The 56669-nt window shown below is 66.8% G+C and carries 57 protein-coding genes, 1 tRNA gene and 1 pseudogene (2 of these 59 only partly in view); 23 read left to right on the plus strand and 36 right to left on the minus strand.

Going from position 1 to position 56669, the window contains the following annotated elements:
* Positions 1 to 396 carry the 5' portion of a helix-turn-helix domain-containing protein gene (locus C6A82_RS24065; RefSeq protein ID WP_311101517.1) on the minus strand. Its footprint begins 582 nt before the window's first position, so only the first 396 of its 978 coding nucleotides appear in the window; the start codon lies at positions 394 to 396; its stop codon lies off the left edge, out of view.
* A 71-nt stretch (positions 397 to 467) separates the two neighbouring features.
* Here C6A82_RS24065 and C6A82_RS24070 point away from each other — a divergent pair, with 71 nt between their 5' ends.
* Positions 468 to 722, plus strand: coding sequence for a hypothetical protein (locus C6A82_RS24070; protein WP_105341765.1), 255 nt, complete (start codon positions 468 to 470; stop codon positions 720 to 722).
* Here the strand turns inward: C6A82_RS24070 and C6A82_RS24075 are convergent.
* Together C6A82_RS24075 and C6A82_RS24080 are read right to left on the minus strand one after the other, a co-directional pair.
* The gene (locus tag C6A82_RS24075; RefSeq protein ID WP_105341767.1) at positions 696 to 1466 is read right to left on the minus strand and encodes an alpha/beta fold hydrolase; all 771 of its coding nucleotides are present in this window, start codon (positions 1464 to 1466) and stop codon (positions 696 to 698) included. The genes C6A82_RS24070 and C6A82_RS24075 overlap by 27 nt on opposite strands.
* Before the next feature lie 3 nt (positions 1467 to 1469).
* Complete coding sequence (locus C6A82_RS24080; RefSeq protein WP_105341775.1) at positions 1470 to 2885, minus strand: NCS2 family permease; 1416 nt, start codon at positions 2883 to 2885, stop codon at positions 1470 to 1472.
* 55 nt (positions 2886 to 2940) lie between these two features.
* Between C6A82_RS24080 and mhuD the strand changes: the two genes are divergently transcribed.
* Together mhuD and C6A82_RS24090 are read left to right on the plus strand one after the other, a co-directional pair.
* Positions 2941 to 3258 carry a mycobilin-forming heme oxygenase MhuD gene (gene mhuD, locus C6A82_RS24085; protein WP_105341773.1) on the plus strand — a complete coding sequence of 106 codons (318 nt, stop codon included), beginning with the start codon at positions 2941 to 2943 and terminating at the stop codon, positions 3256 to 3258.
* Positions 3233 to 4606, plus strand: a complete 1374-nt coding sequence (locus C6A82_RS24090) for a serine hydrolase (RefSeq protein WP_396836631.1) — start codon at positions 3233 to 3235, stop codon at positions 4604 to 4606. The genes mhuD and C6A82_RS24090 overlap by 26 nt, the downstream gene beginning before the upstream one ends.
* Here the strand turns inward: C6A82_RS24090 and C6A82_RS24095 are convergent.
* The 7 genes from C6A82_RS24095 to lysS form a co-directional block, all read right to left on the minus strand.
* The gene (locus C6A82_RS24095) at positions 4603 to 5688 is read right to left on the minus strand and encodes an IS630 family transposase (RefSeq protein WP_311101477.1); all 1086 of its coding nucleotides are present in this window, start codon (positions 5686 to 5688) and stop codon (positions 4603 to 4605) included. The two genes, C6A82_RS24090 and C6A82_RS24095, sit on opposite strands and share 4 nt — an antisense overlap.
* Before the next feature lie 43 nt (positions 5689 to 5731).
* Positions 5732 to 6283, minus strand: a complete 552-nt coding sequence (locus C6A82_RS24100) for a histidine phosphatase family protein (RefSeq protein WP_105344286.1) — start codon at positions 6281 to 6283, stop codon at positions 5732 to 5734.
* Between the two features lie 10 nt (positions 6284 to 6293).
* The gene (locus tag C6A82_RS24105; RefSeq protein WP_105344284.1) at positions 6294 to 7025 is read right to left on the minus strand and encodes a CbtA family protein; all 732 of its coding nucleotides are present in this window, start codon (positions 7023 to 7025) and stop codon (positions 6294 to 6296) included.
* Between the two features lie 20 nt (positions 7026 to 7045).
* On the minus strand, positions 7046 to 7261 hold the full coding sequence (locus C6A82_RS24110) for a CbtB domain-containing protein (protein WP_105344282.1): 216 nt from the start codon (positions 7259 to 7261) through the stop codon (positions 7046 to 7048).
* Positions 7262 to 7481: 220 nt separating this feature from the next.
* Positions 7482 to 10037: an ATP-dependent protease ATP-binding subunit ClpC gene (gene clpC1, locus C6A82_RS24115; RefSeq protein ID WP_105344280.1), complete on the minus strand. Its 2556-nt coding sequence runs from the start codon at positions 10035 to 10037 to the stop codon at positions 7482 to 7484.
* 306 nt (positions 10038 to 10343) lie between these two features.
* Positions 10344 to 10685, minus strand: a complete 342-nt coding sequence (lsr2, locus tag C6A82_RS24120) for a histone-like nucleoid-structuring protein Lsr2 (protein WP_105344278.1) — start codon at positions 10683 to 10685, stop codon at positions 10344 to 10346.
* A 113-nt stretch (positions 10686 to 10798) separates the two neighbouring features.
* Complete coding sequence (gene lysS, locus C6A82_RS24125) at positions 10799 to 12316, minus strand: lysine--tRNA ligase (RefSeq protein WP_105344276.1); 1518 nt, start codon at positions 12314 to 12316, stop codon at positions 10799 to 10801.
* Positions 12317 to 12339: 23 nt separating this feature from the next.
* On the opposite strand from lysS, the gene C6A82_RS24130 reads away from it, so the two are divergent.
* A complete protein-coding gene (locus C6A82_RS24130) occupies positions 12340 to 13560 on the plus strand; it encodes an alanine racemase (RefSeq protein WP_105344274.1) in 1221 nt (406 codons plus the stop codon).
* A gap of 32 nt (positions 13561 to 13592) precedes the next feature.
* On the opposite strand, the gene C6A82_RS24135 is transcribed toward C6A82_RS24130, so the two are convergent.
* The 11 genes from C6A82_RS24135 to ftsH all read right to left on the minus strand — a co-directional run bounded on the left by C6A82_RS24135 (position 13593) and on the right by ftsH (position 23525).
* The gene (locus C6A82_RS24135) at positions 13593 to 14402 is read right to left on the minus strand and encodes a type III pantothenate kinase (protein ID WP_105344272.1); all 810 of its coding nucleotides are present in this window, start codon (positions 14400 to 14402) and stop codon (positions 13593 to 13595) included.
* Positions 14403 to 14406: 4 nt separating this feature from the next.
* Entirely contained in the window at positions 14407 to 14814 is a 408-nt protein-coding gene (panD, locus tag C6A82_RS24140; protein ID WP_105344270.1) for an aspartate 1-decarboxylase, read from the minus strand.
* Complete coding sequence (gene panC, locus C6A82_RS24145; RefSeq protein WP_105344268.1) at positions 14814 to 15758, minus strand: pantoate--beta-alanine ligase; 945 nt, start codon at positions 15756 to 15758, stop codon at positions 14814 to 14816. The genes panD and panC overlap by 1 nt, the downstream gene beginning before the upstream one ends.
* Entirely contained in the window at positions 15755 to 16654 is a 900-nt protein-coding gene (locus C6A82_RS24150; RefSeq protein WP_396836637.1) for a Rossmann-like and DUF2520 domain-containing protein, read from the minus strand. Before C6A82_RS24150 ends, panC begins: the two co-directional genes overlap by 4 nt.
* A 122-nt stretch (positions 16655 to 16776) precedes the next feature.
* Positions 16777 to 18264 (minus strand): DUF6779 domain-containing protein, encoded by a 1488-nt coding sequence (locus C6A82_RS24155; protein WP_233216880.1) that lies wholly within the window; start codon positions 18262 to 18264, stop codon positions 16777 to 16779.
* Between the two features lie 76 nt (positions 18265 to 18340).
* Entirely contained in the window at positions 18341 to 18817 is a 477-nt protein-coding gene (locus C6A82_RS24160; RefSeq protein ID WP_105344265.1) for a DUF3180 domain-containing protein, read from the minus strand.
* Positions 18817 to 19329 carry a 2-amino-4-hydroxy-6-hydroxymethyldihydropteridine diphosphokinase gene (gene folK, locus C6A82_RS24165; RefSeq protein WP_311101518.1) on the minus strand — a complete coding sequence of 171 codons (513 nt, stop codon included), beginning with the start codon at positions 19327 to 19329 and terminating at the stop codon, positions 18817 to 18819. Before folK ends, C6A82_RS24160 begins: the two co-directional genes overlap by 1 nt.
* A 23-nt stretch (positions 19330 to 19352) precedes the next feature.
* Positions 19353 to 19739: a dihydroneopterin aldolase gene (gene folB, locus C6A82_RS24170; protein WP_105341359.1), complete on the minus strand. Its 387-nt coding sequence runs from the start codon at positions 19737 to 19739 to the stop codon at positions 19353 to 19355.
* Entirely contained in the window at positions 19732 to 20541 is an 810-nt protein-coding gene (gene folP, locus C6A82_RS24175; RefSeq protein ID WP_105341361.1) for a dihydropteroate synthase, read from the minus strand. The genes folB and folP overlap by 8 nt, the downstream gene beginning before the upstream one ends.
* Before the next feature lie 20 nt (positions 20542 to 20561).
* On the minus strand, positions 20562 to 21164 hold the full coding sequence (folE, locus tag C6A82_RS24180) for a GTP cyclohydrolase I FolE (RefSeq protein WP_105341358.1): 603 nt from the start codon (positions 21162 to 21164) through the stop codon (positions 20562 to 20564).
* Between the two features lie 18 nt (positions 21165 to 21182).
* Positions 21183 to 23525, minus strand: a complete 2343-nt coding sequence (gene ftsH, locus C6A82_RS24185; protein WP_311101519.1) for an ATP-dependent zinc metalloprotease FtsH — start codon at positions 23523 to 23525, stop codon at positions 21183 to 21185.
* 233 nt (positions 23526 to 23758) lie between these two features.
* Between ftsH and C6A82_RS24190 the strand changes: the two genes are divergently transcribed.
* The gene (locus C6A82_RS24190) at positions 23759 to 24655 is read left to right on the plus strand and encodes an alpha/beta fold hydrolase (RefSeq protein WP_199193620.1); all 897 of its coding nucleotides are present in this window, start codon (positions 23759 to 23761) and stop codon (positions 24653 to 24655) included.
* Positions 24656 to 24681: 26 nt separating this feature from the next.
* Positions 24682 to 25437, plus strand: a complete 756-nt coding sequence (locus tag C6A82_RS24195) for an SIMPL domain-containing protein (protein WP_105342457.1) — start codon at positions 24682 to 24684, stop codon at positions 25435 to 25437.
* Between the two features lies 1 nt (position 25438).
* Here C6A82_RS24195 and C6A82_RS24200 read toward each other — a convergent pair whose 3' ends face one another.
* Genes C6A82_RS24200 through dacB form a run of 5 tightly spaced genes read right to left on the minus strand, consistent with a single transcriptional unit; the run spans position 25439 to position 31669 of the window.
* The gene (locus C6A82_RS24200; RefSeq protein WP_105342451.1) at positions 25439 to 27664 is read right to left on the minus strand and encodes a molybdopterin-dependent oxidoreductase; all 2226 of its coding nucleotides are present in this window, start codon (positions 27662 to 27664) and stop codon (positions 25439 to 25441) included.
* Positions 27665 to 27668: 4 nt separating this feature from the next.
* Positions 27669 to 28283, minus strand: a complete 615-nt coding sequence (hpt, locus tag C6A82_RS24205; RefSeq protein ID WP_105342453.1) for a hypoxanthine phosphoribosyltransferase — start codon at positions 28281 to 28283, stop codon at positions 27669 to 27671.
* Between the two features lie 22 nt (positions 28284 to 28305).
* Entirely contained in the window at positions 28306 to 29268 is a 963-nt protein-coding gene (tilS, locus tag C6A82_RS24210) for a tRNA lysidine(34) synthetase TilS (protein WP_105342455.1), read from the minus strand.
* On the minus strand, positions 29247 to 30296 hold the full coding sequence (locus tag C6A82_RS24215) for a zinc-dependent metalloprotease (RefSeq protein ID WP_311101927.1): 1050 nt from the start codon (positions 30294 to 30296) through the stop codon (positions 29247 to 29249). The genes tilS and C6A82_RS24215 overlap by 22 nt, the downstream gene beginning before the upstream one ends.
* Complete coding sequence (gene dacB, locus C6A82_RS24220; protein ID WP_105348411.1) at positions 30293 to 31669, minus strand: D-alanyl-D-alanine carboxypeptidase/D-alanyl-D-alanine-endopeptidase; 1377 nt, start codon at positions 31667 to 31669, stop codon at positions 30293 to 30295. Before dacB ends, C6A82_RS24215 begins: the two co-directional genes overlap by 4 nt.
* Before the next feature lie 135 nt (positions 31670 to 31804).
* Here dacB and C6A82_RS24225 point away from each other — a divergent pair, with 135 nt between their 5' ends.
* The 5 genes and pseudogenes from C6A82_RS24225 to C6A82_RS24240 form a co-directional block, all read left to right on the plus strand.
* Positions 31805 to 32293 carry an inorganic diphosphatase gene (locus tag C6A82_RS24225; RefSeq protein WP_105348361.1) on the plus strand — a complete coding sequence of 163 codons (489 nt, stop codon included), beginning with the start codon at positions 31805 to 31807 and terminating at the stop codon, positions 32291 to 32293.
* Positions 32294 to 32390: 97 nt separating this feature from the next.
* Positions 32391 to 32912: a 2-oxo-4-hydroxy-4-carboxy-5-ureidoimidazoline decarboxylase gene (locus C6A82_RS24230; protein ID WP_233217128.1), complete on the plus strand. Its 522-nt coding sequence runs from the start codon at positions 32391 to 32393 to the stop codon at positions 32910 to 32912.
* Positions 32913 to 32956: 44 nt separating this feature from the next.
* Positions 32957 to 34102, plus strand: a complete 1146-nt coding sequence (locus tag C6A82_RS24235; RefSeq protein WP_105348363.1) for a serine hydrolase domain-containing protein — start codon at positions 32957 to 32959, stop codon at positions 34100 to 34102.
* A 19-nt stretch (positions 34103 to 34121) separates the two neighbouring features.
* On the plus strand, positions 34122 to 34262 hold the full coding sequence (locus C6A82_RS27025) for a hypothetical protein (RefSeq protein WP_396836641.1): 141 nt from the start codon (positions 34122 to 34124) through the stop codon (positions 34260 to 34262).
* Positions 34235 to 34507: pseudogene (locus tag C6A82_RS24240) on the plus strand (hypothetical protein); the annotation flags it as partial. The gene C6A82_RS27025 and the pseudogene C6A82_RS24240, both read left to right, overlap by 28 nt.
* Before the next feature lie 3 nt (positions 34508 to 34510).
* On the opposite strand, the gene C6A82_RS24245 reads toward C6A82_RS24240, so the two are convergent.
* Positions 34511 to 34930 carry a hypothetical protein gene (locus C6A82_RS24245; protein ID WP_199193933.1) on the minus strand — a complete coding sequence of 140 codons (420 nt, stop codon included), beginning with the start codon at positions 34928 to 34930 and terminating at the stop codon, positions 34511 to 34513.
* A 62-nt stretch (positions 34931 to 34992) separates the two neighbouring features.
* Here C6A82_RS24245 and C6A82_RS24250 point away from each other — a divergent pair, with 62 nt between their 5' ends.
* Genes C6A82_RS24250 through C6A82_RS24275 form a run of 6 tightly spaced genes read left to right on the plus strand, consistent with a single transcriptional unit; the run spans position 34993 to position 42940 of the window.
* Complete coding sequence (locus C6A82_RS24250; RefSeq protein ID WP_199193934.1) at positions 34993 to 35439, plus strand: DedA family protein; 447 nt, start codon at positions 34993 to 34995, stop codon at positions 35437 to 35439.
* A complete protein-coding gene (locus C6A82_RS24255) occupies positions 35423 to 39319 on the plus strand; it encodes a Pls/PosA family non-ribosomal peptide synthetase (protein WP_105348416.1) in 3897 nt (1298 codons plus the stop codon). The genes C6A82_RS24250 and C6A82_RS24255 overlap by 17 nt, the downstream gene beginning before the upstream one ends.
* Positions 39316 to 40644 carry a M1 family metallopeptidase gene (locus C6A82_RS24260; protein WP_105348365.1) on the plus strand — a complete coding sequence of 443 codons (1329 nt, stop codon included), beginning with the start codon at positions 39316 to 39318 and terminating at the stop codon, positions 40642 to 40644. The genes C6A82_RS24255 and C6A82_RS24260 overlap by 4 nt, the downstream gene beginning before the upstream one ends.
* Positions 40611 to 41885 carry a hypothetical protein gene (locus C6A82_RS24265; RefSeq protein WP_396836644.1) on the plus strand — a complete coding sequence of 425 codons (1275 nt, stop codon included), beginning with the start codon at positions 40611 to 40613 and terminating at the stop codon, positions 41883 to 41885. The genes C6A82_RS24260 and C6A82_RS24265 overlap by 34 nt, the downstream gene beginning before the upstream one ends.
* A 24-nt stretch (positions 41886 to 41909) precedes the next feature.
* Positions 41910 to 42599 (plus strand): glycosyltransferase family 2 protein, encoded by a 690-nt coding sequence (locus C6A82_RS24270; RefSeq protein WP_105348418.1) that lies wholly within the window; start codon positions 41910 to 41912, stop codon positions 42597 to 42599.
* Positions 42596 to 42940, plus strand: coding sequence for a DUF2304 domain-containing protein (locus C6A82_RS24275; protein WP_105348368.1), 345 nt, complete (start codon positions 42596 to 42598; stop codon positions 42938 to 42940). The genes C6A82_RS24270 and C6A82_RS24275 overlap by 4 nt, the downstream gene beginning before the upstream one ends.
* A gap of 61 nt (positions 42941 to 43001) precedes the next feature.
* On the opposite strand, the gene C6A82_RS24280 is transcribed toward C6A82_RS24275, so the two are convergent.
* Genes C6A82_RS24280 through C6A82_RS24290 form a run of 3 tightly spaced genes read right to left on the minus strand, consistent with a single transcriptional unit; the run spans position 43002 to position 45219 of the window.
* Positions 43002 to 43949 carry a GDP-mannose 4,6-dehydratase gene (locus tag C6A82_RS24280; protein WP_105348370.1) on the minus strand — a complete coding sequence of 316 codons (948 nt, stop codon included), beginning with the start codon at positions 43947 to 43949 and terminating at the stop codon, positions 43002 to 43004.
* A 29-nt stretch (positions 43950 to 43978) separates the two neighbouring features.
* Complete coding sequence (locus tag C6A82_RS24285) at positions 43979 to 44308, minus strand: hypothetical protein (RefSeq protein ID WP_105348371.1); 330 nt, start codon at positions 44306 to 44308, stop codon at positions 43979 to 43981.
* On the minus strand, positions 44290 to 45219 hold the full coding sequence (locus tag C6A82_RS24290) for a hypothetical protein (protein ID WP_105348373.1): 930 nt from the start codon (positions 45217 to 45219) through the stop codon (positions 44290 to 44292). The genes C6A82_RS24285 and C6A82_RS24290 overlap by 19 nt, the downstream gene beginning before the upstream one ends.
* Before the next feature lie 16 nt (positions 45220 to 45235).
* Between C6A82_RS24290 and C6A82_RS24295 the strand changes: the two genes are divergently transcribed.
* The 4 genes from C6A82_RS24295 to C6A82_RS24310 all read left to right on the plus strand — a co-directional run bounded on the left by C6A82_RS24295 (position 45236) and on the right by C6A82_RS24310 (position 46533).
* Positions 45236 to 45559: a hypothetical protein gene (locus tag C6A82_RS24295; protein WP_142406043.1), complete on the plus strand. Its 324-nt coding sequence runs from the start codon at positions 45236 to 45238 to the stop codon at positions 45557 to 45559.
* Positions 45560 to 45664: 105 nt separating this feature from the next.
* Positions 45665 to 45856: a hypothetical protein gene (locus C6A82_RS24300; protein ID WP_105348375.1), complete on the plus strand. Its 192-nt coding sequence runs from the start codon at positions 45665 to 45667 to the stop codon at positions 45854 to 45856.
* A 216-nt stretch (positions 45857 to 46072) separates the two neighbouring features.
* Complete coding sequence (locus C6A82_RS24305) at positions 46073 to 46333, plus strand: hypothetical protein (RefSeq protein WP_105348377.1); 261 nt, start codon at positions 46073 to 46075, stop codon at positions 46331 to 46333.
* A gap of 8 nt (positions 46334 to 46341) precedes the next feature.
* Positions 46342 to 46533: a hypothetical protein gene (locus tag C6A82_RS24310; RefSeq protein ID WP_105348379.1), complete on the plus strand. Its 192-nt coding sequence runs from the start codon at positions 46342 to 46344 to the stop codon at positions 46531 to 46533.
* A 158-nt stretch (positions 46534 to 46691) separates the two neighbouring features.
* Here the strand turns inward: C6A82_RS24310 and C6A82_RS24315 are convergent, their stop codons facing one another.
* The gene (locus tag C6A82_RS24315) at positions 46692 to 47192 is read right to left on the minus strand and encodes a hypothetical protein (protein ID WP_105348381.1); all 501 of its coding nucleotides are present in this window, start codon (positions 47190 to 47192) and stop codon (positions 46692 to 46694) included.
* A gap of 947 nt (positions 47193 to 48139) precedes the next feature.
* Here C6A82_RS24315 and C6A82_RS24320 point away from each other — a divergent pair.
* Complete coding sequence (locus C6A82_RS24320) at positions 48140 to 49921, plus strand: hypothetical protein (protein ID WP_105348383.1); 1782 nt, start codon at positions 48140 to 48142, stop codon at positions 49919 to 49921.
* Between the two features lie 39 nt (positions 49922 to 49960).
* Here C6A82_RS24320 and C6A82_RS24325 read toward each other — a convergent pair.
* Both C6A82_RS24325 and C6A82_RS24330 read right to left on the minus strand, forming a co-directional pair.
* Positions 49961 to 50033 (minus strand) — tRNA-Thr (locus C6A82_RS24325).
* Positions 50034 to 50090: 57 nt separating this feature from the next.
* Positions 50091 to 51299 (minus strand): DNA polymerase III subunit delta', encoded by a 1209-nt coding sequence (locus C6A82_RS24330; protein WP_105348384.1) that lies wholly within the window; start codon positions 51297 to 51299, stop codon positions 50091 to 50093.
* Between the two features lie 81 nt (positions 51300 to 51380).
* Here C6A82_RS24330 and C6A82_RS24335 point away from each other — a divergent pair, with 81 nt between their 5' ends.
* Positions 51381 to 52982 (plus strand): adenylate/guanylate cyclase domain-containing protein, encoded by a 1602-nt coding sequence (locus C6A82_RS24335; protein WP_105348386.1) that lies wholly within the window; start codon positions 51381 to 51383, stop codon positions 52980 to 52982.
* Positions 52983 to 52984: 2 nt separating this feature from the next.
* On the opposite strand, the gene topA is transcribed toward C6A82_RS24335, so the two are convergent.
* From topA to cspA, 3 genes are all read right to left on the minus strand, one after another.
* On the minus strand, positions 52985 to 55774 hold the full coding sequence (topA, locus tag C6A82_RS24340) for a type I DNA topoisomerase (RefSeq protein ID WP_105348388.1): 2790 nt from the start codon (positions 55772 to 55774) through the stop codon (positions 52985 to 52987).
* 134 nt (positions 55775 to 55908) lie between these two features.
* Positions 55909 to 56487: a hypothetical protein gene (locus C6A82_RS24345; protein WP_105348390.1), complete on the minus strand. Its 579-nt coding sequence runs from the start codon at positions 56485 to 56487 to the stop codon at positions 55909 to 55911.
* Positions 56488 to 56608: 121 nt separating this feature from the next.
* A protein-coding gene (cspA, locus tag C6A82_RS24350; RefSeq protein ID WP_066982775.1) for a cold shock protein CspA crosses the window boundary here: on the minus strand, positions 56609 to 56669 show its end. Its footprint extends 143 nt past the window's final position; 61 of the gene's 204 nt are visible here — the last part of the coding sequence; its start codon lies off the right edge, out of view; it ends in the stop codon at positions 56609 to 56611.

A 56669-nucleotide genomic window follows, 5' to 3' on the forward strand; every position in this document is an offset into this window, starting at 1 on the left:
GTCGTCGGCGTGCATCCAGTGGGTGGTGCACGGCCGACCGTCGAGCAGTCCAGCCTCGCCCGCGACGAAGGCACCGGAGCACACCGTGAGGATGATCGCGCCCGCATCGGATGCGGCCTTGACCGCCTCAAGCGCCTCAGGCAGATACTCCGACCCGCCGATCGCAGGGATGGCGACGAGGTCGGCACCGACGAGCGCGTCGAACCCGTGGTCGGGGGTCAGCGACGCGCCGACAGAGGTCCTGATCGGCTTGCCGGGCTCCGGCCCGCACACTTTGAAGTCGAAATTCGGCACACCTTCGGCGGAGCGGTCGATCCCGAAGACCTCGCAGATCACGCCGAACTCGAAAACCGCAACGCGATCCAGCACCAACGCTGCTACCTTCTCAATTGCCATGGCAGTATCTTAACGCACACTGGCACTGCTGCCACTGTTGGCCGGATATTGCCCGGAGAAGCATTACTGCCATGACTATTGCACTGATCTTCGTGATCCTGATCGCCCCGTTTGCGGTGGCTATCGCGCTGAGCTGGGCCGCACACCGCTCCGACTCGCTTCGCATCCGGTTCCACCAGTTCCGGTGGTCCGCCCCGATGGTGGGCAGACTGTTCGAGGACGACCGCGACGGGTTCCGCGTCGCACACGACGTCGACGCCATCCGCACGCGTTTCGAGAAGCAGCCGTTCTGGCCCGCCTCAGGTGCGACCGGCGAGCGTCGCTAGAAACGACTCCACCGCGTCGCGATAGGCCTGCGGCGCGTCGTCGTGGACGAGATGACCGGCACCGGACACATGCAAATACGTTGTCCGGTGGCCGGTCTTGTTCATCGCCCGCATCTGTCCCGGCGGCGTCACGGAGTTGCCCGCCTCGATGAGAAGAGTCGGCACGCGGACGTTGCGCCACTGCTCCCAGTAGTCGCGGATGCCCCACTGCGCGGCGATGTCGATCCAGATCCCGGTGTGCCCGTGCAACCGCCACCCGGTTTCGGTGCGGTCGAAAGCCTCGAGGAAGTACTGCCCCGCCACCGGCCCGAATTCGTCGTAGATTTCCTCGGCGGAGGCGAATTCGACGGGCAACGCGTGCAACCACGGCTCCCACGGCCCGGTGGTGCGGCCCCTGAAATCCGGTGCCATGTCCTCGATGACGAGTGCGTCGACGAGGTCGGACCTTTCCGCCGCGAGACACCAGGAGTGCAGGCCGCCCATCGAGTGGCCGATCAGGATCGCGGGCCTGCCGAGCGCCGCCACCGCGCTGCCGAGGTCGTCGACGAATCGCTCGGTGCTGATCGGATAGGGATCTGCCACCCCCCTGCCGCGGTGCCACGGTGCGTCGTAGGTGTACACGTGCCCGTACCGGGTCAGCCATGGCAGTTGGCGCGACCACGTGGAGCCGCGGCCCATGAGGCCGTGCACGAGCACGATCGGCCTGCCGTCACCGCCCCGGTGCGTGAGTACTTCGCCGCTCATCCGTCAGATACCGATCAGCGATTCGATCCAGTCGCGGCCGAAGTAGATCAGGAACCCCGCCGCGGTGATCCAGAGCAGCGGGCTGATCTCGCGGAACTTTCCTGCAGCTGAGCGCACGACGACCCATGCGATGAAACCGATTCCGATGCCGTTGGCGATCGAGAAGGACAGCGGCATGACTGCGACGGTCAGCACGACCGGCACGGCCATGGAGAACTCCGACAGGTCGACGTCGCGCAGATGCGAGAACATCATCACACCGACGACGACCAGGGCCGCAGCGGCGACCTCCGTCGGCACGATGGACGCAAGCGGCGTCACGAACATCGCGGCGAAGAACAACAACCCCGTGACGATGTTCGCCAAGCCGGTGCGGGCACCTTCCTGGATGCCCGCCGCCGATTCCAGAAAGACGGTGTTCGACGACGACGACGTCGCGCCGCCGACGACCGCGCCCGCGCCCTCGACGACCAGCGCCGAGCGCAACCGCGGAAACGTCCCACGTTCGTCGGCGACGTCGACTTCCCGGGACAACCCGGTCAAGGTCCCCATCGCGTCGAAGAAGTTCGCGAACACCAGCGTGAAGACGAGCATGACCGCCGCGAGCACTCCGATGCGGCCGAAGCTGTCCAGGCTGAACGCGCCGACCAGGGACAGATCCGGCACGGCGAAGGGCGAGCCGGACAGGGACGGCACCGACAGACTCCATCCGCCGGGCCGCTCGATAGCAGGCCCGAGGTGCCAGATGGCCTCGATCGCGACCGCGACGACTGTGCCTGCCACCAGCCCGATGAAGATCGCGCCGCGCACCTGCCTGACGACGAGAACGCAGGTGACCAGCAGCGTGAACACGAAGACCAGCGTCGGCACCGTGCTGATCGAGCCGGTGCCGCCTGCTCCGAGGCCGACGGGCGGGGAGGGGACTCCGGTCGAGCCGATGAAGCCGGCGTCGACGAGACCGATGAACAGGATGAAAGCGCCGATGCCCGCAGTGATCGCGAGCTTGAGCTGCATGGGCACGGCGTCGAAGATCAACGTGCGCAGGCCGGTCGCCGCGAGTATCAGGATGATGACGCCGTTGATGACCACCAGACCCATCGCCTCGGGCCAGGTCAGCGACCCGACAACGGTGGTGGCGAGGAACGAGTTGATTCCCAGCCCGGCGGCGAACGCGAACGGGAGGCGGGCGATGAGGCCGAACAGGATCGTCATGACGCCTGCCGCCAATGATGTCGCAGCGGACACCTGAGCGAATTCGAGGCTGTTGCCGTCCACGTCCTGTGCGTCCGACAGGATGATCGGATTCAGCACGACGATGTAGGCCATCGCGATGAACGTGACGATGCCGCCGCGAATCTCCGAAGTCAGCGTGGACGCCCGCGTCGACAGCTCGAAGAAGTCGTCGAGACGCTGTTTCATTTGCAGAACCATAGGTGGCACGGACGGTCTTCGCGCAGGCGGTAGCCTTGGCCGCATGCCCGTGGTGAAGATCAACGCAATCGAGGTCCCGCCGGACGCCGGCCCAGAGCTGGAGAAGCGGTTCGCGCACCGTGCGCACGCCGTCGACAATCAACCCGGCTTCCTGGGCTTCCAGCTGCTGAGGCCGGTCAAGGGAGAAGACCGCTACTTCGTCGTCACGCAATGGGAGTCTGAAGAAGCGTTCCAGGCGTGGGCCAGCGGTCCTGCCGTGGAGGCGCATGCCGGACAGCGAGCCAATCCCGTGGCCACGGGAGCTTCGCTGCTGGAGTTCGAGGTTGTGCTGGACGTTGCGGGGACTGACGCCAAGGCCTGAGGCGAGCAGGGCGCGCCGCTGGGCGACCTCGATAGCGGTCGTCGCCACGCTGGTCGCGGCCCTCGCTTGCGGATGCGCTGACGCCGGACCGACCGGACCTGCCGGGGCCGCGCAGAGCATTCACATCGACACCAACACGCCGCAGGGTCTGCGGGCCAAGCAGATCATGGACATGCTCAACTCCGATTGGCCCATCGGGCCCAACGGAATCCGCACGTTGGCCGACCCCGAGATCATGGACGACGTCGGCGTCACGATGGACAAGATCTGGTGGGACCGACCGTTCACGCTGACGGATCTGGATATCGGGGCCGGCCACGCGACACTGCACACCCTGACGTCGTATGCGGTACCGCAGACCATCGAGTTGCGGACCAACGAGGCCGGACTGGTCGACCGCTTCAAGGTGTCGCTGGTGCCGCCCGTGATCGAGTCGTGGAACGACATCGACGCCGAGATCGCCAAGACCGGGGCACGTTACTCATACCAGGTGTCGAAGGTCGACGGCGGTAAGTGCTCGCGAGTCGCCGGCACCAATACCGACCTGTCCCTTCCATTGGCGTCGATCTTCAAACTCTATGTGCTGCTTGCGGTCTCGGAGGCAGTGAAGGCTGGCACCGTCAGCTGGGACGACAAGCTGCTCGTGACAAAGGAGGGCAAGCTCGTCGGGGCGGCAGGTCTCGACGAGATACCGGACGGCAGCACGGTGTCGGTGCGCACCGCCGCGCAGCAGATGATCTCGGCCAGCGACAACATGGCGACAGACCTGTTGATTCAACGCCTCGGCCCAGGCGCCGTCGAGCGTGCACTCGTCACCGCCGGGCACCACGATCCTGGTGGCATGACGCCGTTCCCGACCACACACGAGCTGTTCTCCATCGGGTGGGGCAGGCCGAACCTTCGTGACCAGTGGGAGAAGGACTCCTCTTCGTCGGTGGGACGCGCGAGATTGTTCAAGCAGACGAATTCCCGTCCCTACGACCCTGATCCGGAACGCACGCACACGCCTGCCTCAGACATCGGCGCCGAATGGTACGGCTCGGCGGACGACATCTGCCGCGTGCACGCGGCACTTCAGAAGTCGGCGGTCGGTGCGGGCGCACCGGTCAAGCAGATCCTGTCGGCGATCCCCGGCATCGATCTGGACCGCGCGAAGTGGCCGTACATCGGCGCCAAGGGCGGAAATCTGCCGGGCGACCTGACGTTCAGCTGGTACGCCGTCAACCGCGCCGGGCAACCGTATGTCGTCAGCTTCCAGTTGAATTGGCCGAAGTTCCGCAGCCAGACCGCGGCGGGGTGGCTGCTGTCGATCGTGCACCAGACGTTCGACCTGATCCCCGCGACCTAGTGTCCTGAGTCGTTAATTCGTTGGCAGTAGTTGCCGATGCTGGCGAGGATTTGGTCGGCGGTTTTGGTCCAGACGTAGGGCCGGGGGTTGTCGTTCCAGGTGTCGATCCAAGCCCTGATGTCGGTGTTGAGTTGGCGCACCGAGGTGTGGGTGCCGCGACGCAGTTTCTTGGTGGTCAGTTCGGCGAACCACCGTTCGACCAGGTTGAGCCATGACGAGCTGGTCGGGGTGAAGTGCAGGACGAACCGCGGGTGCGCCAACAGCCAGCGCTGGACTGCCGGCGTCTTGTGGGTGGAGGCGTTGTCGAGCACCAGGTGCACGTCCAGGTCGGTGGATACGGAGGCGTCGATGGTCTTCAAGAAGGCCAGGAACTCGGTGGCCCGGTGGCGTGTGTGCAGCGCACCGATCACCTTTCCGGTGCTGAGATCCAGTGCGGCATAGAGGCTTGAGGTGCCGTGGCGGACGTAGTCGTGGCTGGCTCGCGCGGGGATTCCGGGCAACATCGGAAACACCGGCGCAGTGCGATTGAGCGCCTGAATCTGGGTCTTCTCATCAACACACAACACCATGGCCCGTTCCGGTGGGTTCAGATACAGTCCGACGACGTCGCGGACCTTGGCCACGAACAACGGATCCTTGGACAGCTTCCAGGAATCCTGTTTATGCGGTGCCAGGCCGAATGCCCGCCACACCCGCGACACCATCGACTGCGACAGTCCCAGGTGCTCGGCCATCGACCGGGTCGACCACTGAGTGGCGTTTCGGGGGGCCGTCTCCAGCGTGGCAGTGATCAGCTCCTCGATGCGGGCATCCTCCACGACGCGGGGCCGGCCCGGCCGCGGTTCATCGAGCAAGCCGTCGAGGCGATCAACGGCGAACCGGTTGCGCCATTTGGTCACCATCCCGCGGGTCACGCCCAGCTCCCGCGAGATCTGCGTATTACTCGAATCACCTTCACAGGCAAGAACTATGCGAGAACGCAGGGCCAGCGCCTGAGCGCTCTTAGGTCGACGCGCCCAGGCCTGCAACTGCTCACGCTCATCGTCGCTCAACACAACGCTCATCGCTACTGGACTCGGCATGATCCCAGTCTAGCGGCTGAGCGCGGATTAACGACTCAGGACACTAGTCCGTGCAGCGCAGATTCCATGCGTGACCGCGAAAGTGCATGACGGTGCGGCTCACCGGCGCGATATCGATGCGCCAGAACGACTTCGCGGGCGCGTCGAGTGCCACGAGAATCGCGGCGCGGATGACCGCCGGGTGAGTGACCGCAACCAGTCGGCTGCGACGCGTCGTCACGGTGTCCATCCAGTCGCGGACGCGGTCGATCAGTTCGACGACTGATTCCCCGCCGTGCGGCGCCCTGCTCGGGTCAGTCAGCCAGATGGCTAGGTCGGCGGGCCGTACGCCGCCGAGCACGTCGCCACGCCATCGGCCGCAGTCGAGGTCGGCCAGCCGGTGGTCGATGCCCGCCTGCAGGCCAAGAAGATCGGCGGTCTGTCTGGTGCGCTTTTCCGGACCGCAGAATGCGCCGTCGGTGATGCCCAGTTCGATCGAGGCGTCGACCTGGCGGTGGCCGACCGAGTTGAGCGGTTCATCGGTGGGGAATCGTCCGGCCGACATCGCATCGGTCATGGCGTGCGATACAAGTGTCAGCCGGACGACTTCACTCATTGCTCGGGGCTCATGCCGCTAGGTAGCTCTCCCGCGGTGGGCTCTCATCGAGCAACCGGTGCACCGCCGAGCCGAACACCACCGCGATGACCGCCCACAGGACGACCTGCGTGCCCAGCGAATACAGCCGGAACTCGTAGAGAACCTGCGCGGGGAAACCCTCAGGCATCTCATCGATCGTCGGCAGCACCATCATCACGAGCGCGATGGCGACGACGTAGGCCGCTGCCGCGATCAGCGACGCACTCCACGCACCGAACCGCTCCAGCAGGTTGCGGCTCAACCACACCGCCGCTGCGAGCAGCACCACGGAGAGCACCACCATCATCAGATACAGCAGGGTGCGCTGCCGGATCGTCTCGTCGAGGCTGACGGCGGGCGGACTTGCCGGATATTTGAGAAACGGAATCACGTACAGCGACCAGAACATTCCGCCCGCCAGGACGACGGACAACACCCGTGGTGAGAGGCTTCCGACCCTCCCGTACACCACGCAGTAGGCGACCGCGAACAGCGCGCCCATGGCGACCCCGAATGCGAGCACACCGAATCCCATGCCGATGTTGGCCTGTACGCCGCGGGTGAACAGTTCGATCCCGTGGTCGTGGCCGCCTGCGTGCGCCTCCTCGAACGCGATCGCACGGTCGATAGTCGGTTCCACGAAGGTCCGGGCGAAGACGAATGCCGCCACACTTGCAGTCGCGCCGGCCAACAGACCGCGCGCAATTATGCGTTTTTCCATTGTGGGAGTGCTTCGGCGAATCAGTGACAGGGGAAGCCGAGCAGGTGCCGGGCGTCGTGGGTGAACTCGTGCACCAAAGTGTTGCTGCCGAAAATCGACGTCGCTCCCTGATCCAGGCCGACGAAGTAGAGCACCAGCAGGGCGAGGAAAGCGGTCGCCGACAGCCACACCACGGCCTTGGCGGCCGAGATGTCCAGGGCAGGCGCTGCGCTCTTGCGTGCCTGGGGAGACGTCATGGGTGATTCCTTTCCGGGATTTCGCGTCCCAGTACGAAGGAGGTGGCGGCCGTCGGGTCTGACTGTCACAGTGGCGCGACCGTTCTGGATTCTCACCAGATTCCTTCGCCCGCCTGATTACATCGCACATCCTAAACAACGCATCCAGCAAATGGGTCCCCGCACAACAAAAGCCCCCGGAATCTTTCGTTCCGGGGGCTTTTGCGCTAGCGCCGTAGATTTACTCGGTGGTCGTCGCCGCGCTCGGTGTGACTGCGGCAGCAGCGTTCGCGAGATCGGCTTCCTCGACCGGCTTGGCCGGCTTCTTGGACCCGACGAACGTGAACTTCGCGTCCTCGCCGGAGCCTTCGCCGTCCCAGTTGTCGACGTCGACGGTGACGAGCTGTCCGGGGCCGACCTCCTCGAAGAGGATCTTCTCCGACAGCTGGTCCTCGATTTCGCGCTGAATTGTGCGCCGCAGCGGACGTGCACCCAGCACCGGATCGAAGCCGCGCTTGGCCAGAAGCGCCTTCGCCTTGTCTGTCAGCTCCATGGCCATGTCCTTGCCCTTGAGCTGCTTCTCCACCCGGCCGATCATCAGGTCGACCATCCGGATGATCTCGTCGCGAGTCAGCTGGTGGAAGACGATGATGTCGTCGATGCGGTTCAGGAACTCCGGCCGGAAGTGCTTCTTGAGCTCGTCGTTGACCTTCTGCTTCATCCGCTCGTAGTTGTTCTCTCCGCCGCCCTGGGTGAAGCCGAGGCCGACCGCCTTGGAGATGTCGGCGGTACCCAGGTTGGAGGTGAAGATCAGCACGGTGTTCTTGAAGTCGACCGTGCGACCCTGGCCGTCGGTGAGACGGCCGTCCTCGAGGACCTGCAACAGGCTGTTGTAGATCTCCTGGTGCGCCTTCTCGATCTCGTCGAACAGAACCACGCTGAACGGCTTGCGCCGGACCTTCTCGGTGAGCTGGCCGCCCTCCTCGTAGCCGACGTAGCCCGGAGGGGCACCGAACAGTCGCGAGGCGGTGAAGCGGTCGTGGAACTCGCCCATGTCGATCTGGATGAGCGCGTCATCGTCGCCGAACAGGAAGTTGGCCAGCGCCTTGGACAGCTCCGTCTTACCCACACCGGACGGGCCGGCGAAGATGAACGAGCCGGACGGGCGCTTCGGGTCCTTCAGGCCTGCGCGCGTGCGGCGGATCGCCTTCGAGACGGCCCGCACGGCGTCCTCCTGGCCGATGATCCGCTTGTGGATCTCATCCTCCATGCGCAGCAGCCGAGTGGTCTCCTCCTCGGTCAGCTTGAACACGGGGATGCCGGTCCAGTTGCCCAGCACCTCGGCGATCTGCTCGTCATCGACCTCTGCGACGACGTCGAGATCGCCTGAGCGCCATTGCTTCTCACGCTCGGTGCGCTGCGCGACGAGTTGCTTCTCGCGGTCCCGCAGGCTTGCGGCCTTCTCGAAGTCCTGCGCGTCGATCGCCGACTCCTTCTCCCTGCGCGCGTCGGCGATCTTCTCGTCGAACTCACGAAGGTCTGGCGGAGCGGTCATCCGGCGGATGCGCATCCGCGCGCCCGCCTCGTCGATCAGGTCGATCGCCTTGTCAGGCAGGAAGCGGTCGTTGATGTAGCGGTCGGCCAGTGTCGCGGCGGCCACCATCGCGCCGTCGGTGATCGAAACGCGGTGGTGCGCCTCGTAACGGTCGCGCAGACCCTTGAGGATCTCGATGGTGTGCTCGACGGTCGGCTCACCCACCTGGACGGGCTGGAAGCGGCGCTCCAGCGCGGCGTCCTTCTCGATGTACTTGCGGTACTCGTCGAGGGTGGTGGCACCGATGGTCTGCAGTTCACCACGGGCCAGCTTCGGCTTCAGGATCGACGCGGCGTCGATGGCACCTTCGGCGGCACCCGCGCCGACGAGCGTGTGCAGCTCGTCGATGAACAGGATGATGTCGCCGCGGGTGTTGATCTCCTTGAGCACCTTCTTCAGCCGCTCCTCGAAGTCGCCGCGGTAGCGGCTGCCCGCCACCAGCGATCCGAGGTCGAGTGTGTAGAGCTGCTTGTCCTTCAGCGTCTCCGGCACTTCGCCGTGCACGATCGCCTGCGCGAGGCCCTCGACGACCGCGGTCTTGCCGACGCCGGGCTCGCCGATCAGCACCGGGTTGTTCTTGGTGCGGCGGCTCAGCACCTGCATCACCCGCTCGATTTCCTTCTCGCGGCCGATGACGGGATCGAGCTTGCCCTCCATCGCGGCTGCGGTCAGGTTGCGGCCGAACTGGTCGAGCACCAGCGACGTGGACGGATTGCCCGCTTCGCCGCCGCGGCCACCTGTTCCGGCCTCCGCGGTCTCCTTGCCCTGATAGCCGCTCAGCAGCTGGATGACCTGCTGACGCACGCGGGTCAGCTCGGCGCCCAGCTTGACGAGGACCTGGGCGGCGACGCCCTCACCCTCACGAATCAGGCCGAGAAGGATGTGCTCGGTTCCGATGTAGTTGTGGCCGAGCTGCAAGGCCTCGCGAAGGCTCAGCTCGAGGACCTTCTTCGCGCGGGGTGTGAACGGAATATGGCCCGACGGCGCCTGCTGGCCCTGGCCGATGATCTCCTCGACCTGGCTGCGCACGCCTTCAAGGGATATCCCCAGCGACTCCAGCGACTTGGCGGCTACGCCTTCACCTTCGTGGATAAGGCCCAACAGGATGTGCTCGGTGCCGATGTAGTTGTGGTTGAGCATCCGGGCTTCTTCCTGAGCCAGGACGACGACCCTGCGGGCGCGGTCGGTGAATCTCTCAAACATCGGTGGTTACCTGCTCTCCATAAAAAACTCGGTCGGTACGTAGGGCGGTTGCAGACCGCCGCACCGCGTACCTGCCGTCCACTCTAATGGGCGGCCGTCCCCGGTGCCCCGCTTGCCGTTCTTGGCCGGCGAGCGTCCGAATGTCCGATGACGCGACATTCACCCAGTACCCGGGTCCGTAGGTGAGCAACGCCTGGTGGAAGAAAAACGTTTCCCCGGTGTAGCCCGCCGTCGTTCGCCGCTAGCGAAAGCCGTCCGACCGGATGTCGGATTACTGCGCTGGCAACGACGGATTATGTTGCCAGATCAGCTCGCAGCGTGAAAGGCGTCGATGACGTCGGCGGGGATGCGGCCGCGGGTGGACACATTGTGCCCATTGCGCCTCGCCCAGTCGCGGATCGCGGCACTCTGCTCGCGATCGATTGCCGCGCGGCCTCGTCCCGTGCCCGCAGAGCGGCCGCGGCGGCGCCCGCCGACCCGACGGCCTGCGTCGACCCACTGCTTCAGATCCGTCCGCAGTTTCGCGGCATTCTTTGCAGAAAGGTCGATCTCATAGCTCACACCGTCGAGACCGAATTCGACTGTTTCATCGGCAGAGCCTTCACCGTCGAAATCGTCGACCAGGGTGACGGTCACTTTCTTTGCCATTTTCCCACACAAACCCTTCTGGCGGACACATAGTGCCCAACTCATTGTTAGAACCCTGCACTAATGTGCCATACCTAGGCAGGCCATTCAACAAGAGGCTGGTCAAGGGCCGATCAGTTGGCCTGTCTGCGAACAATCGGGAACAAAACCGTCTCCCTAATTGACAGCCCGGTCAACGCCATCAACAACCTGTCCACCCCCATTCCGGTGCCGGTGGTAGGCGGCATCCCGTACTCCAGCGCGGCCAGGAAATCCTCGTCGAGCATCATTGCCTCGTCATCGCCGGCAGCGGCGGCGCGAGCCTGGGCGGCGAAACGTTCTCGCTGAATCACCGGATCGATGAGTTCGGAATACCCGGTCGCGAGCTCGATGCCGCGGATGTAGAGATCCCACTTCTCGGTGACTCCGGGAATGCTGCGGTGAGCACGCGTGAGCGGCGTGGTCTCCACAGGAAAGTCACGGACGAACGTGGGCGCCCAGAGTTTGTCGCCCACGGTTTGCTCCCACAGCTCTTCGACCAGCTTGCCGTGGCCGTAGCCCCGGTCCTGCGGAATCTCGATACCTAGCCGGTCAGCGAACTCCATTAGCCGCGCGACAGGGGTCTGCGGGGTGACTTCTTCGCCGAGTCCTTCCGACAACGACGGATACATTTGTATCGATGCCCATTCGCCGTCGAGATCGTAGGTGGTGCCATCAGGCAATGGCACCGAGCGAGTACCAATCGCCTCGTCCGCGACTTCTTGAATTACCTCGCGGGTCATCCGAGCGGAATCGTCGTAGGTCCCGTACGCCTCATAAGTCTCCAGCATCGCGAATTCTGGAGAATGCGTGGAATCGGCGCCTTCGTTTCGGAACACGCGATTCAGCTCGAAAACCTTCTCCAATCCGCCCACCAAGCATCGCTTGAGGAAGAGTTCCGGTGCGATACGAAGGTAGAGGTCGGCGTCGAGGGCATTGGAGTGGGTGATAAACGGACGAGCGGCGGCACCGCCTGCGAGCGTTTGCAGTATGGGGGTTTCCACCTCGAGGAATCCGCGCCGCTCGAGCGCCGACCGCACCGCACGCACGACAGCCACCCGCTGCCTGGCGATGGTTCTGGCCTCGGGGCGGACGATCAGATCGACGTAGCGTTGGCGCACCCGAGACTCCTCGCTCATCTCCTTGTGGGCGACGGGCAGGGGTCGGAGAGCCTTCGAGATTATTTGCCAAGATTCTGCGAGCACAGACAGTTCGCCGCGCCGGGAACTGATCAGCTCGCCGCGGACGAACACCAAGTCGCCCAGGTCGACATCGGACTTCCACCGATCCAACGAGTCCTGCCCGACCTGGGCCAGGCTGATCATCGCCTGGAGCTGGGTGCCGTCACCTTCCTGAAGGGTGGCAAAGCAGAGCTTGCCGGAATTACGCGCGAACACGACGCGACCTGCAACTCCGACGACGTCGCCGGTCGCGGTGTCGACGGGCAGGTCGGGGTAGGCGGCTCGGACCTCGGCAAGGGTGTGAGTGCGGGCGACCTCGACCGGATACGGCTCCCGTCCTTCGGCGAGCATCCGCTCGCGCTTGGCCTGACGAATCCGGAACTGCTCGGGGATGTCGGCTTCGTCGGTATCGGGCTGCTCAGGTGACGTCACGACGTGCCAGCTTAAATCAACGAATGACCGAACCGATCCACGCGACCAGCGTCGCCGCCCTGGCGGACGAACCTCTGGACTGGCGATTCAAGGCGCTGCCCGCCGCCTGGTGGGGCCGCACGCCCGCTCAGATATGCGACGACGCCCCGAACCTGTTCGGCGACGGCGCGCTCGGGCCGGTGTGCGTACTGCGTGAGGATGCGCTGTCGCACAACCTGACGACGATGGCCGGCTGGTGCAGCCGGCGCGGGGTGGAGCTCGCACCCCACGGCAAGACCCACATGGCCCCGCAGTTGTTGGCCCGTCAGTTCGAGTCGGGTGCGACCGCGGTAACCGTCGCGACCGTCAGCCAGGCCCGTGCCTACCGGGCTTTCGGTGTGCGCGATTTCATACTCGCCAACGAGGTGGTGGACGCCGCAGCGCTGCGTTGGCTCGGCGCGGAGCTGAGTGCCGACGCCGAAATTCACTTCGTGTGCTGGGTCGACTCGGTCGCAGGTGTCGAGCAGATGGCGGCCCACCTCGATGGCTCGAGCCGACCCGTCGACGTCTGCGTCGAGGTCGGCCTGCCGAAAGGGCGGACCGGCTGCCGCGATGCCACCGCGCTGGACGCGGTCGCGCGGGCCGCCGCAGACTGCCCCGCGCTGAGGCTTGTGGGCGTGGCGGGCTACGAGGCGGCGCTCGGCCACGACATCACACCCGAGGCGGTCGCCCGCGTCCATGCGTATCTAGCCGAGGTCAAGGCCGCGATGGTTCGGCTGGCGCCGTTGTTCGAGACCGAACGCCCGATTGCCACCGCAGGCGGTAGTACGTACTTCGACGCCGTCGCCGACGTGTTGGCCGGTGATTGGCGCACCGTCGTCCGCAGCGGCTGCTATCTCACGCACGACCACGGGCTGTACGCCAGGACGTCGCCGCTGCGCGACGGGCTGCGGCCCGCAATGGAGGTGTGGGCGCAGGTGATGTCGCGGCCGGAGCCGGGACTCGCGCTGCTGACGATGGGCCGCCGCGACGTCTCGTTCGATCAGGAAATGCCGCTGCCGCTCGATCTCACCGGCGCCACGGTGACCAAGCTGAACGACCAGCACGCCTACCTCATGCTCGGCCGGCAGGGGCAGGGCGCCGAGGTGGGCAGCTGGCTGCGGTTCGGCATCTCGCATCCGTGCACCACCTTCGACAAGTGGCAGATGATCCCGGTGCTGAATCGCGACGACCGCGTCGTCGACCTGATCCGCACATTCTTTTGACGGGGCCCTTGCAGGCAGGCGCCTTGCCCCTTCTACCGCGCCTGTCTGAGCCTGCCCCGCTGACTGTCGCGGTTGCGCTCGAAGACCAGCCGCAGGCCGTCGAGCGTCAGGTGCTGGTCGTAGTGCTGGACGGTGTGCATATCGGGCAGCAGCAGGGGTCCGATATGACCGGTCGCCACGACGGTGGCGTCGCCGCCGCCGAACTCGTCGCCGCGGATGCGGGTCACCAGCCCGTCGACCATGCCTGCGAATCCGAACACCGCACCCGCCTGCATGCACTCGACGGTGTTCTTGCCGACGATCGACCGCGGCCGGGCAAGCTCCACGCGCCGCAACGCCGCCGACCGCGAGGCCGCCGCATCCAGAGACACCTCGACACCCGGTGCGATCGCCCCGCCGAGGAACTCGCCCTTGGCCGACACCACGTCGACGCAGATCGACGATCCGAAGTCGATGACGATCGCCGCTGACTTGTATTTGTGATACGCCGCAAGGCAATTGACGATGCGGTCGGCACCGACCTCCTTGGGGTTGTCGACCAGCAGTGGGATCCCGGTTCGCACGCCCGGCTCGATCAGCACGTGAGGCACGCTCGGCCAGTACTGAGTCAGCATCTCGCGCAGCTCATGTAGGACAGAGGGAACCGTCGACAGGCCTGCCGCTCCGGTCAGGCGCTCGGAGTCATCGCCGATCAAACCGTCGATCGTCAACGCCAATTCGTCGGCGGTGACCTCCGACTCGGTGCGGATGCGCCAGTGCTGGGCGACCTTGGCGTGGTCGCCCGATCCGGAGATCAGGCCGACCACGGTGTGGGTGTTGCGGACGTCGATTGCTAGCAGCACGATGTCACCGCGGCGACACTAGTTCGGCCGCACCGGCGGGCACATGCGCGGGATCGTGGCCGAGGTCGATCTGGTTGTTGCCTGCATCGACGAACACGATGCGCGGCCGGTATGAACGGGCCTCGACGTCCTCCATCGTTCCGTAGGCGATCAGGATGACCAGATGGCCCGGATGTACCAGATGTGCTGCCGCACCGTTGATTCCGATGACGCCGCTACCCCGCTCACCGGTTATCGCGTATGTCACCAGCCGCGCGCCGTTGTCGATATCGACGATGGTAACCTGCTCACCTTCGAGCAGGTCAGCGGCGTCCATCAGATCGGCGTCGATCGTCACCGACCCGACGTAGTGCAGATCTGCCTGAGTCACAGTGGCGCGGTGGATCTTCGACTTGAGCATCGTGCGTAACATCAGTTCCTCCAGGGCAATTCGTGATTGTCGCCTGATGCGACGGAATACCGGCCGTCGGCACCGGCTGTCAGTCCGATGTCTATCGCAATGTTGTCGAGCAGTCGGGTGTTGCCGAGTCGCGCGGCCACCAGCATGCGGGCCGCGCCCTCGGTTGGCGCAGGCCCCAGCCCGGGATCCCGCACTTCCAGATAGTCGACGTCGAACGCGGGCACCTCGTCGAGCACCGCCCGTGCGGCATCCAGCGCGGCGGGTGCGCCACCCGCGGCGGCGTACATGCCTGCCAGCAGGGCGGCCGAGAGTGCGCCTGCCTGTTCGCGTTCGACGTCGCTGAGGTAGCGGTTGCGCGACGACATCGCCAGCCCGTCGGGTTCGCGCACGATCGGCAGCCCGACGATGGTGGTGTCGACGTTGAGGTCGGCGACCATCTGACGGATCATCACGAGCTGCTGATAGTCCTTCTCGCCGAAGAACGCCCTGTCGGGCCGCACGATCTGCAGTAGCTTGAGCACCACCGTCAGAACGCCCGCGAAATGCGTTGGCCGCGAAGCGCCCTCGAGCTCCGCACCGAGACTACCCGGCTGCACCGAGGTGCGCGGCCCCTCCGGGTACATCTGCGCCGCGGTCGGAGTGAATGCGATGTCGACCCCCTCGGCCCGAAGCTGGGCGAGATCGTCGTCGAGCGTCTTGGGATACTTGTCGAGATCTTCGTTCGCGCCGAATTGCAGCGGGTTGACGAAGATCGACGCCACCACGACCGCACCCTGGACCCGCTTGGCGTGCCGCACCAGGGTCAGATGCCCTTCGTGCAGAGCGCCCATGGTGGGCACCAGCATCACCCGCCGGCCCGTGTGCCGAAGCGCGCGCGAAACATCGGATACGTCGCGAGGCGAGCTATAGACGTTGCACTCTCCCGGCGCGAACTTCGGCGGTCTACGAACAGTCACGCCTGCCCCTCTAACGCGGTGAAGACCTCGGCGGGCGCATGGGCACGCTGCGCGGTGCGCAGCGAGTTCGCCCGATATGCCTGCGCCAGATCGGGATCCACTTCGGCGAATGCGCGCAAATGATCGGCGACCGCGGCGGCATCGCCCCGGGCCACCGGTCCGGTCAACGCCGCCTGCCCCCGCTGCAGTGCGTTCTCCAGCGACGCCCTTGCGAGCGGACCGACGACTCGCTCCGCGATGCCGCCGGGGTGATTGCCCACCAGTTCCTGACCGAGGAGCTCCTGCCCCCACAGGGCGGCACGCAGGCCCTCCACGGCGTCAAGCAGAACCGTCATGACGTGGTTGCTCGCATGCGCGAGGGCGGCGTGGTACAGCGTGCGGGCGTCCTCGCGAACCCGGAACGGCTCGCCGCCGATCTCGAGCACCAGCGACTGCGCGATCGCGTAGCCGACATCGTCTGCGGCGGTGATTCCGAAGCAGGTGTCGGCCAGCCGCGAGATGTCCTCGTCGGCGCCGGTGAAGGTCATCGCGGGGTGGATCGCCAACGGGATGCAATCCTGTTCGGTCAACGGGCCGAGCACCGCTATGCCGTTCGCGCCAGAAGTGTGGGCCACGATGGTTCCCGGTCGAACGGAGCGAGTTGCCGCGAGGCCTGAGACGACCGAGGTCAGCTCGGCATCGGGGACGGCGAGCAGGAGCAGTTCAGCGCGTCGCGCGACCTCGTCCACGGGCAGCACCGCGGTGTCGGGCAACCTGCGCGCCGCCCGCTGCAGGGACGCATCGGATATCGCACTGCACGCCGCCACCACATGTTCGGCGCGCTCGAGGGCCACGCCGAGCGCGGTGCCGACCCGACCTGCAGAGATGATCCCGACCGAGAGCCGAGCAGGGCGCATCGGTCCGTCTTGAGGACCCCACGGAGACGTGGTGGACTGCTCCATCGCAGAAGGCCTCGCAAGATCGTGAGTGCGTTCCGGTCCTGAAGTCGCGGGTACCGGACGGTCGCTAAGAGATTAACTCAATCCTGGCGGCGCCGACGACGGCCGCCGCCTGACGAGCGCGTTTCGAGCCGGGCGAGCAACTCGGCGACCGAGTGACCACCGGTCGACTCCGCCTCGTCGAGGCTGCGGTGGCGGGGTCGATTCTCCTCCTCGGACGCCGCGGCGGGATCTGCCGGTAGCGGAGAGGCAGTCTGCGGCGGAGGCGCCGCAAGCGTGGGCGGAGACGGAGGTGTCGGTCGCCCCGGATCGCCGGCGTCCGGCCCCACGGAGTGGCGTCCGCGTCCCAGATCTGCGGGCGGTGTCGTCATCGCCGGATCGGGCGCGCGCCGCTTGCCGACGTACTCGCCGGCAGATCCGTTCTCGGTCCGAGAGGGTGACCAGTTGCTGCCCGGCAGGCCGGCCGGGATCCATTCGCCCTCGGCGGGCGCAGGTCGCCAGTCGGCCGCCGCCTGCCTGGCGGCCTCTTCCTCTGCGGCTCGCTGGGCGGCCGCGTGCTGCTCGGCGATGGCCCGCTCTTCCGCGGCGCGCTGCTCGGCAAGCCGTTGTTCCTCGGCCGCCCGCTCTTCTGCGGCGCGCTGCTCGGCAAGCCGCTGTTCCTCGGCCGCCCGCTCTTCCGCGGCGCGCTGCTCGGCGAGCCGCTGTTCCTCGGCCGCCCGCTCTTCCGCGGCGCGCTCTTGCGCGGCACGCTGCTCGGCGGCCCGCTGCTCGGCCGCGCGTTGTTCTGTTTCACGGTATTCGGCCGCCCGCTGTTCTGCGGCGGCGCGCTGCTCAGCGGCCCGTTGTTCGGCTGCGGCCCGCTGCTCCGCAGCGGCGCGCTCTTCAGCGGCGCGATGCTCTGCCGCCCAGGACAGCCGCTCATCGGCGGTGGGCTCCGCCTCCGACGGCCTCCGATGGGCACCACCGAACAACGGCGTGGGAGACCACTCATGTTCTGGCGCATGCGGTTCGGCCGAGACGTCGATGATCGGATTCTCTTCGGTCCGAAGGTCCGGCCCCTCGGTGTCGAGCCTGCTGCTGGCGACCCGCCCCGGCCGAACCGGGCCCTGTTCGGTCTCGATGGCGGGGCGGTGGCTGAGGTCGGCGTCGAAGAGGTACTCGAGATTGGCCCGAAGAGCGGCCAGTTCTGCGCGCAACGCGGCCACCTCGTCGGCGGCTTGAGCGCGGATCTCGGTCGACAGCTCGCGGCGCAACTCCGATTCGACCGTCAGCTCGTATTCCCGGCGTGCGGAGATCTCGCGGTCCAGTTGCAGGTCGTAGACGAGTTTCAGATCGCGCGCCTTGGCCGCATCGACGTCGCTCTGCCGCCGATAGATGACCGATACGAATGCAGCCACCACCGCCGCCCACAACGCGAGGATGACCGCCAGCTTCAGCAATTCCACCCGATTGGTGAACACCAGCGCCGAACTCGCCATGATGGCGAGGACCAGCAACACCGTTAACAGCAGCCAACCCGGCCTGCGACCGCTGCGCCGCGGCCGGGCACCACGGGTCAGAACGGACATGGGGCGACTGTACCCGCCACAGGTCACTGCGCGTGTCGTGCACTCCGGCGATTCGTGATCCGCTATCGTCCGCCAGTTACTCCGTGGCTCCTTCGCCGTCCTCCGGCGGCTCCTGCGGCGACTTGCAGCAATGTTGCAGCCACAGTGCGGCGACCAACAGCGCAAGCGCGCTCAGCGCGGCAACCGCTGCGCCCGCCGTGTCCTCGCCCGCGACCCGCAGCGAGCCGCGGCGTGGCAAAAGATAGATCAGCACGCCCACCCACCAACCGAACACGAGGGCACCCACCCAGGCCGAGGCCTTGGCGATGGTCACCGACCGGGCGACGGCCAGTGGATGAAGCCAGCCGGGCCCGTCGCCGATCTCGCCGTCGTCGATCTTCGTCCGCACGTAGAACGCCCACCCGCCCTCAGCGACGGCGACCGCGAGAAGCGAGAGGCCGGTCCACACCGTGATGGGCGGAAACCAGCGGTAAAGCGCTGTCACCAGCACGTACCCCAGCGCGGCGGCAATCACCGTCGCGGCCGTCAGGTCACGTCTGCGGGTTGGGCCCATCAGGTCAGCACCAGGCCGGTCAGCCGCACCCCGTCGCGTTCGCTCTGGTCGAGGCCTGCGAGCAACGTCTCGACGGGCCGCCGTTCGCCGTCCAGGGTGAGCGCGGCGTCGGGATCCACGTCCAGCCAGGGGACCAGCACAAACGCTCGTTGATGAGCGTACGGGTGCGGAAGTGTCAGGTCCTCGTCGTGCAGGACCACCTCGTCGTCACCGTCATGACAGGTGACGAGGTCGACGTCGAGGGTCCGCGGACCCCAGTGCTGAACCCTCTCCCGGTCGGCTGCTCGTTCGAGGTCGTGCGCGCGGTTCAGCCAGGCGTGGGCGTCGGTTCCCGGGTCGTCAGCGATCACAACGGCGTTGAGAAACGGGCTCTGTTCGACGCCACCCCATGCCGCTGTCTCGTAGACCGGAGACACCGCGCGCAGGGCTGTGCCGAGGCCGTCGACGACGGATTGAAGATGAGCCTGTCGATCGCCGAGGTTCGATCCGATCGACAGCACAACTGAAGTCACCCGTGCTCCTCACGTCAGCGATGTCATGTCGGCGGCTCCCCACGGCCGCCGCGCCGCGACCGCCGTGCCACCACGGCCACGTCCGCGAACCGCTGCGGGATCGGGGCGGCGGGTTTGTGCACGACGACCTCGACGGCCTGCACGCGTTCGTCGGTCATCACGTCCTCGGCGATCTCGCCCGCAACCGCCTCGATCAGATTTCGCGGCGGTCCCGCGACGATGCCGGCTGCCCGGTTGGCCAGTGTGCCGTAGTCGAACGTGTCGGCTAGATCGTCGCTGACCGCCGCGGCCGCGAGGTCGATCCAGACCGTGATGTCGATGACGAAGTCCTGTCCGTCGCGGCGCTCGTGCTCGTAAACTCCGTGGTTGCCGCGAACTATCAAGCCGCGCAATTCTATCCGGTCAGCCATCGCGTTGCGGGTCCGTCCATGCTTCGACGACTTTGAGTGCGTCCACCGATGCCCGGACGTCGTGCACGCGCACACCCCACGCACCGCGCTGTGCGGCGAGCGCGGAGATCACCGCCGTGGCGGTCTCGCGGCCGTCCGGCTGGCGGGGTTCGCCGTCGGCGTCCGCCAGCAGCGTGCCGAGGAAGCGTTTACGCGAAGCCCCGACCAGCACCGGGATTTCAGTGTCGACGAACTCCGGTAGCGCGCGCAGCAGCGCCCAGTTGTGCTCGCCGGTCTTCGCGAACCCCAGCCCCGGATCGATGATCAGGTTGCCCGGATCCACGCCTGCGCGCACGGCGGCATCGACGGCTTCGAGCAGTTCCGCACGGACCTCGGCCACTACGTCGCGGTAGCACGGCACCTCGTGCGGACTATCGGCGCTGACCGAGCGCCAGTGCATCAGCACCCATGGCACCTTGGCGTTGGCAACCACTTTCGCCATGTTCGCGTCGGCCCTACCTCCGGATACGTCGTTGACGATCTGCGCCCCATTCTCGAGCGCCGCCTGCGCCACCTCCGCATGCATCGTGTCGATGCTGACGGTAAGGCCTTGTCCGGCAAGCTCTTTGATCACCGGCAGCACACGAGCCGCCTCCACACGCGCGTCGACGCGGGTGGCGCCCGGTCGCGTCGACTCGCCGCCGACGTCGATGATCGCCGCACCGTCGGCGGCAAGTGTCATGCCGTGTTCGACGGCCCGATCACGATCGAGAAACAGCCCTCCGTCGGAAAAGGAGTCGTCGGTGACGTTGACGACTCCCATCACCCGCACGCGTGTGTGGCTCACTTCCGCAGGATCAGGTCCAGCGCCTCGGACCGCGATGCCTTGTCGGTCTTGAACTGGCCGCGCACCGCGGACGTCGTTGTGGTTGCACCCGGCTTGCGGATCCCCCGCATCGACATGCAGAGATGCTCGGCCTCGACGACGACGATCGCCCCGCGCGGCTGCAGTTTGCGCATCATGGCATCGGCGATCTGGGCGGTCAACCGCTCCTGCACCTGCGGCCGCTTGGCGTAGAGATCGACGAGGCGCGCGAGCTTCGACAGTCCCGTCACCCGACCGTCCTCGCCGGGAATGTAACCGACGTGAGCCACCCCGTGGAACGCCACGAGGTGGTGCTCGCAGGTGGAGTACATGGGGATGTCCTTCACCAGAACCATTTCGTCGTGGCCCTCGTCGAACGTCTTGTCCAGCACGGAATCCGGGTCTATGTACAGCCCGGCGAACAATTCTCTGTACGCCCGCGCGACCCGCGCCGGAGTGTCCTCGAGACCGTGCCGGTCGGGATCCTCGCCGACGGCGATGAGCAGTTCCCGGACCGCGGTCTCGGCGCGCTTCTGATCGAACTGCGCGAACGTCGCAGAGTTGTTGTGCGGCTGCGCCATTGAAGCCTCCGTCGTTAATCAGCCATGGTGTGGCGGGTTATTCCGGTTGGATTCCTGCCCTGCGTCGTCGTGAGGCGCTGGCGCAGAGTTCGGGCCGCCCTGCGGCGGTTGCTGCGGGCCCGGGTAGGGATAGGGCTGGTACGGCGGATAGGGCGCCGGAGGCGCTCCGGCGCCGACATTGGGCTGCTGCCAGCCGGTCGGCGGTGGTGGTGGCGGATACCAGCCCTGCGGCTGATACGGGCCCTGCGGGTTCTGCGGCGGCCAGCCCGGTGCGTGCCAGCCCGCGGGTGCGCCGTAGTCGGGCTGCGTCGGGCCGTTGGCGGGAGCTCCGTTGGTACCCGAGCCGTTCGAGCCATTGGACCCCGACGCTTCTGCCGCGGCCTTGCTCGCCTGCGCGATCGCGGCCTTGAATGCCGGTTCCGGCACCGGCTTCGGCCACTCCTCGCCGCGCTCGATCGCCAGTTCGCCCGGCGTCTTGATCGGCGGCTTGTCGGACGGGATGCGTCCGCCGAAGTCGTCGAACATGGTCAACCGCGGCCGCTTCTTCACGTCGGAGAAGATCGCCTCCAGTTCGGCGCGGTGCAGCGTCTCCTTCTCCAGCAGTTCACCGGCGAGTGTGTCGAGGATGTCGCGGTACTCGGTGAGCACCTCCCACGCCTCGGTGTGCGCGGCCTCGATGAGCTTGCGCACCTCGTCGTCGATGATCTGGGCCACCTCGTGGCTGTAGTCGGCCTGCGTGCCCATCGTGCGGCCGAGGAACGGGTCGCCGTGTTCGGTGCCGTACCGCACGGCGCCGAGCTTGGAGCTCATGCCGTACTCGGTGACCATTGCGCGGGCGATCTTCGTCGCCTGCTCGATATCGGAGACCGCGCCCGTTGTCGGCTCGCGGAAGACGAGTTCCTCCGCGGCGCGTCCGCCCATCGCGAACACCAGGCGGGCGATCATCTCCGAGCGGGTCATCAGGCCCTTGTCGTCCTCGGGGACCGCGACGGCGTGGCCGCCGGTGCGCCCGCGGGCGAGGATCGTCACCTTGTAGATCGGCTCGATGTCGGGCATCGCCCACGCCGCGAGCGTGTGGCCGCCTTCGTGATAGGCGGTGATCTTCTTCTCGTGCTCGCTGATGATGCGGCTCTTGCGCCGCGGTCCTCCCACGACCCGGTCGACGGCCTCTTCCAGTGCGGCACCGGTGATGATGGTGCCGTTCTCCCGGGCGGTCAGCAGGGCGGCCTCGTTGATGACGTTGGCCAGGTCGGCGCCCGACATTCCGACGGTGCGCTTGGCCAGCCCGTCCAGGTCGGCGTCGTCGGCGATCGGCTTGCCTTGCGAGTGCACCCGCAGGACGGCGCGCCGGCCGGCGATGTCGGGATTGGACACCGGGATCTGGCGGTCGAAGCGGCCCGGTCGCAGCAGGGCGGGATCGAGGATGTCGGGCCGGTTGGTGGCCGCGATCAGGATGACGCCTTGACGGTCGCCGAAGCCGTCCATCTCGACCAGCAGCTGGTTGAGCGTCTGTTCGCGTTCGTCGTGACCGCCGCCCATGCCTGCGCCGCGCTGACGGCCGACGGCGTCGATCTCGTCGACGAAAATAATGCAGGGGCTGTTCTGTTTGGCCTGCTCGAACATGTCGCGCACCCGGGATGCGCCGACACCGACGAACATCTCGACGAAGTCGGAACCCGAGATGGTGAAGAACGGTACGCCTGCCTCGCCTGCGACCGCGCGGGCGAGCAGCGTCTTACCGGTACCGGGCGGGCCGTAGAGCAGCACGCCTTTGGGGATCTTGGCGCCAAGCGCCTGATACCTGCTGGGGTTCTGAAGGAAGTCCTTGATCTCGTAGAGCTCTTCGACTGCCTCGTCGACGCCTGCGACGTCGGCGAACGTGGTTTTCGGCATGTCCTTGCCGAGTTGCTTGGCCTTGGACTTGCCGAACCCGAAGCCCATCCTGCCGCCGCTCTGCATGCGGGAGAACATGACGAACAGGCCGACGAGCAGAAGCAGCGGCAAGAGGTAGATCAGCAGCGAACCCAGGATGTTGCCCTGGTTCACCACCGTGTTGACCTTGGCGTTCTTCGCGCTCAACGCATTGAAGAGATCGACCCCGAAACCGGTCGGGTACTTGGTGATGATCTTGTCGCTGTCGGCGGTGTCGCCGTTGCCGCTCTTCAGGTCGAGGCGGACCTGCTGCTCACGGTCGTCGATCTGGGCGCTCTTGACGTTGTCGCTGTTGATCTGCGCCATCGCCACCGAGGTGTCGACGGGCTTGTAGCCGCGGGTGTTGTCGCTGAAGTAGAAGAACGACCAGCCCAACAGCAGCACCACCGCGATCACGGTGAGCGTGCGGATCACATTTTTGCGGTTCATTCAGTATCGGCCCTGGGCTTGGTCTTCCTCGGCCGCCTGCGGCCGGAGTCCTTCCATACATGCAGCTTGAATAGTCAGGCTACCGCTAGACCAACGTTCGGCGGTTCCCGACGGTTCTCCAGGCCCGTTCACTGAACGAGGAAGTCGACTGTGCGGTCTCGTACGAAACACGCCGCCGCGGCGTACGAAATCGCACACTCGACGGTGCGCGATCGCTGTGCTTCGGTGGATCGGTGCCCGCGTCTGCCGAGCGATTCGTCGAAACCAATGGTGTACGGCTGCGGGTGACCGAGGCAGGCGATCGCGGAGCGCCCGTGATCGTCTTGGCCCACGGTTTCCCGGAGTTGGCCTACTCATGGCGTCACCAGATCAACGTCCTTGCCGACGCCGGCTATCACGTGCTGGCGCCGGACCAGCGCGGCTACGGCGGCTCCAGCCGGCCCGACGCCGTCTCCGACTACGACATCCACGCCCTCACCGCCGACCTCGTCGGACTGCTTGACGACGTCGGTGCCGAGTGGGCGATCTTCGTCGGCCATGACTGGGGCGCGATGGTCGTCTGGCACACTGCGCTGCTTCACCCGGACCGGGTGCGCGCGGTCGCGGGCCTTTCGGTTCCCCCGATTCCGCGGGCACGGTCGCGTCCGACCGAACGCTGGCGGGAGAAGTTCGGCGAGGACTTCTACATGCTGCGGTTTCAGGAACCCGGTGTCGCCGAGGCGGAACTGGAGGCCGATGTGGCCACGACGATGCGCGGGATGTTCGCCGGGCTGGTCGAGGGCGACGCGCCGCTGCCCGACTGGATCAGTGCCGACGAATTCGACTTCTACGTCCGGGAATTCGGCGGGACAGGATTCACCGGCGCGCTGAACTGGTACCGCAACTACGACCGGAACTGGGAGACCACACCCCAGCTCTCCGACGCGACGATCACGGCGCCCGCGCTGTTCGTCGGCGGCACCGCCGACCCGATCGGCGCCACGATGAACCCGGCCCGCGCACGCGAGGTGGCCGCCGGTCCGTACAGAGAGGAGTGGGTCGAGGGCGCCGGCCACTGGGTGCAACAAGAGCGTCCCGACGACGTCAACCGGATCCTTCTGGCGTTCCTGCGTGACGTCGAGTCGTCGTGAACAACCTCGCCGGTAGGGTGCCAGGCATGCCGATCGCAGCGAGAGCAAAACTTGCGAACCAATTGATCGTCCTCGCCACTGCGGGCATGGTCGCCGCAGGCCTTGCGGCATGCGATACCTCGTCCAAGGCGGGCCCGTCGGTGATCCCGACGGCCGACCCCGACACCCGCCAGGTCACCGTCGTCGGATCCGGCGAAGTGCAGGGCAGGCCCGACACGTTGACGGCGCAGATCTCGATCCAGGCCACCGCGCCGGACGTCACCGCGGCGATGAACCAGACCAGCGACCGGATGCAGGCCGTGATCAACGCCCTGGTGAACTCCGGTATCGACAAGACCGACATCGCGACGACCAACGTGACGCTGCAGCCGCAGTACGGCGGCGGCGACAGTCCGTCGATCATCTCCTACCAGGCGAGCAACTCGGTCACCGTGAAGATCCGCAACTTGAACACGGCGTCGCAGACGCTGGGGCTGATCGGCACAACGGGCGGCGACGCCACCCGCATCAACTCGGTCAGCTATGCGATCGACGACGATTCGCAGTTGGTCAGGGATGCACGCACCCGCGCGTTCGACGACGCCAAGGACCGTGCCGAGCAGTACGCCCAGCTTGCGGGGCTCACCCTCGGCGACGTCATCTCGATCTCCGAGTCGGCAGGCACGACGCCGCCCACCCCGACCCCAACGCCGATGCCGCGCGCGGCCATGGAAGCCGTGCCAATGGAGCCGGGTCAGCAGACGGTCAGCTTCTCGGTGACGGCGATATGGGAGCTCACGTAGCTCAGTCCGCGGGGGCGATATCGACCGGGATTCCGTTGAGGACGGCTGTGCCGGACAGCGGGTCGAGCTGACTGCCGTCGTTGAGCTGGTTGACGTTGACGCCGGGCTGCCCCGCCGCGACGCCGAGCCGCGTGCCGTCACGGTCGTGGCCCCAGCCGTGCGGTAGCGAGACCACGCCCCGCCGTATTCCCGGCATCGGCTCGACCGGAGCGAGCACCTCCCCGCCGGGTCCCTTGACCTTCGCGGTGTCGGCGAGCCCGAGTTCGGCGACGTCGTCAGGGTGTATCTGCAACGTGCACCGGTTCGTCCCGCCTGCCAGCGCGGGCACGTTGTGCATCCAGCTGTTGTTCGAGCGCAGGTGGCGTCTGCCGATCAGGACGAACCGGTCGACGTCGCGATCGAGCGCATCGCGAAGCCGCGCCGTATCCTCGATCAGCGGTTGCGGGGCGAGTTCGATTCGGCCGCTTGGTGTTCGGAGCACCTCTGCCAGACGCGGCCGCAGCGGGCCGAGGTCGATACCGTGCGGTGCCGCCTTGAGCCGTTCGAGTGTCAGCCCGTCGGGCCGGGCACCGAACGCGTCGCCGTAGGGTCCGAGCCGCAGCATCATGTCGAGGCGGCGTTCGTAGCCGGGGCCTGCCGGGAGCATCGCGGTCAGTTCATCCACGGCGCGGCCTGCCGCCGGTGAGTCTGGGTCGCCCGTCTCCTTCGCCAGTGTCATCGCGATGACCTGTTCGTCGACGAGGGTGGGATCGCCGTCGACGCCGACGCCGTAGAGGACGAGCGCGATACGGGAGAGGATCTCCGCCTCGCTCGGCCTGCCGTCGAGCGCCAGCACCGGCGGCGAGTAGCGGACGTTGTTGCGCACCGCGAGATTGTTGAGGGCGAAGTCGAAGTGGGGGCTCTGCGACGGAGGCGGGGGCGGCAGAACGACGTCGGCATGCCGGGTGGTCTCGTTGAGGTAGGGGTCGACGGAAACCATGAACCCGACGCCGTCGAGTGCACGGTCGAGCCGGTCGCCGTCCGGGGCCGAAAGGACGGGGTTTCCGGCGATCGTGATCATCGCCTTGATTTGACCATCGCCCGGGGTGTCGATCTCCTCGGTCAGTGCGGCAGTCGGCAATTCGGCCAGCGCCTCAGGATGGCCAGAAACCCTGCTGTGCCAGCGGCCGGTCGAAAACCCTCGGCCCGGTTTGGGCGGACGAGGCGCCGGCATCGTCGCCCCGAGCGGGAACATCGCCCCTCCCGGCCGGTCCAGGTTGCCGGTCAGCACGTTGATGACATCGACCAGCCAGCTCACCAGCGTGCCGAATTCGACTGTCGACGTCCCGATCCGGCCGTATACCGCGGCGGTCGGCGCACTCGCCAGCTCACGAGCGAGTGCCCGGATATCGTCGGCCGGTACACCGCAGTGCTCGCTGACAACGTCCGGCGAGAACGTCTCGGCGAGGCGGCGAACCTCGTCGAGGCCGTTGACGTATTCGGCGATGCCGCCGAGATCCGTTGCGACAAGCCCTTCTTCGAACAGCACGTGCACGACGGCGAACAGCAGGGCACCGTCGGTGCCGGGACGCGGCGCGACGTGCCGGTCGGCGAGTTCCGCGGTGCGGGTGCGCGCCGGATCGATCACGGTCAGCCTGCCGCCACGCTTGCGCAGCGCCCGCAGCTTGCCGGGGAAGTCTGCCGCGGTGGCGAGGCTGCCGTTGGATACCAAAGGGTTGGCGCCGATGATCACCAGATAGTCGGTGCGGTCGAGATCGGGCACGGTGAATGCGATCGGGCTGCCGAACATATGGCCCAGCGCAACGTGTTTGGGCATCTGGTCGAGGGTGCTCGCGGAGTACGCCTGGTGGGTGCCGAGGCCGCGGATGATCAGCGGCGGGTACAGGCTGCCCGCGACGGTGTGCGCGTTCGGATTACCGAGATAGACACCGACCGATGCCCCGCCGTGTTCGCCGACGACCTCGCCGAGCCGGTCGGCGACGACGGCGAACGCCTCATCCCACGTCGCCTCGGTCAGCACGCCGTCGCGCCGGACCAGGGGCCGCTGCAGCCGATCGGGGTCGTTGTCCAGTTCGGCGAAGCTCGCCCCCTTCGGGCAGATGAAGCCCTTACTGAAGACGTCTTCCCGATCGCCACGCGCGCCGGTCACCCGGCCGTCGTCGATCGTGAGCGTGAGACCGCACGTGGCCTCGCACAATGGGCAGATGCGCAGGGCTGTGCCGGTCATGTCGTCAGAACTCCTCGTAGACCTTCGGGTCCAGCGTGCCGATGTAGGGCAGGTCGCGATAGCGCTCGGCGTAGTCGAGGCCGTAGCCGACGACGAACTCGTTGGGGATGTCGAAGCCGACGTAGCTGATGTCGACGTCGTCGCGGACGGCGTCCGGCTTGCGCATCAGCGTGCACACCTTCAGCGATCGCGGGTGCCGGGTCGCGAGGTTGCGGAGCAGCCACGACAGGGTCAGGCCGGAGTCGACGATGTCCTCGACGATCAGCACGTCGCGGTCGTTGATGTCGCGGTCGAGGTCTTTGAGGATTCGCACCACGCCCGACGACGACGTCGACGAGCCGTACGAGCTGACCGCCATGAACTCCAGCTGCGTCGGCAGCGGGATCGCGCGGGCCAGGTCGGTGACGAAGAAGACCGCGCCTTTGAGCACGGTGATCAGCAGCAGATCCTGACTGCTTTCGGCAATGGTGTCCCGGTAGTCGGCGCCCAGCAGTGCGCCCAATTCGGCGACCTTGGCCTGGATCTGATCCGCGGAGAGCAACACCGATTTGATGTCGCCGGGATACAGCTCCTCTGATGGCACATTCACAGCGTGCCATGTGTGCCTGTCCTCGACCAACGTGAGTTCGCCCTAACTGCCTTCAGACCGATTCCCGGTACATGGTCAGCATGCCGTCGCGACGCCCCGCGAACAGCCGTTCGCTGCGCAGAGGCGAGCTGACGGCCACCCCGCCCTGCCCTCGCCATCGGGTAACCAGGGCGTCGACGCCGCGGATCTGTTTGTCGGTCAGCTCGCCCGCCCCTCCTGCCAGTAGCCAGCCGCGGATGACCCTGCGCCGGACAGCCTCCGGCAGCGCCGACAGCGGGCCGGTGTCGAGCTCGCCACCGGTTGTCGCTGCGGCAAGCGCGGTGTCCGCGAGTTCGTCCAGCGTCTCGTTGTCCTCGCGCAGCGCGGTGGCGGTGCGGGCGAGCGCCTCTGCGACGCCACCGCCGAGGACGTCCTCGAGCAGCGGCAGCACCTCGGCGCGTAACCGGGCGCGCGTGTAGCGGCGATCGGTGTTGTGCGGATCGCGCCACGGTTGGATCCTCAGCTCGTCGCAAGCCTGATGCGTGTCCGCGCGTCGGACGTTCAGCAGCGGACGACACCACGGCGGGTCGTACGGCCGCATCCCCGCGATCGAGCGTGCCCCCGATCCGCGGCCGAGGCCGAGCAGGACGGTTTCGGCCTGGTCGTCGAGTGTGTGGCCGAGCAGCACCGGAGCGCCCTGCCGTGCCGTGTCCAAGGCGCGGTAGCGGGCCGTGCGCGCGGCGGCTTCCGGGCCTCCTGCCGCACCGACGTCGACGCAGATGACTTGCACATCAACACATCCCAGCGCAAACGCCTGTTGCCTTGCGGTCTCCGCTACACGAGACGAGTCCGGCTGCAGTTGGTGGTCGACGATCAGTGCTGTGGTCGGCTTGTGTTCCGCGGCGGCGGCTGTCAGCGCCAACGAATCGGGACCACCCGACAGTGCGACACACCATCGATCGTCCGCGGCGGTGTATCGAGCGCCGAACGCCGAAACCGCGCTGCGCAGCCTGCCTAGAGCACCCTGTCGATCCATCGCTGCGGTTCCTCGATTTCGACTGGCAGCGGCAAAGTTTCGGGCCCCGTCCAGATGGTGTTGAACCGCGCCATACCGACGCGCCCGACGACATGGTCGACGAACGCCTTGCCGCGGGTGTACTGGCTCATTTTGGCGTCGATGCCCAGTAGGGCGCGTAGCACCCGCTGCAGCGGAGATTGTCTGCGAGTACGGCGCTCCTCGAACCGGCGCCGGATGGTCACCACGGACGGCACGACGGCCGGTCCGACGGCGTCCATCACATGATCGGCGTGGCCCTCCAACAACGTACCGAGCACCAGCAACTGGTCCAGTGCGCGCTGCTGCGGCTCGGATTGAACGGCGCGAAGCACGCCGAGCACACCGGTCATATTCGGTTCGGGCGGAACACCGTCGCGGCGGTCGCGGACGAAACCGGCCAGCCGGCCGATCATTTCGGTGACGTCGTCGCCGGTTTCCTCCGTCAGCACAGCGAGCGAGCTCGACATGTGGTCGGCCAGCCATGGGTTGGCACGGAACTGCACCCGGTGTGTCACCTCGTGCAGACACACCCAGAGCCGGAAGTCGGCAGGCACGACGCGTAGTTGCCGCTCGACGGCGATCACGTTCGGATACACCAGAAGCAGCTCGCCGCCGTTGTCGGCGAACGGGTCGTATTGGCCGAGGATGCCGGAGGAGATGAACGCGAGCACGGCACCCGTCTGCGCGCCGGTGACGCGACCCGTGATGAAGTGCGGCTTGTCGGTCTCCTTGCCACCCGTCATCGCGCGCATGGAACGCGATGCGGCCTTGATCCATTCGGGCCGATCGATGATGCGGGCGTCGGAGACCTCGCCGCCTTCGTTGAGTCCGGTCACCTCCCGCACGGGCATCTCGGCGCGCAGCGCGGAGTCCGCCAGCTGCTCGATGGCCTGACGGCGCGTGTACTCGGTGGCCGCAGGAGCGGGCCGGGCGAGCTTGGCGCCGAACGCAGCCGCGAACCCCCAGTCGACGGTGCGGCCGACGGTCACCTTGCCCGACGGGCTCATGGGCCGCACCCGCACGACCGCAGCGTCGCCGCGAAGGCATCGATGGCGGTGCGGCCGGTCGGCCCCGCCTGGTTGGACAGCAGAGAGAAGGTCAGCACCCGGCCGCTGGAGTCGGTGACGATGCCGACGAGCGAATTGGTGCCCGTCAACGATCCCGTCTTGGCGCGCAGCCAGCCGACCGACGCCCGGCCGGCATCGGTGTCGAGGAACCGGTTCGACAGTGTGCCGCTTCCGCCGGCGATCGGCAGCAGGTCGACCAGCGGCCGAAGCGTCGGGTTCTCGGGTCCCGCCGCGGCACTCACGGTCTCGTCGAGCGTCTCCGCGGTGAGTCGGTCATCGATGGACAACCCGCTGCAGTCGACCAGATACGATCCGCCGGTGTCGATATCGGCGGCATCGAGCTCGCCGAGGAGCGCGCGCACCGCGCCGTCGAAGCTCTGCGGCTTGCCTTGTGCGGCAGCCACTTCCCGGCAGATCGACTCGGCCATCACGTTGTCGGAGTTGTTCATCATCTCCCGCAGCCGCTCGAGCAGGGGCGGCGACTGCACCGAGGCGATCTCGTCACCCTCGTAGGCCGTCGTCATCACCGTGACGGTGGCAGGGTCGACGCGCAACGCCACCGCGAGTGCGCGGCCCGCGTCGAGCGCGGGTGTGGTGGAGCGGCGCGACTCGACGCTGACCGGCTGTGTGCGTCCGCCGTCGAGCATCACCGCCTCCATCGGCGCGATGTCGCCGCCATCGATGTCGAGCGGATCCCAGCCCGGCGCCAACGTGGGGCCGCTGTAGGCACTGGCATCGACAGCCACCGAGGTCACCTTGGTGCCGCTGCGGCGCACCTGGTCGGCGAGATCGCTGATTCGCGCTGCGTCCCGGTACCAGGTGTCCTGGCCCTTCGGGGCGGCCGACAGGGTCGGGTCGCCGCCGCCCTTGAGCACGACGACTCCTGGTCGCCGGTCGGATTTCAGCACGGTCGTGGTCAGGCGTTGCTCGCGGTCGAGCGCGAGCAGCGCCGCCGCGGTGGTAAGCACTTTGGTCACCGACGCCGGTTGCATCGGCACGTCGGCGCCGCGGGCCCACAGCTGTTCTCCGGTGGCGGCGTCGGCGATGCGGCCGGTGAAGGCGCCGAGGTTCGGGTCGGCGAGCGTCTGCGCCAGCGTTGCGGCCAGTTTGTCGGGCGTTGGCTTGTCCGCGGATTCGGAGACCGGCTTGATTCCCGGCTCCGCGGTCGCCGGCGCGGGCGCGGCGGGGATCGCGTCGGTGTGGCTCGAGTCGCGTGGCAGCAGCGCGGCAGCCACCACAACGGCGGCAACCACCAGCACAACGACCACCCCGATGACGATGTGGGTGGACCGTCGCCATGTGGTGGGACGCATGGTTCTCCTGACTCCGGCCTGCCCAAGAAGGGTATCCGCTGCGTGGAAGTACCAGGTCAGGCGCGGCGGCAACAGGGCTTCCATTAGGGTGACGTCCGACCAACAGACCGAGCACTGGGGCAAGGAGCCGCGACGGTGGAGTTTGACGTTGTCATCGAGATCACGAAGGGCTCGCGCAACAAATACGAAGTCGACCACGACTCCGGTCGGGTCAAGCTCGACCGCTACCTGTACACGGCGTTCGGCTATCCGGCGGACTACGGCTTCATCGAGAACACCCTCGGTGAGGACGGCGACCCATTGGACGCGCTGGTGCTGATGCCCGAGTCGGTGTTTCCCGGCTGCATCGTCGAGGCGCGCCCCGTGGCCATGTTTCAAATGACCGACGAGGCGGGCGGCGACGACAAAGTGCTGTGCGTGCCCGCGGGCGACGGCCGCTGGGACCACATCCAGGACATCGGTGACGTGCCGAACCACGAACTCGAGGCGATCAAGCACTTCTTCGTCCACTACAAGGACCTCGAGCCCGGCAAGTACGTGAAGGCCGCCGACTGGTCCGGCCGGGAGGAAGCCGAGGCCGAGGTCAACCGCTCGATCGAGCGGTTCAAGACACAAGGTCACTGAGGTCGTCTGCTCTTCGCGCGAGCTGCTCGTCGGAGGAGTTTTCCTCGCTGTAACACGGTGTAACGTCCCCGTGCTCTGCTGCTCGGATCATGGCGGTGTGTTGATGCACCAGGGCATGGGGTTGGACGTCTTCAACGAGATGCCGATGCGCCGCGCCGTGCACGCGCTGTACGAGTGCTGCTACAGCGTGCCACTGGCCGCGGACCTGGCCCGCGCACGGCCCTACGCCGATCACGACGCACTTTTCCGGCACGCCGACGAGTTGCTGTTCACACTCGCCGAGCCGTCGATCGACTCGATACTGCAGGCCTATCCCGACATCGGCCGCAGGCCGGGCAGCGAGAAGTCCGCGGCGGAGCAGTGCGCCGTCTGGGATGAGCGCGCCGACGTGATGGAGCAACTGGCCGCGACGGCCAAGCGGTATCTCGACCAGTTCGGCTTCGGCTTCGTGATGTTCGTCAACGGCTACTGCGCACAAGACGTGTTGTCGGCGGCAGTCGACCGCATGCACAACGACGTCGAAACCGAGCGCAAGGTGATCCGCAACGAGTTGGCCAAGATCAACCGCACACGCCTCGAGCGGATGCTCGGCCCAGAAGGCGGCTACGACAACTGGTGATGCCGCGCAGCAGTTGCTGCAACTGTTGACGTAGGTTCCACCGCATGACTTCCGCTGTACAGGGACATGCCCATGCTCGATTCGACAAAGTCGCCGAGGCGCTCGCCGAGGAGTTGAGCACCGGCAACGAAGTCGGCGCGGCGATCGCCGTCGACATCGATGGCGAGCTCGTCGTGGACATCTGGGGCGGACACGCCGACGCGGCCAAGACCGTGCCGTGGACCGAGGACACCATCGTCAACGTCTGGTCCTCGACCAAGACGGTGACGAGTCTGGCCGGGCTGATGCTGGCCGATCGCGGGCTGCTCGACCTCGACGCGCCCGTAGGGCGGTACTGGCCCGAGTTCTCCGCGAACGGCAAGCAGGATGTTGCGGTCCGTCACCTGTTGTCGTACACGTCCGGCGTCGCCGGCTGGCAGGAGCCGATGACCACCGACGACCTGTTCGACTGGGAGAAGGCCACGTCGCTGCTCGCCGCGCAGGCGCCGTGGTGGCAGCCGGGTACCGCGTCGGGCTACCACGCGCTCAACTACGGCTTCCTGATCGGCGAGTTGGTTCGCCGCACGACCGGCATGTCGCTGAAGGATTTCGTGCGCGATGAGATCGCGGGTCCGCTCGGAGCGGATTTCCAGATCGGAGCCAGGCCCGAGGATGCCGAGCGGATCGCGGAGCTCATCTCGCCGCCGCCGTTCGACATCCCCTTCGATCAGCTGCCCGAGGACAACCCGATGCGCAAGACGCTGACCAATCCCGCCCCGGAGGCCTCCATCGCCCACACGTCCGCGTGGCGCGGGGCCGATCTCGGCGCCGTCAACGGACATGCCAATGCTCGGTCGCTGGCCCGAATGCTCTCTCCGATATCGTTGGGCGGCAGGGCAAACGGCGTCGAGCTGCTGTCGGCACCGACCCTGAAGCGGGTCTTCGACGTTCAGTCGCACGGACCCGATCTCGTCCTCGCGGCCCCACTGAAGATGGGCATCGGCTACGGCCTCTCCACACCGGAGGTCATCCCGTTCCTGCCTGCCGATGAGACCGTCTGCTTCTGGGGCGGCTGGGGCGGCTCGATGGTGCTGATGAACCCCGACCGCCGCACGACCGCTACTTACGTGATGAACAAGATGGGCCAGGGCACGCTCGGCAATGACCGGACCGCGAGGTACGCCAAGCTGATCTACGAGGCGCTTTCCTGACGGTGGCATGCTGGGTCGAGTGGAGAATTTCTTCCACTTCTGGTGGCTGATCTTTCCGCTCGGAGGCATGGTGGGCGGGGGGCTGCGCGCGGTCGCCGCGGCGAATGAGCGGCGCGCCGAGCGCAGCTGGAGTATCGCGACGCGGCGCACGACTACGTAACCGCGTTCGACGTCGCGGAGGCCGAGGCCATCCGACTGCGCCGCAGCACGTTCTCCGCCGAAGACCAGCAACGGATTGCGCGCGCGCAGAGCCTGCTCAAGCTGGCCGAAGACGAGGGCGCCACCCCCCAGGAACGGCAGAGCGCCTACGCAAGGGCCAAGGTCGAACTCGACGGGCTACTCGCGCTGCCCGCCGCGACCAGGGCCGGTATCGAAGGCAAGCTGGCAGGCGAGCTCGAGGCGTAGCCGTCAGGCCGCGCCCGCAAGTGGCAGCCGGCGAGCGATGCGGTCGAGCGCCTCGTCGGCAAGCCGCCGCATGTCCTGCTCCGGTGAGGCCGGGATGATGGTGACACCGTCAGCGACATCGGCCATGAAGATGTCACCGACCAGACCGGCCAGTCCCTCGATGGTCCCCGCATAGTGCAGGGTGTCGCCGTCGATTCGCGGCATCGCATGTCGCGCGGATCGATAGTCGGCGGCGATTGCGACGGTGATGTCGAGGATCACGGCGACGTCGTCGGTGATGCGTCCGCGCACGCGTCGCGCCTCGTGCAGGTCGGGAGCCGCGATGCGCACCGCCGCGGTGCCACCGGCGGTGAGCTCGCTCCAGTTCTCGCCTGCGGCGTCGGCCACGAACAGCCGCAACCCCCGGACATGTTCGGTTGCCACGCCGACACGCTAGGACCCCGACCGCTACCCGACAACGGTTGCGCTCAGCGAGAATCCAAGCCATGGCCGAAACCCAGCTGCCCGGCGTCTTCGGGGAGCTTCAGCCGCTGCTGGAGCAGTACGGTTACCTGGCGGCCGGTGGATTCGTGCTACTCGAGGACTTCGGCGTCCCGGTGCCGGGCGAGGCGCTGCTGATCGCGGCGGCCGTTTTCGCAGGTTCGGGAAACATGAACATCGCCGTGGTGATCATCGTCGCGGTGATCGGCGCGATCATCGGCGACAACATCGGGTTCGCCGTCGGCCCTCTGGGTGTGCACATGGGCCGGACTCGGCTACCTGGCCGGCGAGAACATCGTCGAGATCTACGCGACGTTCGAGCACTACAAGTGGTACGTCATCGCGGCGATCGTCGTCGTCGCCGCCGCTGGCATCACACGCCGCGTCAGGCACGGGCGCGCCGCCGCAGGCGCTTAGTACCTTGTAGGCGTGGCGATGCCGGAAATACCTGAGCAGTACCTGGTGTCGCCCTATGCACCGCAGCCGCGCACGCTTGTCGACATCCTCTACGACACCGCGTCGCGTCACCCCGATGCGCCCGCGATCGACGACGGTTCGGTGCAGCTGACCTACAGCGAGCTGATCACCGATATCGAGGACAGCGTCGCCTGGCTCGCGGCCCGCGGGATCGGGCGCGGCGACCGCCTCGGCATCCGCATGCCGTCGGGCAGTTACGCGCCCTACGTCGCGATCCTCGCGACGCTCGCCACCGGTGCCGCCTATGTGCCGGTGGACGCCGACGATCCCGACGAGCGGGCCGCGCTGGTGTTCGGCGAGGCGGGCGTCGTCGGCGTCATCACCGACCAGGGCCTCATCCGAGGTGCGGGTGACTCCCGCGGGTGGCGTGCCGCGTCGCCGTTGGGTCGCGACGATGCGTGGATCATCTTTACGTCTGGCTCGACCGGTACCCCCAAGGGGGTTGCCGTCACACACCGGAGCGCCGCCGCGTTCGTCGACGCCGAGGCGCAGATGTTTCTGCAGGACAACCCAATCGGGCCTGGTGACCGGGTGCTCGCCGGACTGTCTGTCGCGTTCGACGCGTCCTGCGAGGAGATGTGGCTGGCCTGGCGCAACGGCGCATGCCTGGTGCCGGCGCCCCGATCGCTGGTGCGCAGCGGGATGGATCTCGGGCCGTGGCTGGTGTCGAAGGACATCACGGTCGTGTCGACGGTGCCGACGCTGGCCGCGCTGTGGCCGGCCGAAGCGCTGGAGGCGGTGCGGCTCCTCATCTTCGGCGGCGAGGCGTGCCCGCCGGACCTTGCCGAGCGGTTGGCCGTCGAGGGCCGCGAGGTGTGGAACACCTACGGTCCCACCGAGGCCACCGTCGTCGCCTGCGCGTCCCGGCTCGACGGCATCGGACCGGTCAGCATCGGGCTGCCGCTGCCGGGCTGGGACCTGGCCGTCGTCGAAAAGGACGGATTGCCGGTTGCGTTGGGAGACACAGGCGAGCTGGTGATCGGCGGAGTGGGCCTGGCCCGCTACCTCGACCCCGAGAAAGACGCCGAGAAATACGCGCCGATGCCGGCGCTGGACTGGAACCGCGCCTACCGCAGCGGCGACCTGGTGCGGTTGGAGCCCGACGGCTTGATGTTCGTGGGCCGCGCCGACGATCAGGTCAAGGTTGGCGGACGCCGCATCGAACTCGGCGAGGTCGACTCCGCGCTGGTGAATCTGCCCGGTGTGAGCGGCGGGGCCGCCGCGGTGCGCAAGAGCGCCAGCGGAACTCCCCTGCTGGTCGGCTACATCGCCAGCGCGGACCCGTCCTTCGACCTCGCCGCCGCGCGCACGGCATTGGCGAAGTCGCTGCCTGCCTCGCTCGTACCCCGGCTGGTGCTCGTCGACGAACTGCCCACCCGCACCTCAGGCAAGGTGGACCGCGACGCGCTGCCGTGGCCACCGCCCGGGCAGCCCGAAGATGAGGCGCCCGAACTCGGCGGCACGCTGGGCTGGCTGGCCGGACTGTGGCGCGACGTGCTGGCCGCGCCTGTGGACGGGCCCGAGGCGGATTTCTTCGCGCTCGGCGGTGGCTCGCTGTCGGCGGCGCAACTCGTCGCCGCGCTGCGTCGGCGCTACCCGCACGTGACGGTCGCGGACCTGTACGACCACCCGCGGCTGGGATCGCTGGCCGGATTCCTCGACGAGCTCGTCGCGCCCCCACAGGTGCAGAACCGGCCTGTACAGCCGGTTCCGTTGCTGTCACAGGCTTTTCAGGTCGTGATGTCGCTTCCGCTGGCCACGCTGACCGGCCTGCAGTGGGTGGTGTGGCTGGCGCTGATCAACAACATCGCGGCGACCGTGAGCGACGCGTCGTGGCTGGTGCCCGTCGACTGGTGGTGGGTGGTCGGCGGGTTCGCACTGTTCGTCACGCCGCTCGGGCGGATGGGCATCGCAGTGTTGTGCGCCCGCATGTTGATCGGCTTTTTGAAGCCCGGCACGTATCGGCGCGGCGGTTCGGTGCACATGCGGGTCTGGCTCGCCGAACGGCTGGCCGATGCCAGCGGCGCCGAGAACCTGGCGGGTGCACCGTGGATTGTGTACTACGCGCGGGCGTTGGGTAACAGGGTCGGGAAGGGCGTCGACCTGCATTCGGCCCCTCCGGTGACCGGCATGCTCGCTCTGGGCCATCGCAGTTCCATCGAGCCGGAGGTGGACCTGACCGGGCATTGGATCGACGGCGACCACTTCCATATCGGCACCATCACCATCGGTAGCGACGCCACCATCGGCGCGCGCACGACCCTGTTCCCTGGCGCGACGGTAGGAAAGAACGCCGATGTCGCCGCGGGTTCCGGTGTGGTCGGCCGGGTGAAGAAGGGCCAGTACTGGAAGGGTTCACCCGCGGTGAAGTCCGGTAAGGCCCGCCACCCGTGGCCGCAGGAGCGGCCCCCGCGCGCGCCGGTCTGGGTGGTGGTCTACGGCATCACGTCAATGCTGTTGGGCGCGTTGCCTCTTGCCGCGCTGGCCTGTGGGCTGGCCGTCGTCGGTTGGGCGATCCGGGATTCCGCGTCGCTGACCGACGCCATCGTCCCGGCCATGATATGGACGCCGCTGGCGACGCTGGCCGCGCTGGTCGTGTACGCGGCGTTGACGGTCGTCGGGGTGCGATTGTTGTCGCTAGGACTGCGAGAGGGTTACCATCCGGTCCGCAGCCGTGTGGGTTGGCAGATCTGGGCGATTGAGCGACTCATGGACGCCGCGCGTCACTATCTGTTCGCCGTCTACGCCAGCCTTCTCACCCCCACCTGGCTGCGTCTGCTCGGCGCGAAAGTCGGCCGCGGCACAGAGATCTCGACGGCCCTGCTGACCCCGAAGTTTACCGTCATCGAGGACAGTGCATTCCTGGCTGACGACACCATGGTGGCGTCCTACGAGCTGGGCGGTGGCTGGATCCACGTCGCGAAAGCCACGATCGGCAAGCGCGCATTCCTCGGCAATTCCGGAATCGCGCAGCCCGGCCGCAAGGTGCCCGATGACGGGCTGGTGGCGGTGCTGTCGGCCGCGCCGCACAAGTCGAAGGCCGGCTCCTCGTGGCTTGGCAGTCCGCCGATCCGGTTGCGCCGCAAGCCGACCGCCGCGGACGCATTGCGGACGTTCCATCCCCCGCCGCGGCTGATGATCATGCGCGGCTTCGTCGAAACGTGCCGGCTGGTGCCGGTGATCGTCACATTCGCGATCGGGGTGAGCGTCCTCTTCGCGTTGCAGTTCCTGCTCGTGAGGTTCGGCCATCTGTGGGCGGCGGTCGGTAGCGGCGTGGTGCTGCTGGTCGCCGGGGCCATCGCCGGAACGATCGCGGTGATCGCGAAATGGCTTTTGGTCGGCCGTATCGGCGCCGTCGAACATCCGTTGTGGTCGGCGTTCGTCTGGCGCAACGAGGTGTCGGACACGTTCGTCGAGACGGTGGCCGCGCCGTGGTTCGCGCGGGCCGCCACCGGCACGCCGGTGATGAACCTGTGGCTGCGGGCACTGGGCGCCAAGGTCGGACGGGGCGTCTGGTGTGAGTCGTACTGGCTTCCCGAGGCGGACCTCGTCACGTTGGAGGAGGGCGCCACCGTCAACCGGGGCTGCGTCGTACAGACGCACCTGTTCCACGACCGCGTGATGCGGATGGATACCGTTGTGCTCGAAGCGGGTTCGACGCTGGGTCCGCATTGTGTGGCGCTGCCGGCGGCGCGCCTGGGTGCCGGCGCGACCGTCGGACCCGCGTCGTTGGTGATGCGTGGGGACGAGGTCCCACCGTCGACCCGCTGGCAGGGCAACCCGATCGCCCCGTGGAATGTGTTCCGCAAGAAGCGTGATGACTCCGCGGACCGCGCCGAGGAAACCGCCGCGTGACCCGGTCAAAGAAGGCTGCCAAGAAGGTTGCCGTCATCGATCCGTATCTGCCGCATGCGGGCAACTTCGGCTATCGAGTCTCGCGCTACGGACTCGACCTCGAATACAAGGTCGCGATCAACCGCCTTTCCGGGACCGCGACGATCACCGCCGTCACGTTGGCGGCACTGCGGACGTTCACGCTGGATCTGTCCGATGCGCTGAGCGTGACGAAGGTGTCGGTGAACGGACGGCGACCCGCGGCAGTCCGGAGTTCGGGCGGCAAGCTGCACATCGCGCTGTCGCCGTCACTGCCCGCCGGCGCGGCGATGGAGATCGTGATCCGCTACAGCGGCACCCCGCGGCCGGTTCGATCCCTCTGGGGCGAAGTCGGATTCGAGGAACTGACCGAAGGTGTGCTGGTGGCGGGCCAGCCTAACGGCGCCGCGTCGTGGTTCCCCTGCGACGACCATCCCAGCTCGAAGGCCAGCTACAGAATCCAGATCAGCACCGAGAACCCATATCGCGCGATCGCCAACGGCGAGCTGAAGTCGCAGCGGACCCGCGCGGCGATGACGACGTGGACCTACGAGCTGGCCGAGCCGACGTCGACGTATCTCATCACGCTGCAGATCGGCATCTACGAGTCGTATCGGCTGCAGAAGGGACCGGTGCCGATACATGCCGCGCTGCCGGCCCGGCTGAAGCGGACGTTCGACCATGACTTCGGTAGGCAGCCGGAGATGATGAGGCTGTTCGTCAAGCGGTTCGGACCGTACCCGCTGTCGACCGGATACACCGTCGTCGTCACCGATGACGACTTGGAGATACCGCTTGAGGCGCAGGGTATTTCGATCTTCGGTGCCAACCACTGCGACGGCGAGCGGGGATCGGAACGGCTGATCGCCCACGAGTTGGCGCACCAGTGGTTCGGTAACTCGGTGACCGCGCGGCGCTGGCGCGACATCTGGCTACACGAGGGCTTCGCCTGCTATGCCGAATGGCTGTGGTCGGAGGAATCCGGCGGTCGGACGGCCGACGAATGTGCCCGCCACTACCATCGGCGGCTCGCCGACTCACCTCAAGATCTGCTGCTGTCCGACCCCGGCGCGCGGGACATGTTCGACGAGCGCGTGTACAAACGGGGCGCGCTGACCCTGCATGCTGTGCGCGGCGTCATCGGCGACGACAACTTCTTCACGCTGCTGCGGGATTGGACGAAACGGCACCGTCATTCGACGGCGGTGACCGACGACTTCACCGGCCTTGCGGCCAATTATGCGGATGTGTCGTTGCGCCCGTTGTGGGACGCGTGGCTGTATTCCACGGACGTGCCACCGCTGTGACCGACGCGGCCACCCCCACCGGCCCGATCACCCGAGGCAGCGTCGCACGCGTCGGCACTGCGACCGCGGTAACGGCGCTGTGCGGGTATGCGGTGCTGTACCTCGCGGCGCGGGACCTCGAGCCTGCCGGCTTCTCGGTGTTCGGCGTTTTCTGGGGTGCGTTCGGTCTGGCGACGGGTGCCGCCAACGGTCTGCTGCAGGAGGCGACGCGAGAGGTGCGGTCGACGGGTTACGTCGAGATCGCGTCGGGTCCGAGGACGCACCCGATGAGGGTGGCGGCGATGGTCGGAGTGGTCGCGGCGGTGGTGATCGCGGCTAGCTCGCCGCTGTGGTCGGGGCACGTCTTCGTCTCGTCGCAGTGGTTGAGCGTCGCGCTGCTGAGCGTCGGTTTGGCCGGCTTCTGCCTGCACGCGACCCTGCTGGGCATGCTGGCCGGCGTCGGCCGGTGGACACAGTACGGCGCGCTGATGGTGACCGACGCGGGCATCAGGGTGGTGGTGGCGGCAACGGCGTTCTTGATCGGCTGGGGGCTCGTCGGCTATTTGTGGGCGACGGTGGCAGGCGCGGTGGCGTGGCTGATCCTGTTGATCGCCTCGCCGTCGACGCGCGCGGCGGCGGCATTGATGACGCCGGGCGGGACGGCGACGTTCCTGCGGGGCGCGGCGCATTCGATCGCGGCCGCCGGTGCGAGCGCGATTCTGGTGATGGGCTTTCCCGTGCTGCTGAAGGCGACGTCGGGCGACCTCGGCGCGGCGGGCGGCGTGGTGATCCTGGCGGTGACGCTGACACGCGCCCCGCTGCTTGTGCCGTTGACGGCGATGCAGGGCAATCTGATCGCGCACTTCGTCGACCAACGCACGGAGCGACTACGGGCGTTGGTGGCGCCGGCATTGATGGTCGCGGCGTTGGGCGCGGTCGGGGTGGCGGCGGCGGGGATCTTCGGGCCGTGGCTGCTTCGGGTGGCGTTCGGCGAGGATTATCGCGCCGGCGGCGCGTTGCTGGCGTGGCTGACCGGGGCGGCGATCGCTATCGCGCTTCTGACGCTGACGGGTGCAGCGGCGGTGGCGGCGGCGCTGCACCGGGCGTATGCGGCGGGCTGGATCAGCGCCACGGTGGTGTCGATGCTGTTGTTGCTGCTGCCGCTGGGCTTGGAGACGCGCACGGTGATCGCGCTGCTCTGTGGGCCGTTGGTGGGAATCGCCGTGCACCTGGGGGCTCTTGCCAGGGGATCGGCACGATGAGCGTGTATTTTGGTGCCCATCGACATGCGCTACCAGGATGTTTGGATCGTCGTACCCGCCTATAACGAGGCGAGCGTCATCGGCGACGTCATCAGCGATATCCGGACCGTTTTCGGCAATGTCGTCTGTGTGGATGACGGCAGCAAGGACTCGACGGGAGATCTCGCGCTGCGCGCGGGTGCACACGTGGTGTCGCATCCGGTGAATCTCGGCCAGGGGGCGGCGATTCAGACCGGCGTCGAATACGCGCGCAGCAGGCCGGGCGCGCAGGTGTTCGCGACGTTCGATGCCGACGGGCAGCACCGGTTGAAGGACGTCGTCGCGATGATCGACCGACTGTCCGCCGATGACGTCGACATGGTGGTCGGCACGCGGTTCGCCTCGCCTACTGTGAGCAAGCCGCCGCTGCTGAAGCGGATCATCCTGCGTACCGCGGCGGTGTTGAGCCCGAGCAGCCGGGAATTGAAGCTGACCGACGCGCACAACGGGTTGCGCGTCTTCAACAAGAATGTCGCCGACGAGCTGAACATCACGATGAACGGGATGAGTCACGCGAGTGAGATCATCGCGCTGGCCGTCGAAAACGGTTGGCGGGTGGCCGAAGAGCCGGTCGAGATTCTGTACACCGATTATTCGAAGTCCAAGGGCCAGCCGTTGCTCAACGGAGTGAACATCGTGTTCGACGGCCTGCTGCGAGGGAGGTTATCCCGGTGAACTGGATTCAGGCGCTGCTGATCCTGTCGATCGTCGCGCTGTTGATGTTTCTGTTGCGGTCGCGTACGAGTGCGCGCACCAAGGCGTGGGTGAAAGTCGGCGGCGTGTTGTTCGTCGTCGCGGCGATCTATGCGATTCTGCGGCCGGACGACACGACCGTCGTCGCGAATTGGGTTGGGGTGGACCGCGGTGCCGACCTGATCGGCTACGTGTTGATCATCGCGTTCGTGTTCACCACCTTGAGCACGTATATGCGGTTCAAGGACTTGGAGTTGCGCCACGCGCGGCTGGCTCGAGCCGTTGCGCTGCAGGGCGCGCGGGAGCCCGACGACGCTCGTTGACGCTCGCCGAGACTGCGCTGACGGCGACGCCCACTCGACCTTTCCCGCCTACAGTGCAGTCTCAATGCGCGTTCTGCTCGTCGCGGAAGAACTCGACGGTCTTGGCGATGCCGTCGTCGAGTTTGACCTTCGGCGACCAGCCCAGCACTTCTTCGGCGCGGCTGACGTCGAGGCAAGAACGTCGCAAGTCGCCGAGCCTCGGTGGGTGCATTTCCGGCTCGTCGGGCTTTCCGGCGGCCATTGCGATCGCTGAATGTAGCTGGCGAGTAGAGGTTTCCACGCCTGTGCCGACGTTGAAGCGTTGGCCGCCGCCCTGTTCACCCGAGGCTCGCACAAACGCGTCGACGACGTCATCGACGAAAACGTAATCGCGGGTATCGGTGCCGTCGCCGAAGATCTTCGTCGGCTTTCCGGCCAGAAGCGCACGGGAGAAGATGGCGACCACACCGGCTTCACCGTGCGGATCCTGGCGGGGGCCATACACATTCGCGGGTGCGATGTGTGAGCACTCGAGTCCGTACAGGTTGCGGTACATGTTGAGGTAGACCTCGCCGGCCACCTTGCTCGCGGCGTACGGCGAGGCGGGATTGACCGGGGCATCCTCGTTCGTCGGATAGCTCGGCGGAGTGCCGTACACGGATCCGCCCGATGAGGTGTGAACGATCTTCCGGACCTCGGCCCGGCGAGCAGCTTCGGCGAGACGCACGGTGCCGACGACATTCACCGACGCATCGAACGATGGGTTTTGCACCGACTGGCTGACGGAGATCTGCGCGGCGAGGTGGAAGATCACCTCGGGCCGGATGTCGGCGAGTAGTCCGATGAGGTCGGCTTCAACAATGTCGGCCTTGACGAACTCGAAGTCTGAGGACCGGTCGGCCTCACCGATATTGACGGCGTTGCCCGAACTCAGATCGTCGAGACCGAAGACGGTGTGACCGTCGGCGAGCAGGCGATCGACCAGCGTAGATCCGATGAATCCGGCTGCCCCCGTGACCAGTGTGCGCACCGGCTCACCATACCGACGCCGATGTGGGCCTAGAGCGCCGTGGTACCCGACTGCTGCGCCTGCGGTTGGATCTCCGTGATCGCGTAGGTGTTCTCTTCTTCCTGCGTCTGCATGGAGGACACCGCCCGCAGAGAGGTGGCGTTGTGGTCGGTCCCGCGCTTGGACAGGGTGGCGGAGGAAGCCTCGGCCTTCTCGGCGGCGGCAAGGACGACAGTGTTCAGCGCGGCGTCAATAGGACTGGCGGCTGGCGCGGGAGGCGGCACAGGACCGGGCACCGAGACTTCAGCCATCGTGGCCGCAATCTTGCTGACGTGTCCGAGCGTTTCCTCGGCGTTCAGTTTTATGTTCTTAGCGGCCACAGTTGGCCCTCCTTCGTGACCTGCTCGGTGGCATAAACGATATCGGCAAAGTCCGGGTTGTCACCGCGCCAAAGTGAAAGCGCCTCCACGGCGCGGTCGAGGTTGTGGTGTGCGCGGTAGAGCACGGTGGTGTTCGGGTCGCCGGACGGCTCGACCTCGATGAAGCCTGGCCGCATGAACAGCGACTTGCCGTAAAGACGCACTTCGTTCAGCCCAGACCACTGGTCGTCGGAAATCGGCGAACCGCTGGCGAGGGCGCCAAGAATCTGGCGGATGACGGGCGCGACTTCGATGTGGAGAGGCTCGGCGCCGGCAAGAGCGGTGGCGACGGCACCGGCGGTCGCCTCCCACGCGGCGGACTGCCGTTCTGTGGGCGGAAGGCTGACGTCGTTGAGTTGCTCGTAGCTCTGCGGAGACATCACGGCGAGGCGGTGCACTCTGCTTCCGTCGAGTTCCGGGGCCGGCGTCGCGGCATCGATGGGCGAACGGGTGGAGTCGCAATCCTGATAGTGCAGTACGCCTGCGCGGCGGGCAGGAAGCACGGTCGGGCCGCCGGGGTCGGTGGTGGCGGCGACGGCGTGAAGCACGGCGTTCGGATCGTGAAGACCGCGTTCCGCCGCATAGGCGACCATGGTGGCGGCCGGGTTGACCCAGCCGAAGTACTTGGCCTGGAAGCCGGTGCCGAGTTCCGGATCGGCGAAAAGAACTCGGGCCGAACGGGGTACGTAGACGCCGGGCGGGATGTAGCCGGCGCCGTCATTGCTGACGATGACGGTTTCGACGCCGGCGGCGACCTTGAAAACGCCTACGCACCAGTGCAAGCCGGGATACATGCGGGAGGCGTGCAACAACTCGTAAGCAAGCTTGATGGCGTCGTCGAGATGTTGGTCCTGGGTTTCGGAGCCGACCATTGCGGCGCCAGTACCGGTGGCCGCAACGCCGGACGCGGCGAGAACGCTGGGCGGGACGCCGGTTGTCGAGATGCCGGTTGCCGCAGCGGGAGGGGCTAGCGATCCGGCACCGCCGGCACCGCTCGCGGAGACGGTCGGCGTGGACGGACCGCCCCTAGGGATGTCGGACCCGTATGCCGCGAGGCTTCCGGGCGGCGGGGGTGCGCCACCGATCATCGGCGCGGGGGTGCCAGCGGACGCTGCAGGAGGGGGCGCGGGTGTGTGGCTGGCCATAGGCGTTGTGGCCGCTGCCGGTGGCGGCGCGGACGCCGCAGCAGGAGTGACGTTCGTGGCCGCCTGAGGCGGGACCGGTGCCTGCGGAGGGGTTGTTACGGAGGGCGGAAGCGCGCCGCCGCTGGAAGCCAGGCCTTTGGCGAAACCTTGCGACAGGTCGTTGGCCGCAGCGGTGGACGCCGGGAGACCGCCGGGTGAGGCGGGAGCGCTTGGCATGCTCGGAGTGCTGGGCATCGATGGCGTGCTCGGCATGGACGGCATCGACGGCGGTTTCACCCCGCCGCCTCCCATGCCAGACATGCTGGACATGTTGGACATCGGGCTCATCGGCGCGACCACCCCGGCGCCTGCTTGCGCTTGTTGAGCGACGGGGGCTGTGGGCTGGAGAACATCGTCGGTTCGCCCAGGAGGCCCGTCTCCCCGAGAGGGAACTGCTTCGGGGTTCTTGAACCCATTCGCGGGCTTAGTAACGTCGTCTGTGCGCCCGGGCTTGGGTGGTACCGCGTTCCCAGCCTCGGGGGGGTTTGTTGACTGAGGCTTGTCAATATCCGAGGTTCGGCCAGGCGGCGCCTGAGGGGGCGTGGCCGAACCATTCCCCGCCATGAAGAATTGGCCGTTTCCATTCGGACGTGACGGAGCGGTCTCCACCGGCGTACCTCCGATTCCGCCGGGCGACGGCACAGATGCTCCTTCTATTTGCGCGGCCTGCGATGCAATATTGCTCGCGGCGGCGGCAGAGACGGCGTCTGCCAATGCCCTCGCCTGGGTGAGAACCGCCCAGATCATCGACATCATCGCCATGGCGCCAAACCAGCCGCCCTTGCTGTCGATGATCTTCTGAGTCGCATCGTGGGCCTGCTGATCAATGGCGTCCAGCTGCGACCGAGCGTCTTCCACGAGCGTGGCGCATCGCTCGATCGTAGCGGCCATCGATGTGAACAAATCGGCCTGCGTCTCAACAGCTTTGCTATCGCCTTGATAGGAGACGTGCATCGCTTCGGCCATCTCGCCATCGTTTTCAGCAAGAACCGCCGATGCTGATGAACCGATATCACGTGCTCCCGCACTGGAAGATTGAGCGAACGTGCGCTGTGCTGCTGCTGCGGCCGTCCATGGGCCGGAGGGGGTTCGGGGCCACAGACCGCCCAGAATAAAGCCCGAAAACTTTCGATTTGGCCCCGTCACTCCAGCGCCAACAGCTACCACCGAATGCCGACCTTGTAACAAGTGGCCAAGGGCCCTCCGTAGGCGATCGAGGCTGAGTCGTAGGCGTCGTTATCGTATGCATCCGGCGCACGGTCCGGGTACATGTTCTCGCTGTAGAGCAGCATGCCATCTACGTACTGTTGCAGTGTCCGAGTGAGATACCGCGGCGGTTGTGCGTGCTCATTCAGAAGAGTTTGAATCCGGTCGGCCCAAATTAATGTGTCAGCTTTGAACTTTGGTATCGCAGCCTTTCGTTCGGGCGAATCGGGTTCACCGGTTGCGAGGAATGCGTTCGCTCGTTCAGTCTCTTCGCGCATAAGCGGGCCAATCGCCTCGCAGAGGGACTTGTCCGCAGCCTCGACGAAGAGGTTCTGCGGCTCTGCTTGAGCAGTTGCCAGTGGCGGTTGTGGGTCGGCACCGGAGGTCGTTCCGATGATCGAAATCACCAAAGCGGCGACCCCCAGAAGCAGCGCCAGTGCGACACCGCTCGCCAACAAGCCAGTTCGCCGACTTGGCCCGGGTGAAGTGGGAGACACAAACCTTCCGGGTGGTTGCGGACCGTACCCCGGTCCAACCGGTGGCGGAGGCCCACTTCCAGGCTGCGGAGCACCGCAGCTGGGCGGGTAGGGCGAGTTTCCGTCCATTCCCCCAGCTTAAGGGCTGGCCCCCGGATGACCCTGCGTCAGTTATGAAGTGTCAGGTCATCGTAGTTCCAACGCGCCGTACACCTGGCGTCAGATCACCACCCCGCGCCCACCTTGTAGCAAGCGGCAAGCGGGCCGCCCGCATACACGATCGCCGAGGCATACGCGTCGTTGTCGTAGGGGTCAGGAGCACGGTCATCACGCAGTCTCGGAATGAAGAAGCATCCCGTCTACGTAATTCTGCACCGTCCGCGTCAAATAACGTTGCGGCTTCCGGAGGGCGTTGAGAGTGGACTGAATTCGCCCATACCACTCAAGGGTGTCAGCTTCGGACCTCGGAATCGGCGCACGACGCTCAGCTGAATCCGGCGCGCCCGTATTGACGAGGGCTTTGCCACGATCAGTTTCCTCTCGCATCAGCGGCCGAATTTCCTTGCATAGCTCGTTATTGACCCCAGGAATCAAGAGTTCCTCCGCCGCGAGATCAGGCCCCGTGGATTGCGCCGATTGGTGCGGGCTCAACAGGTGGACACACGAGCGCGATGACGCCGACCACCAACGCAGCCGCCGCCGCCAGAACACAGGCGATCGAACCAAGCCATACCCCTGCTCGATTCGACTTCGGCGGCACCGAATATCCCCGGGCGTACGGCGGCGGAACAGGATCCCCAACGGGAAAGCTTCCAGTCCTTCGCCGAGCCTAAAACGCGGGTTCACGTGCCTCACGCAGCTATTAGCAACCCCCATGAACCCGACCCGTACAGTCGAAGGGTCCCGCCGACCTGCAGAAAGGACGTATGGCTGTCCGGCTGACCCGTACCAACTGGGTTGCTTCGACCGCCATCGCCTTGATCGCGGTCCAACTCGCCATCCGGGCGGTCCTGGCCGTCAAGGGCTACTTCTACTGGGACGACCTCATCCTCATCGGCCGCGCCGGCACCCAGAACATCTTCTCCCCCAGCTACCTCTTCGACGACCACGACGGCCACATCATGCCCGCCGCGTTCCTCGTCGCCGGCGTCATCACCCACCTCGCTCCGCTCAACTGGGCCCTTCCCGCCATTAGCCTCGTTGTCCTTCAGCTGCTCGCCTCGCTCGCACTGCTCAGAGCCCTCCACGTCATCCTCGGCTGGCGACCCGTCATTCTCATCCCACTGGTCTTCGCCCTCTTCACACCACTCGGCATGCCCGGGTTCGCCTGGTGGGCAGCCGCATTGAACTCCCTGCCGATGCTCGCCGCCATGGCCTGGGTCTGCGCCGACGCACTCCTGCTCGTCCGAACCGGCAACCAGCGCTACGCCGTCACCGGCATCCTTGTCTTCTTCGGCGGGCTGCTCTTCTTCGAGAAGGCCGCCGTCATCCCGTTCGTCGCCTTCACCGTCACCGCACTGCTCGCCCACGTCAGCGGCGACGCCACCGCCCTGAAAACAGTCTGGCGAAAAGGCCAACGACTTTGGCTCGGCTCGCTCGCGCTGACCGCAGCCTGGATCGTCCTCTACCTAGTCGTCGTCGACCAGGAGCGCTGGAGCCGCGACCTCCCGATGACACGAGACTTGTTGATCCGCTCCATCACCCACGGCATCGTTCCCGGCCTTGCCGGCGGCCCCTGGGACTGGCAGCGTTGGGCACCCGCATCGCCGTGGGCGGTACCGCCCGTCACCGTCATGGTGCTCGGCTGGCTCAGCCTCGCCGCAGTCGTCGCAGTGTCATTCCTCCGTAAACAACGCATCGGGCTGCTGTGGGTCGTCGCCGTCGGCTACGTGGTCGCATGCCAGATTCCCATCTACCTGATGCGCTCGTCGAAATTCACCGCGCTGGAACTGGCGCAGACCCTGCGCTACTTCCCCGACCTCGTCGTCGTCCTCGCCCTGCTGGCCGCTGTCGGCTTCTGCGCACCCAACCGCGAACGAAGCAGGTGGCTCGACGCCTCACCAGCGCGCACCGCCGTAACCGTCACCGCGACAGTCGCTTTCGTCGCCAGCAGCCTCTACTCGACCGCCACCTTCACCACGATCTGGCAGAGCAACCCCGCACAGCCCTACCTGCAAAACGCGGCGGCTAGCCTGGCCAACGCAAAGCAGAGCGCGCCGATGCTCGACCAAGAAGTCGACCCCTTCGTCCTTCAACGCGTCGCCGCCCCTGAGAACCTTGTCAGCCACATGTTTGCGATGCTTCGCGACAGGCCCGAATTCAGCGACACCACAACCGAACCGCGCATGGTTGACAACCGCGGGCGCGTCGTTGACGCACACGTGACCTGGGTTCGCTTCATCATCCGCGGCCCTGACCCCAAGTGCGGCTACCTCGTCCAGCCTGACTTTCCGGTGCGTATGCCGCTCGACGGACCGCTACTGCCCGCGGACTGGACCGCCGAGATCAACTATCTCGCCAACAGCGAAGGCTCGATGACGATGTCGCTCAGCGACGGCCGCGAAACGAAGGTGCCCGTCCATCCCGGCCTCAACCGCGTCTTCGTCCGGCTGCCCGGCGCGGGCGACGCCATCAATGTCCGCGCCCACACCGCAGCGCTGTCCGTCTGCGTGGCATCCGGTCCAGTGGGCTATCTCGCACCGGTTTGATGCCCTCGGCGGGTAGGCAGTGAGCGCCGAGAAAAGCGGAGCCACCTGGGGGAATCGAACCCCCGACCTATTCATTACGAGTGAATCGCTCTACCGACTGAGCTAAGGTGGCGCGCCCGGCGCTAACCGGGCGGGACGAGTCTACGGCAGGCCCAGGGGACCGCCCAAGTCAGTTGCGCAGCGCCCGCCCGACCGTCGCGACCATCGCATCGACGGCGAACTTCGGTTTCACATTGACCGCGAGCGCCTCGCGGCACTCCAGCACCGCCTCGATGCACCGCAACAGCCGGTCGGGCGGCACCACGGCCGCCATCGACGCCACCTTGTCGGACATGTCCGGATGGTTCGGCCGTATCTCGCCCGCCTGTGCCGACACCAGTAGCGCGTCCCTGAAGTACGTCGCCAGGTCGATCAGCGCGCGGTCCAGCGCATCGCGCGACGCGCGCGTCTGCCGCGACTTCTGCCTCTTCTCAAGGTCTTTGATGGCACCCGCAGCGCCGCGCATCGTGCCCGCGGTGCCCTTACCGGTGCCGCCCGCTCCCAGCGCCGTGCGCAACTCCTCGGACTCGGTCTCGTTGCGATCGGCCGTAAGAGCCATCGCCTCCGCCTCCGCGGCGGCCACCAACTCCTCAGCGGCGCCGTACGCCCGCGACGGCGTCGCCGCGTCCCGCGCCAGGCTCAGCGCCCGCTCGCGCCGCCGCCTCGCTTCCTCGTCGGTCGCCAGCCGCCGCGCCCGCCCAACATGCCCGCCACTGACCGAAGCCGCCCATTCGGCGTCCTCGGCGGGCAGCCCGTCGGAATCGATCAGCACCCGGGCGATCGCGTCCACCTGCGGCGTCACCAGCGCGACATGCCGGCAGCGCGACCGCAGCGTGATCGCGATGTCCTCCGGATCCACCGACGGTGCACACAGCAGAAACACCGTCGACCGCGGCGGCTCCTCGACCACCTTGAGCAGCGCGTTCGCCGCGCCCTCGGTGAGCCGGTCGGCGTCTTCGATCAGCACGATCTGCCACTGGCCCGTGCTCGGGCGCCGCGACGCGATCTGCACGATGTTGCGCATCTCCGTCACGCCGATCGACAGCCCCTCGGGAATGATTCGACGCACGTCAGCGTGCGTCCCGGCCATCGTCGTGGTGCACGCGCGGCACTCCCCGCAACCCGGCACGCCGTCGGATTGGCACTGCAGCGCCGCTGCGAAGCACAATGCGGCGATCGAACGCCCCGATCCTGGTGGTCCGGTGATCAGCCAGGCATGTGTCATGGTCCCAATGGCGTTGCGATGGTGAGCGGGGTCACGGCGCGCAGCCTGTGCGGCGGCCACCAACTCCGCCTCAACAGCACCTTGGCCCACCAGACGCGAAAAGACACCTGCCATCAGAGGTAACAGTAATGCTGCGAACCGACACGTCCGTCCCAGAGCGCCGTTCCGGTCCCACCGGCCCGATACGGTTAACGGGTGACCACAGAGGCCGAACCGATCGGGCGAATCAGCGCATTCGTTCGCTGGGTGGCGCGTACGCCCTGGCCGGTGTTCACGCTGGGGATGCTGCAGTCCGACATCATCGGTGCCCTGTTCGTGTTGGGTTTTCTCCGGTTCGGCCTGCCGCCGGAGGACCGCATCCAGCTGCAGGATCTGCCCACCCTCAACCTGACCGTGTTCCTGGCGTTCCTGTTTCTCACCTTCGTCATCGGCGCCTACCTGAGTCTGCGGTTACTGATTCCCGTGATGCGCTGGCAGCGCCGCGACAGCCTGCTCACCGCCGCCGACCCCGCCGCCACCGAACTCGCCCGGACCCGCGCGCTCAGGATGCCCTTCTACCGCTCGCTGATCAGCGTCACCAACTGGTTTCTGGGATCCGTCGTGTTCATCGTCGCCAGCTGGCCGGTCGCCAGCCACGCCGCGCCCGTCGTCGCCGTCGCTACCGCCCTCGGCGCGACCGCCACCGCGATCATCGGCTACCTGCAGTCCGAGCGCGTGCTGCGGCCTGTCGCCGTGGCAGCCCTTCGCGGCGGTGTCCCGGAGAACTACCGTGCCGCGGGCGTCATCCTGCGCCAGGTGCTGACGTGGGTGCTGTCAACCGGCGTTCCGGTCCTCGCGATCGTGCTGGCGCTGGTGGCCAGCAAGTTCCAGATCCTCTCCGCGTCCGCCGACCGGTTGATCACGCCGATCCTGATCATGGCGATCGCCGCGCTGTTCGTCGGTCTGGCCGGCACGGTCCTTGTCGCGATGGCGATCGCCGACCCTTTGCGCCAATTGCGTTGGGCACTTGGCGAAGTCCAGCGCGGTAACTACAACGCGCACATGCAGATCTACGACGCCAGTGAGTTGGGCCTGCTACAAGCCGGATTCAACGACATGGTTCGCGACCTCGCCGAGCGGCAAAGGCTCCGTGACCTTTTCGGTCGCTATGTTGGCGAGGACGTCGCCCGCCGCGCCCTGGAGCGGGGGACCGAGCTTGGCGGCCAGGAACGCGACGTAGCCGTCCTGTTCGTCGATCTGGTGGGTTCCACCCAGTTGGCCTCCACCCGGCCAGCCGCCGACGTCGTGAGCCTGCTCAACGAGTTCTTCCGCGTCGTCGTCGATACCGTCAACCGCCACGGCGGGTTCGTCAACAAGTTTCAGGGCGACGCGGCCCTGGCCATCTTCGGCGCGCCGATCGAGCACCCGGACGCCTCCGGGGCCGCGCTCGCGGCCTCCCGCGAGCTGCACGACGAACTGCTCAACGTGCTCGGCTTCGACATGGAGTTCGGCATCGGAGTGTCCGCCGGGCGCGCCATCGCGGGCCACATCGGCGCCCAGGCGCGATTCGAGTACACCGTCATCGGCGACCCCGTCAACGAGGCCGCCCGGCTCACCGAGCTCGCCAAGCTCGAGGAGGGCCACGTCTTGGCCTCGGCGATCGCTGTCAGCGGGGCGTTGGACGCCGAGGCGTTGTGCTGGGACGTCGGCGAGATCGTCGAACTTCGCGGACGTATCGCGCCGACGCAGCTCGCGCGCCCACTCAACCTCGAGATGACCCCGGAGCCTGCCGACGAGGCAAGCGAAATCTCGCGCTAGGCCTACTTGACGGCTTTCTTGGCCGGCGCCTTCTTCGCGGCCTTCTTTGCGGCCTTCTTCGCCGTCCGCTTGACCGGCCCGCGCGCACGCCTGTCGGCCAGCAGCTCGCCGGCCCGCTCGTCGGTGATCGACAGCACGTCGTCACCCTTGCGCAGGCTGGCGTTCGTCTCGCCGTCGGTCACGTACGGGCCGAAGCGGCCGTCCTTGATGACCATCGGCTTGCCCGTCGTCGGATCCTCACCCAACTCGCGCAGCGGCGGCGTCGAAGCACGCTGTCCCGCACGGCGTTTGGGTTCGGAGTAAATCTTCAGCGCCTCTTCGAGCGTGATGTCGAACATCTGCTCTTCGGTCGTCAGCGAACGAGAATCGTTCCCGCGCTTGAGATATGGCCCGTAGCGGCCGTTCTGCGCGGTGATCTCCTCGCCCGAATTCGGGTCGACCCCGACGACACGGGGCAGCGACAGAAGCCGCAACGCGTCCTCGAGCGTCACCGTCTCCAAGTCCATCGAGCGCAGCAGTGAACCGGTACGTGGCTTCGGCCCGGTCGGCTTCTTGCCCTTCTTCGCGGGCGCACCGTCTTCGGGCTCGTCCGGTTCCGGAAGTATCTCGGTCACGTAGGGCCCGTATCGGCCATCCTTGGCGACGATCGGATGCCCTGTCTCGGGATCGACACCGAGATGTCGGCCCTCTTGCGGTGTGGCGAAAGCCTTTTCAGCAAGGTCGAGGGTCAGCTCGTCGGGCGTCAGCTCGTCCTTGAGGTTGGCACGCTGCGGTTTGAGCTCACCGTCGTCGCCGACGACCATGCGCTCGAGATAGGGGCCGTTCTTGCCGACGCGGACGTAGATCGCGCGGCCTTCTTCGTCATCGAACAGCTTGATGGAGTTGACTTCTCGGGCATCGATGCCTTCGAGGTTCACGCCGACGAGCTTCTTCAGGCCGCCGGATCGGGCGATCGACTCGGGCACGCCGTGGTCGCCGCCGAAGTAGAAGTTGGTGAGCCACACCGTGCGCTGTTCGTTGCCCGAGGCGATCTCGTCGAGCTCGTCTTCCATGGCCGCGGTGAAGTCGTAGTCGACCAACCGCCCGAAGTGCTGTTCGAGCAGGCCGGTGACGGCGAACGCCACCCACGAGGGCACCAGGGCGCTGCCCTTCTTGTGCACGTAGCCGCGGTCCTGGATGGTCTTGATGATCGACGAGTACGTCGATGGTCTGCCGATCCCCAGGTCTTCGAGCGCCTTGATCAGCGATGCCTCGGTATACCGGGCCGGCGGTGACGTGTTGTGCCCGTCGGGCGTCAGCTCCTTGGCGTCGACGCGCTGGCCCTGCTGCAGGTTCGGCAGCCGGCTCTCGGCGTCATCGGACTCGCCGCCCGCCAGCTCGTCGATGCTCTCGACGTAGGCCTTCAGGAAGCCGGGGAACGTGATGGTGCGGCCGCTGGCGTTGAACACGACCTGCTCGCCCGAGCGTGCGGCGCCCGATACCCGCAGCGACAGCGTCGTTCCGCTCGCATCGGCCATCTGCGACGCGACCGTGCGCTGCCAAATCAGCTCGTAGAGCCGGAACTCGTCGGTGTCGAGCTGGCTGTGCAGCTGCCCCGGCGTCTGGAAGACGTCGCCCGCGGGACGAATCGCCTCGTGCGCCTCCTGCGCGTTCTTCACCTTGCGGGTGTACTGGCGCGCCGTTGGATGCACGTATTCCTCGCCGTACAACTGGCGGGCCTGGTTGCGTGCGGCGTTGATGGCCGACTCCGAGAGCGTCGTCGAGTCGGTACGCATATAGGTGATGTAGCCGTTCTCGTACAGCCGCTGCGCGATACTCATCGTGCGCTCCGAGGAGAAGCGCAGCTTGCGGCCCGCCTCCTGCTGCAATGTCGACGTCATGAACGGCGCGTACGGCCTACGCGTGTACGGCTTCTGCTCGACAGAGGTGACCTCGAGCTGCACGCCACGCAGGCCGCCCGCCAGCGCACCGGCGCTCGCCTCGTCGAGGACGAGCACCTCGTCGGGTTTCTTCAGCTGACCCAGTGAGTCGAAGTCGCGGCCGCTGGCCACCCGCCTGCCGTCAACCTGATTCAACCTCGCGGTGAACGTCGGCGGCGACGCCTGGGCGTCGGAGACGCTCGCGTCCAGCTCGGCGGTGACATCCCAGTAGCCGGCACTGCGGAACGCCATCCGTTCGCGTTCGCGCTGAACGATTATCCGCGTGGCCACCGACTGGACGCGGCCCGCCGACAGCTTCGGCGCGACCTTCTTCCACAGCACGGGGCTGACCTCGTAGCCGTAGAGGCGGTCGAGGATGCGGCGGGTCTCCTGCGCGTCGACGAGGTCGTTGTCCAGGTCGCGCGGATGCTCGGCGGCGTTGCGGATGGCCGGCTCGGTGATCTCGTGGAACACCATCCGCTTGACCGGGATGCGCGGCTTCAGTGTCTCCAGGAGATGCCAGGCGATGGCCTCACCCTCCCGGTCGCCGTCCGTGGCCAGATAGAGCTCGTCGACGTCCTTGAGCAGGCCCTTGAGCTCGGTGACGGTGCTCTTCTTGTCGGGGCTGACGATGTAGAGCGGCTCGAAGTCCTCGTCGACGTTGACGCCGAGCCGTGCCCACGGCTCCGATTTGAACTTGGCGGGCACGTCGGCGGCCGCCCTCGGTAGATCCCTGATGTGGCCGCGGGAAGACTCCACGATGTAGTTGGAGCCGAGATAACCGGCAATTTTGCGTGCTTTAGTGGGCGACTCGACTATGACGAGTCGCCGCACTCCACCGTTGCGGCCGCTGCCGCGGTCCCCGTCAGCCAACTGTGCCTACGCTCCACTTCTATGTTGCCGTCCGACGTCGGATTCATGCGTTCTTCACTATCCGTCGCCGTTGGCAACTGACAATTTCGCACCCCGAACGAGCCGACGCAAACTGACCCTCCGGCCCTATGGCCCTATATCCGGGGCCAGAGCGAGAACGCCTCCACATCTTCCGGAGGTTCGCCTACGTTCTCTACCAGGCGCGATAGGCGTCGGCGGCCGCTGATCCGCAGCGCCGGACGGGCACCTCTCGTGCCGATGAGAGTCGGCGCCATCCCAACCCTCATCAGGGCCGAGGCGAGCGGCGAATGCGTGTCGGGGGCGTGCGGGTCGAGACCTAATAGATAGCGGTCCGCCTCGGGTGTGCCTGCCGCCAGCGTCCAGGCCCGCAACTCGCGCGGGCCGGGCAGCCACTGCGGCGGGACCGTCTTGACGGCTCCGCGGGTCCAGTCGGCGGCGATGCCGAGCAGCCGGTGGTCGATGGAGGTGCGGACAAGTGGGGTGTTCTCATCGGTACGGGCGATCTCGGATTCGAGGCCGGCGTCGACGATCATGTTGGCCAGCGCCACCGCGCGCCACGGGCGGTCCACTACCACCGACAGCCGCGCACCCTCGCCGATCACGACCACCTGGCCGGGCGCGGCGAGCAGTCCCGTCAGGTCGGCGACCGCGGGCGGCACCGACTCTGCCGAGAAGAACGACAGCTGACTCACGCAGACGACAGTAGGCCAGTACCGCTGTGGTGTGCTGTCGGCGGGCCGATTGGGCCCGGAAACGAAAACCCCCCGCCGGTCCTGGAAGGACTTGCGGGGGGAAATCGTCAGGTTCGATTGCTTAGATGGACCGAACGCCGGTTGCCTGCGGGCCCTTGGGGCTCTGACCGACCTCGAACTCA

This window comes from Mycobacterium sp. ITM-2016-00318 (assembly GCF_002968285.2).
GTDB lineage: Bacteria > Actinomycetota > Actinomycetes > Mycobacteriales > Mycobacteriaceae > Mycobacterium.

Excerpts from the sequence above, each read along its gene's own strand:
- folB (WP_105341359.1), bottom strand. The coding sequence starts at position 19,739 with ATGGCTGACCGGATAGAATTGCGCGGCTTGATAGTTCGCGGCAACCAC.
- C6A82_RS24195 (WP_105342457.1), top strand. The coding sequence starts at position 24,682 with ATGCCGATCGCAGCGAGAGCAAAACTTGCGAACCAATTGATCGTCCTC.
- C6A82_RS24100 (WP_105344286.1), bottom strand. The coding sequence starts at position 6,283 with ATGAGTGAAGTCGTCCGGCTGACACTTGTATCGCACGCCATGACCGAT.
- C6A82_RS24155 (WP_233216880.1), bottom strand. The coding sequence starts at position 18,264 with ATGTCCGTTCTGACCCGTGGTGCCCGGCCGCGGCGCAGCGGTCGCAGG.
- C6A82_RS24235 (WP_105348363.1), top strand. The coding sequence starts at position 32,957 with ATGACTTCCGCTGTACAGGGACATGCCCATGCTCGATTCGACAAAGTC.
- dacB (WP_105348411.1), bottom strand. The coding sequence starts at position 31,669 with ATGCGTCCCACCACATGGCGACGGTCCACCCACATCGTCATCGGGGTG.
- C6A82_RS24150 (WP_396836637.1), bottom strand. The coding sequence starts at position 16,654 with ATGCGCCCTGCTCGGCTCTCGGTCGGGATCATCTCTGCAGGTCGGGTC.
- folE (WP_105341358.1), bottom strand. The coding sequence starts at position 21,164 with ATGGCGCAGCCGCACAACAACTCTGCGACGTTCGCGCAGTTCGATCAG.
- panD (WP_105344270.1), bottom strand. The coding sequence starts at position 14,814 with ATGTTACGCACGATGCTCAAGTCGAAGATCCACCGCGCCACTGTGACT.
- ftsH (WP_311101519.1), bottom strand. The coding sequence starts at position 23,525 with ATGAACCGCAAAAATGTGATCCGCACGCTCACCGTGATCGCGGTGGTG.
- C6A82_RS24330 (WP_105348384.1), bottom strand. The coding sequence starts at position 51,299 with ATGGCAGGTGTCTTTTCGCGTCTGGTGGGCCAAGGTGCTGTTGAGGCG.
- C6A82_RS24160 (WP_105344265.1), bottom strand. The coding sequence starts at position 18,817 with ATGGGCCCAACCCGCAGACGTGACCTGACGGCCGCGACGGTGATTGCC.
- mhuD (WP_105341773.1), top strand. The coding sequence starts at position 2,941 with ATGCCCGTGGTGAAGATCAACGCAATCGAGGTCCCGCCGGACGCCGGC.
- C6A82_RS24270 (WP_105348418.1), top strand. The coding sequence starts at position 41,910 with ATGCGCTACCAGGATGTTTGGATCGTCGTACCCGCCTATAACGAGGCG.
- C6A82_RS24095 (WP_311101477.1), bottom strand. The coding sequence starts at position 5,688 with ATGCCGAGTCCAGTAGCGATGAGCGTTGTGTTGAGCGACGATGAGCGT.
- C6A82_RS24255 (WP_105348416.1), top strand. The coding sequence starts at position 35,423 with ATGCCGGAAATACCTGAGCAGTACCTGGTGTCGCCCTATGCACCGCAG.
- C6A82_RS24070 (WP_105341765.1), top strand. The coding sequence starts at position 468 with ATGACTATTGCACTGATCTTCGTGATCCTGATCGCCCCGTTTGCGGTG.
- C6A82_RS24075 (WP_105341767.1), bottom strand. The coding sequence starts at position 1,466 with ATGAGCGGCGAAGTACTCACGCACCGGGGCGGTGACGGCAGGCCGATC.
- C6A82_RS24105 (WP_105344284.1), bottom strand. The coding sequence starts at position 7,025 with ATGGAAAAACGCATAATTGCGCGCGGTCTGTTGGCCGGCGCGACTGCA.
- C6A82_RS24320 (WP_105348383.1), top strand. The coding sequence starts at position 48,140 with ATGGCTGTCCGGCTGACCCGTACCAACTGGGTTGCTTCGACCGCCATC.
- C6A82_RS24080 (WP_105341775.1), bottom strand. The coding sequence starts at position 2,885 with ATGAAACAGCGTCTCGACGACTTCTTCGAGCTGTCGACGCGGGCGTCC.
- folP (WP_105341361.1), bottom strand. The coding sequence starts at position 20,541 with ATGGGAGTCGTCAACGTCACCGACGACTCCTTTTCCGACGGAGGGCTG.
- C6A82_RS24130 (WP_105344274.1), top strand. The coding sequence starts at position 12,340 with ATGACCGAACCGATCCACGCGACCAGCGTCGCCGCCCTGGCGGACGAA.
- tilS (WP_105342455.1), bottom strand. The coding sequence starts at position 29,268 with ATGGATCGACAGGGTGCTCTAGGCAGGCTGCGCAGCGCGGTTTCGGCG.
- C6A82_RS24290 (WP_105348373.1), bottom strand. The coding sequence starts at position 45,219 with ATGGTCGGCTCCGAAACCCAGGACCAACATCTCGACGACGCCATCAAG.
- C6A82_RS24215 (WP_311101927.1), bottom strand. The coding sequence starts at position 30,296 with ATGAGCCCGTCGGGCAAGGTGACCGTCGGCCGCACCGTCGACTGGGGG.
- lsr2 (WP_105344278.1), bottom strand. The coding sequence starts at position 10,685 with ATGGCAAAGAAAGTGACCGTCACCCTGGTCGACGATTTCGACGGTGAA.
- C6A82_RS24250 (WP_199193934.1), top strand. The coding sequence starts at position 34,993 with ATGGCCGAAACCCAGCTGCCCGGCGTCTTCGGGGAGCTTCAGCCGCTG.
- C6A82_RS24200 (WP_105342451.1), bottom strand. The coding sequence starts at position 27,664 with ATGACCGGCACAGCCCTGCGCATCTGCCCATTGTGCGAGGCCACGTGC.
- C6A82_RS24110 (WP_105344282.1), bottom strand. The coding sequence starts at position 7,261 with ATGACGTCTCCCCAGGCACGCAAGAGCGCAGCGCCTGCCCTGGACATC.
- clpC1 (WP_105344280.1), bottom strand. The coding sequence starts at position 10,037 with ATGTTTGAGAGATTCACCGACCGCGCCCGCAGGGTCGTCGTCCTGGCT.